This window comes from Paraburkholderia sp. Ac-20336, from assembly GCF_017105025.1.
GTDB lineage: Bacteria > Pseudomonadota > Gammaproteobacteria > Burkholderiales > Burkholderiaceae > Paraburkholderia.
On the sequence record NZ_JAAGPS010000001.1, the window covers coordinates 1 to 57671 of the forward strand.

Annotated in this window: 54 protein-coding genes (1 of these 54 running past the window's edge); 11 read left to right on the forward strand and 43 right to left on the reverse strand. The window is 64.9% G+C overall.

Annotation, left to right across the window (positions count from 1 at the left end; translation table 11 throughout):
* The 4 genes from GXB81_RS00005 to GXB81_RS00020 form a co-directional block, all read left to right on the forward strand.
* Positions 1-706 (forward strand): SDR family NAD(P)-dependent oxidoreductase (locus GXB81_RS00005; RefSeq protein WP_205987959.1); only part of this gene is annotated, 706 nt, incomplete at its 5' end.
* A gap of 148 nt (positions 707-854) precedes the next feature.
* Positions 855-2642: an FAD-dependent oxidoreductase gene (locus GXB81_RS00010; protein ID WP_205987960.1), complete on the forward strand. Its 1788-nt coding sequence runs from the start codon at positions 855-857 to the stop codon at positions 2640-2642.
* A gap of 16 nt (positions 2643-2658) precedes the next feature.
* Positions 2659-3486 carry an aldo/keto reductase gene (locus tag GXB81_RS00015; protein WP_205987961.1) on the forward strand — a complete coding sequence of 276 codons (828 nt, stop codon included), beginning with the start codon at positions 2659-2661 and terminating at the stop codon, positions 3484-3486.
* A 118-nt stretch (positions 3487-3604) separates the two neighbouring features.
* Positions 3605-4162 (forward strand): MarR family winged helix-turn-helix transcriptional regulator, encoded by a 558-nt coding sequence (locus GXB81_RS00020; RefSeq protein WP_167044258.1) that lies wholly within the window; start codon positions 3605-3607, stop codon positions 4160-4162.
* Between the two features lie 46 nt (positions 4163-4208).
* Here the strand turns inward: GXB81_RS00020 and GXB81_RS00025 are convergent, their stop codons facing one another.
* The 9 genes from GXB81_RS00025 to GXB81_RS00065 all read right to left on the reverse strand — a co-directional run bounded on the left by GXB81_RS00025 (position 4209) and on the right by GXB81_RS00065 (position 14484).
* Positions 4209-4496 carry a DUF1330 domain-containing protein gene (locus GXB81_RS00025; protein ID WP_167044261.1) on the reverse strand — a complete coding sequence of 96 codons (288 nt, stop codon included), beginning with the start codon at positions 4494-4496 and terminating at the stop codon, positions 4209-4211.
* Between the two features lie 164 nt (positions 4497-4660).
* The gene (locus tag GXB81_RS00030; RefSeq protein ID WP_240159073.1) at positions 4661-5455 is read right to left on the reverse strand and encodes a glucose 1-dehydrogenase; all 795 of its coding nucleotides are present in this window, start codon (positions 5453-5455) and stop codon (positions 4661-4663) included.
* A 178-nt stretch (positions 5456-5633) separates the two neighbouring features.
* Positions 5634-6467: a sugar phosphate isomerase/epimerase gene (locus GXB81_RS00035; RefSeq protein WP_205987962.1), complete on the reverse strand. Its 834-nt coding sequence runs from the start codon at positions 6465-6467 to the stop codon at positions 5634-5636.
* Between the two features lie 78 nt (positions 6468-6545).
* Entirely contained in the window at positions 6546-7160 is a 615-nt protein-coding gene (locus tag GXB81_RS00040) for an NIPSNAP family protein (protein WP_167044268.1), read from the reverse strand.
* Positions 7150-8895, reverse strand: a complete 1746-nt coding sequence (locus GXB81_RS00045) for an FAD-dependent oxidoreductase (protein WP_346777758.1) — start codon at positions 8893-8895, stop codon at positions 7150-7152. Before GXB81_RS00045 ends, GXB81_RS00040 begins: the two co-directional genes overlap by 11 nt.
* A 23-nt stretch (positions 8896-8918) precedes the next feature.
* On the reverse strand, positions 8919-9719 hold the full coding sequence (locus tag GXB81_RS00050; RefSeq protein ID WP_167044274.1) for a shikimate dehydrogenase: 801 nt from the start codon (positions 9717-9719) through the stop codon (positions 8919-8921).
* Between the two features lie 53 nt (positions 9720-9772).
* On the reverse strand, positions 9773-12313 hold the full coding sequence (locus GXB81_RS00055) for a branched-chain amino acid ABC transporter ATP-binding protein/permease (RefSeq protein ID WP_205987964.1): 2541 nt from the start codon (positions 12311-12313) through the stop codon (positions 9773-9775).
* Positions 12310-13179 carry a branched-chain amino acid ABC transporter permease gene (locus GXB81_RS00060; RefSeq protein ID WP_167044277.1) on the reverse strand — a complete coding sequence of 290 codons (870 nt, stop codon included), beginning with the start codon at positions 13177-13179 and terminating at the stop codon, positions 12310-12312. Before GXB81_RS00060 ends, GXB81_RS00055 begins: the two co-directional genes overlap by 4 nt.
* 45 nt (positions 13180-13224) lie before the next feature.
* Positions 13225-14484 (reverse strand): ABC transporter substrate-binding protein, encoded by a 1260-nt coding sequence (locus GXB81_RS00065; RefSeq protein ID WP_205987965.1) that lies wholly within the window; start codon positions 14482-14484, stop codon positions 13225-13227.
* Positions 14485-14668: 184 nt separating this feature from the next.
* Here GXB81_RS00065 and GXB81_RS00070 point away from each other — a divergent pair, with 184 nt between their 5' ends.
* Positions 14669-15487: an IclR family transcriptional regulator gene (locus GXB81_RS00070; RefSeq protein ID WP_167044284.1), complete on the forward strand. Its 819-nt coding sequence runs from the start codon at positions 14669-14671 to the stop codon at positions 15485-15487.
* 120 nt (positions 15488-15607) lie between these two features.
* Positions 15608-16804 (forward strand): sugar transporter, encoded by a 1197-nt coding sequence (locus GXB81_RS00075; RefSeq protein WP_205987966.1) that lies wholly within the window; start codon positions 15608-15610, stop codon positions 16802-16804.
* A 72-nt stretch (positions 16805-16876) separates the two neighbouring features.
* Here the strand turns inward: GXB81_RS00075 and GXB81_RS00080 are convergent, their stop codons facing one another.
* The 8 genes from GXB81_RS00080 to ilvD all read right to left on the reverse strand — a co-directional run bounded on the left by GXB81_RS00080 (position 16877) and on the right by ilvD (position 26837).
* Positions 16877-18067, reverse strand: a complete 1191-nt coding sequence (locus tag GXB81_RS00080) for a porin (RefSeq protein ID WP_167044291.1) — start codon at positions 18065-18067, stop codon at positions 16877-16879.
* 119 nt (positions 18068-18186) lie between these two features.
* Complete coding sequence (locus GXB81_RS00085) at positions 18187-19584, reverse strand: MFS transporter (RefSeq protein ID WP_241016161.1); 1398 nt, start codon at positions 19582-19584, stop codon at positions 18187-18189.
* A gap of 143 nt (positions 19585-19727) precedes the next feature.
* Positions 19728-21029, reverse strand: a complete 1302-nt coding sequence (locus GXB81_RS00090) for an FAD-dependent oxidoreductase (RefSeq protein ID WP_167044297.1) — start codon at positions 21027-21029, stop codon at positions 19728-19730.
* A gap of 56 nt (positions 21030-21085) precedes the next feature.
* On the reverse strand, positions 21086-21547 hold the full coding sequence (locus GXB81_RS00095; protein WP_167044300.1) for a DUF126 domain-containing protein: 462 nt from the start codon (positions 21545-21547) through the stop codon (positions 21086-21088).
* Complete coding sequence (locus GXB81_RS00100; RefSeq protein ID WP_167044303.1) at positions 21544-22830, reverse strand: aconitase X catalytic domain-containing protein; 1287 nt, start codon at positions 22828-22830, stop codon at positions 21544-21546. Before GXB81_RS00100 ends, GXB81_RS00095 begins: the two co-directional genes overlap by 4 nt.
* Complete coding sequence (locus GXB81_RS00105; RefSeq protein WP_205987967.1) at positions 22831-23748, reverse strand: TauD/TfdA family dioxygenase; 918 nt, start codon at positions 23746-23748, stop codon at positions 22831-22833.
* Positions 23738-25120, reverse strand: coding sequence for an MFS transporter (locus GXB81_RS00110; RefSeq protein ID WP_205987968.1), 1383 nt, complete (start codon positions 25118-25120; stop codon positions 23738-23740). Before GXB81_RS00110 ends, GXB81_RS00105 begins: the two co-directional genes overlap by 11 nt.
* Position 25121: 1 nt before the next feature.
* Complete coding sequence (gene ilvD / locus GXB81_RS00115) at positions 25122-26837, reverse strand: dihydroxy-acid dehydratase (protein WP_167044313.1); 1716 nt, start codon at positions 26835-26837, stop codon at positions 25122-25124.
* A gap of 88 nt (positions 26838-26925) precedes the next feature.
* Between ilvD and GXB81_RS00120 the strand changes: the two genes are divergently transcribed.
* The 4 genes from GXB81_RS00120 (at position 26926) to GXB81_RS00135 (ending at position 31040) form a co-directional block, all read left to right on the forward strand.
* Positions 26926-27888: a LysR family transcriptional regulator gene (locus GXB81_RS00120; protein ID WP_167044316.1), complete on the forward strand. Its 963-nt coding sequence runs from the start codon at positions 26926-26928 to the stop codon at positions 27886-27888.
* A gap of 253 nt (positions 27889-28141) precedes the next feature.
* Entirely contained in the window at positions 28142-28912 is a 771-nt protein-coding gene (locus tag GXB81_RS00125) for a GntR family transcriptional regulator (protein ID WP_167283298.1), read from the forward strand.
* Positions 28913-28996: 84 nt separating this feature from the next.
* Positions 28997-30022 (forward strand): aromatic ring-hydroxylating dioxygenase subunit alpha, encoded by a 1026-nt coding sequence (locus GXB81_RS00130; protein ID WP_167044322.1) that lies wholly within the window; start codon positions 28997-28999, stop codon positions 30020-30022.
* 64 nt (positions 30023-30086) lie between these two features.
* Positions 30087-31040 (forward strand): PDR/VanB family oxidoreductase, encoded by a 954-nt coding sequence (locus GXB81_RS00135; protein WP_205987969.1) that lies wholly within the window; start codon positions 30087-30089, stop codon positions 31038-31040.
* A gap of 135 nt (positions 31041-31175) precedes the next feature.
* On the opposite strand, the gene GXB81_RS00140 is transcribed toward GXB81_RS00135, so the two are convergent.
* The 8 genes from GXB81_RS00140 to GXB81_RS00175 form a co-directional block, all read right to left on the reverse strand.
* A complete protein-coding gene (locus GXB81_RS00140; RefSeq protein WP_205987970.1) occupies positions 31176-32402 on the reverse strand; it encodes an aspartate aminotransferase family protein in 1227 nt (408 codons plus the stop codon).
* A 167-nt stretch (positions 32403-32569) separates the two neighbouring features.
* The gene (locus GXB81_RS00145; protein ID WP_205987971.1) at positions 32570-34234 is read right to left on the reverse strand and encodes a hydantoinase B/oxoprolinase family protein; all 1665 of its coding nucleotides are present in this window, start codon (positions 34232-34234) and stop codon (positions 32570-32572) included.
* Positions 34235-34245: 11 nt separating this feature from the next.
* Positions 34246-36282, reverse strand: a complete 2037-nt coding sequence (locus tag GXB81_RS00150; RefSeq protein WP_205987972.1) for a hydantoinase/oxoprolinase family protein — start codon at positions 36280-36282, stop codon at positions 34246-34248.
* 165 nt (positions 36283-36447) lie between these two features.
* Complete coding sequence (locus GXB81_RS00155) at positions 36448-37155, reverse strand: ABC transporter ATP-binding protein (protein ID WP_167044337.1); 708 nt, start codon at positions 37153-37155, stop codon at positions 36448-36450.
* Positions 37133-37906 carry an ABC transporter ATP-binding protein gene (locus GXB81_RS00160; protein WP_205988144.1) on the reverse strand — a complete coding sequence of 258 codons (774 nt, stop codon included), beginning with the start codon at positions 37904-37906 and terminating at the stop codon, positions 37133-37135. Before GXB81_RS00160 ends, GXB81_RS00155 begins: the two co-directional genes overlap by 23 nt.
* The gene (locus GXB81_RS00165) at positions 37906-38886 is read right to left on the reverse strand and encodes a branched-chain amino acid ABC transporter permease (RefSeq protein ID WP_205987973.1); all 981 of its coding nucleotides are present in this window, start codon (positions 38884-38886) and stop codon (positions 37906-37908) included. Before GXB81_RS00165 ends, GXB81_RS00160 begins: the two co-directional genes overlap by 1 nt.
* Positions 38883-39758, reverse strand: a complete 876-nt coding sequence (locus tag GXB81_RS00170; protein WP_205987974.1) for a branched-chain amino acid ABC transporter permease — start codon at positions 39756-39758, stop codon at positions 38883-38885. Before GXB81_RS00170 ends, GXB81_RS00165 begins: the two co-directional genes overlap by 4 nt.
* Positions 39759-39825: 67 nt before the next feature.
* Positions 39826-40953 carry an ABC transporter substrate-binding protein gene (locus GXB81_RS00175; RefSeq protein WP_205987975.1) on the reverse strand — a complete coding sequence of 376 codons (1128 nt, stop codon included), beginning with the start codon at positions 40951-40953 and terminating at the stop codon, positions 39826-39828.
* A gap of 169 nt (positions 40954-41122) precedes the next feature.
* On the opposite strand from GXB81_RS00175, the gene GXB81_RS00180 reads away from it, so the two are divergent.
* A complete protein-coding gene (locus GXB81_RS00180; protein WP_167044350.1) occupies positions 41123-41908 on the forward strand; it encodes an IclR family transcriptional regulator C-terminal domain-containing protein in 786 nt (261 codons plus the stop codon).
* A gap of 75 nt (positions 41909-41983) precedes the next feature.
* On the opposite strand, the gene GXB81_RS00185 is transcribed toward GXB81_RS00180, so the two are convergent.
* The 18 genes from GXB81_RS00185 to GXB81_RS00270 form a co-directional block, all read right to left on the reverse strand.
* Positions 41984-42652, reverse strand: coding sequence for a GntR family transcriptional regulator (locus GXB81_RS00185; RefSeq protein ID WP_167044353.1), 669 nt, complete (start codon positions 42650-42652; stop codon positions 41984-41986).
* Between the two features lie 100 nt (positions 42653-42752).
* Positions 42753-43475 carry a 2,3-bisphosphoglycerate-dependent phosphoglycerate mutase gene (locus GXB81_RS00190; protein WP_167044356.1) on the reverse strand — a complete coding sequence of 241 codons (723 nt, stop codon included), beginning with the start codon at positions 43473-43475 and terminating at the stop codon, positions 42753-42755.
* A gap of 15 nt (positions 43476-43490) precedes the next feature.
* A complete protein-coding gene (locus GXB81_RS00195; RefSeq protein WP_167044359.1) occupies positions 43491-43763 on the reverse strand; it encodes a hypothetical protein in 273 nt (90 codons plus the stop codon).
* Entirely contained in the window at positions 43756-44544 is a 789-nt protein-coding gene (locus tag GXB81_RS00200; RefSeq protein WP_167044363.1) for a carboxymuconolactone decarboxylase family protein, read from the reverse strand. Before GXB81_RS00200 ends, GXB81_RS00195 begins: the two co-directional genes overlap by 8 nt.
* Before the next feature lie 144 nt (positions 44545-44688).
* Positions 44689-45081, reverse strand: a complete 393-nt coding sequence (locus GXB81_RS00205; protein WP_167044366.1) for a cupin domain-containing protein — start codon at positions 45079-45081, stop codon at positions 44689-44691.
* A complete protein-coding gene (locus tag GXB81_RS00210) occupies positions 45078-45989 on the reverse strand; it encodes an NAD(P)-dependent oxidoreductase (RefSeq protein ID WP_167044369.1) in 912 nt (303 codons plus the stop codon). Before GXB81_RS00210 ends, GXB81_RS00205 begins: the two co-directional genes overlap by 4 nt.
* 24 nt (positions 45990-46013) lie before the next feature.
* Positions 46014-47363: an MFS transporter gene (locus tag GXB81_RS00215; RefSeq protein ID WP_167044372.1), complete on the reverse strand. Its 1350-nt coding sequence runs from the start codon at positions 47361-47363 to the stop codon at positions 46014-46016.
* 85 nt (positions 47364-47448) lie between these two features.
* On the reverse strand, positions 47449-47844 hold the full coding sequence (locus GXB81_RS00220; protein ID WP_167044375.1) for a carboxymuconolactone decarboxylase family protein: 396 nt from the start codon (positions 47842-47844) through the stop codon (positions 47449-47451).
* 82 nt (positions 47845-47926) lie between these two features.
* Entirely contained in the window at positions 47927-49357 is a 1431-nt protein-coding gene (locus GXB81_RS00225; protein WP_167044378.1) for an aldehyde dehydrogenase family protein, read from the reverse strand.
* 35 nt (positions 49358-49392) lie between these two features.
* Positions 49393-50271: an NAD(P)-dependent oxidoreductase gene (locus GXB81_RS00230; protein ID WP_167044381.1), complete on the reverse strand. Its 879-nt coding sequence runs from the start codon at positions 50269-50271 to the stop codon at positions 49393-49395.
* 13 nt (positions 50272-50284) lie between these two features.
* The gene (locus GXB81_RS00235; protein ID WP_205987976.1) at positions 50285-50611 is read right to left on the reverse strand and encodes an NIPSNAP family protein; all 327 of its coding nucleotides are present in this window, start codon (positions 50609-50611) and stop codon (positions 50285-50287) included.
* Between the two features lie 78 nt (positions 50612-50689).
* A complete protein-coding gene (locus GXB81_RS00240) occupies positions 50690-51601 on the reverse strand; it encodes an NAD(P)-dependent oxidoreductase (protein ID WP_167044387.1) in 912 nt (303 codons plus the stop codon).
* Between the two features lie 39 nt (positions 51602-51640).
* Positions 51641-53032: an MmgE/PrpD family protein gene (locus tag GXB81_RS00245; protein ID WP_205987977.1), complete on the reverse strand. Its 1392-nt coding sequence runs from the start codon at positions 53030-53032 to the stop codon at positions 51641-51643.
* A 111-nt stretch (positions 53033-53143) separates the two neighbouring features.
* Positions 53144-54559: an MFS transporter gene (locus tag GXB81_RS00250; protein ID WP_167044393.1), complete on the reverse strand. Its 1416-nt coding sequence runs from the start codon at positions 54557-54559 to the stop codon at positions 53144-53146.
* Between the two features lie 243 nt (positions 54560-54802).
* The gene (locus GXB81_RS00255; RefSeq protein WP_167044395.1) at positions 54803-55636 is read right to left on the reverse strand and encodes a glucose 1-dehydrogenase; all 834 of its coding nucleotides are present in this window, start codon (positions 55634-55636) and stop codon (positions 54803-54805) included.
* A gap of 69 nt (positions 55637-55705) precedes the next feature.
* The gene (locus GXB81_RS00260; protein ID WP_205987978.1) at positions 55706-56926 is read right to left on the reverse strand and encodes a porin; all 1221 of its coding nucleotides are present in this window, start codon (positions 56924-56926) and stop codon (positions 55706-55708) included.
* Between the two features lie 234 nt (positions 56927-57160).
* On the reverse strand, positions 57161-57472 hold the full coding sequence (locus GXB81_RS00265) for a non-heme iron oxygenase ferredoxin subunit (protein ID WP_205987979.1): 312 nt from the start codon (positions 57470-57472) through the stop codon (positions 57161-57163).
* 25 nt (positions 57473-57497) lie between these two features.
* Positions 57498-57671 carry the end of an SRPBCC family protein gene (locus GXB81_RS00270; RefSeq protein ID WP_205987980.1) on the reverse strand. It continues 1077 nt past the right edge of the window, so only the last 174 of its 1251 coding nucleotides appear in the window; its start codon lies off the right edge, out of view; its stop codon occupies positions 57498-57500.

Genomic DNA, 57671 nt, shown 5'->3' on the forward strand with positions numbered 1-57671 from the left:
GGGCGCGGGCGGCATCGGCCGGGCCATCGCGGCGCGTCTGCAACACGACGGCCACCGCGTCGCGCTCTGGGATCTCGACGGCGACGCGGCCAACGAGGCCGCCCGCGCGCTGCCGGAAAGCTCGGCGCTCGGCGTGCGCGTGGACGTGACCGACGAAGCATCCGTCGCGGCCGCCATGCATGCAACGCTCGCGCGCTTCGGCACCTTGCACGTGCTCGTGAACAGCGCGGGCGCGACCGGTCCGGTCGCGAACGTAACCGACTGCGACCTCGCGGCCTGGCAACGCTGCATCGACGTGAATCTGCGCAGCGTGTTCCTCTGCTCCCGCGCCGCCGTGCAGCCGATGCGCGAAGCCGGGTTCGGACGCATCGTGAATCTCGCTTCGATTGCGGGCAAGGAGGGCAATCCACAGATGTCCGCCTACTCTGCCGCGAAAGCGGGCGTGATCGCCTTCACGAAATCGATGGGCAAGGAGCTCGCGCTCACGCCTATCCGCGTGAACTGCGTGGCGCCCGCCCTGATCGAGACGCCGCTGCTTGCGCAGCTGACGCCCGAGGCCCTCGGCGCAAGCCTCGCGAAAATCCCCATGCAGCGTGCGGGCACCGCGCAGGAAGCGGCCAACCTCGTCGCCTGGCTCGCTTCCGATCAATGCTCGTTTTCGAGCGGCGCGACCTTCGACCTCTCCGGAGGCCGTGCCACGTACTGATTCGCTACGCTTTCCTCTGACGCCGCTTAATTTTGAATCTTGTTCCACTTTTTTATTTATTAGAATATGATTCCAAAATCAAGAACACCGTTTGCCACGCGCATTCAGCCATGCGCGCGCGGCGAACCGGAATGGAGGAGGCACGGAGATGGGTGCGGTCAGGCAACAGGAGCGGCAAGGGTGGGATGAGGAAGTCGATCTGCTGGTATTCGGCGCGGGCGCGGCCGGCATGACGGCCGCGCTCGTGGCCGACCACGAGAAGCTGAAGGTTCTGCTGTGCGAGAAGACCGGCATGGTGGGCGGCATTACGTCCACCTCGGGCGGCACCACGTGGGTGCCCGGCACGAAGCTGAGCGTGGACGCGGGCGTGCCCGATAGTGTCGACGACGCGCGGCGCTTCCTGCAGTCGGTGGTCGGCGAACGCGGTGGCGACGAAGCACGCGAGGCCTTCCTGCAAAGCGGCCCGCAGGCCATCGAGGAGCTGACCCGGATCAGCGAGGTCAGGTTCGTCGCCGCCGCGGCTCACCCCGACTACGTGAACGGACCCGGCGCGGCCTATGGCGGCCGCGCGCTGGCCCCCGTGGCGTTCGACGCGCGCGTGCTCGGCAAAGCCTTCGCGCGCGTGCGGCCGCCGCGCAAGGAGTTCATGGGACTCGGCGGCATGATGGTCGCGCGCAACGATCTGAATGCGCTGCTCGCGCCGTTCGCCACGCTTGCCAACTTCAGGCGCACGCTCGCCGTCGTGGGGCGCTATGCGATGGACCGGCTGCGCTATCCGCGCGGCACGCAACTCGTCATGGGCAATGCGCTGGCCGCACGGCTCTATTACAGCCTGCTCAAGCGCCATGTCGAGGTCCGCTTCGACACGCCGCTCGTCGAACTCGTGCGCGAAGACGGCCGCGTAACCGGCGCAATCGTCGCGACGCCTGGTGGCGGCCGCCGGCGCATCGGCGCGCGCCGCGGCGTCGTGCTCGCAACGGGCGGCATCACGCGCCACCCGACGCTGCGCAATCAGCTTTTTCCGGCCGGCGCGCGCGGCCTTTCGCTGGCACCGCAAACCCATACCGGCGACGGTGTGGACCGCGCCCACCAGGTCGGCGCAAAGGTCGAGAACGGCGGCGACAGCCCCGGCCTCTGGATGCCCTGCTCGATCCAGCGCGCACGCAACGGCAGTGCGGGCGAAGACAGCGTCTGGCCGCATATCATCCTCGATCGCGCGAAGCCCGGACTCATTGCGGTGAATAGCCGGGGCGAGCGCTTCGTCAACGAATCGAACTCGTATCACGACTTCGTGATGGGCATGCTGCGCGACGCTCAAAACAGCAACGGCAACGGCGCGAGCGTGCCCGCGCATCTGATCGTCGATGCGGCATTTCTCCACGAGTATGGCCTCGGCCTGCTGATGCCCGGCCGCGGTGCGGGACGCATCGCCGAATTCGAACGCTCGGGCTATCTGGTGAAAGGCAACACGCTCGACGAACTGGCCGCGAAGCTCCAGATCGATGCGGCGGGCCTCGCCTGCACGGTCGAAAGTTATAATCGCGACGCCGCCAATGGCAACGACCCCGCATTCGAGCGAGGCAGCAGTCCGATGAGCCGCTTCAACGGCGACGCACGCCAGCAGCCCAACCCGTGCATCCGGCCGATCGGTGCGGGACCGTATTACGCCGTAACCGTATGGCCCGCCGATCTCGCGTGCAGCGCGGGACTGAGCGGCAACGCGAACGGCGAAGTGATCGACGAGGCAGGCCACGTGATTCCGGGCCTTTTTGCCTGCGGCAACGACCTCTCGTCGATCTTTCGCGGTACGTACCCGGGCCCCGGCACGACGCTCGGCCCGGCCATTGTGTTCGGCTGGCGCATCGCAAAGTTCGTCGCGCACGGCGGTGCGGCGAACGAAACACCCGGCGCGCGCGAGGCTAAAGCGCGCGTCTGACACGGAGAAAACACTCATGCAACGCATCGTCAATCGCCATCAACTGAACATGCCCAAGCTGGGCCTCGGCACATGGCCCATGCTCGGCGACGAATGCACGCGCGCTGTCGTGCAGGCACTGGAACTCGGCTATCGTCATATCGACACCGCCGCCGCGTACAACAACGAAGCGGCGGTTGGCGACGCCCTCGTGCAATCGACGGTGCCGCGCGAGCAGATTCACGTGACCAGCAAGGTATGGTGGGACCAGTTGAGCCCCGAACGCATGCGGGCCTCGTTCGACAATACGCTGCGCGCGCTGCGTTCCGATTACGTCGACCTGTTCCTGATTCATTGGCCGACGCAGGACTGGGACCTCGCGCGAACCCTCGAAACGCTCGTGTCGTTCAAGGAAGAGGGACGCGCGCGGGCGATCGGGGTGGCGAATTTTCCGCTCGCTCTGGTGCGCGAAGTCGTGGAAGTGATGCAGGTGCCGCTGGCGGCGATGCAGGTCGAGTATCACGTCGCGTTGAGCCAGGCCAAGCTGCTCGACTTTGCCCGCCAGCACGATATGGCGCTGATTGCCTATAGCCCGCTGGCCCGCAACAAGGTCTCCGAGATGCCGGAAATCCAGCAAATCGCCGCCAGGCACGGCGTGCAGCCCACTCAGGTCGCGCTGAAATGGCTCATCGAGCAGGAGCAGGTCGCCGCCGTGCCGAAGGCGAGCGGCAAAGCTAATCAGCTCGCCAATCTGGCATCGCTCGATGTGCCGCTCGATGACGAAGATCGCGCGCTCATCGCGCAATTGCCGAAGAATATCCGCATTGTCAGCCCGGCCTTCGCGCCGGCTTGGGACGCAGAGTGAGAGCGTAGCGCGGGCACGATAACGGGAGCATGTAGAATCAGGCGCTTACCTCTGCCCCGCTCGTCGTGCGAAACGTGCGAAACGTGCGAAACCCAATCGGACCTTCATCGTGCCAACCGTGAAAACACAGAAAGCCCAGCAAACTCAGGCAACGCCAAGCGGGCAACGAAGTGTCAACGCGGTCGGATCGACGAGAAGCAAGCTCAGCCGCAAGGATGAGGCCGATGAGATGACTCGCCAGATCGATTTGTCGCGCTGCGTGCCGGCCGTGCTGACTGCCGCAGCCAACCGGGTATCGCACGGCGCATCGACTGCGTACAGAAAGCACGCCGGCATTGGCTTCGTCGACTGGCGGATCGTTTGCTTTCTCGCCGCGGAAGGCTGGTCGAGCGGAGCCGAACTGGCGCAGGGACTCGGCCTCGACAAAGCGGCAATCAGCCGTAGCCTGAGCGCGCTGGTGAAACAGGGGGTCGTCGAAACGCGTGCTTCCTATGGAAGACGTAGTGAATCGAATCTCACGCGCGCGGGCACATCGCTCAGAACCAGGGTACTGCGGCTCGCACTTGACCGGGAAGAAGCCATGCTGCGCGGATTGACCACGGACGATAAAGAAAGATTGATTTCCATGCTCAATCTTATCTCACGCAATCTGATTGAAATCGACGGTTCTCAATAGGATTCGTGGTTCCACCGATACCGGACAACCTGGATTTCACCAGGCCTTAGGCACCCTCGACAGCAATAAAATCGGCGATCGCATAACCTTCACGCAGCGCCCGAGCCTGAGCGTACTCCGCTGATTTGTAATACGCCTTTGCCTGCTCGAACGACTCGAACTCGATCACGACATTGCGCGATCGACCGCTGCCTTCAAGCACCTCGCATGGGCCGCCACGCACCAGCACGCGACCGCCATAGGCTTTGATAACGGGAGTCGCGAACGCGGCATACTTTGCGTATTCCTCTTCGTTCTGAACATCCACTCGCGCAATGATGTAACCCTTCGGCATATGACCTCTGCTCATCCCAATCTCTTCAGGTTCCCGGCACCGCTCTCACCCTCGGCGGCCTTTTCTTCACAGATCAAATAATATTTTTGTCTTTCCATCCAGCAGGCGTGCAAGCGCGAGGTTTCTCTTCGCACGTCTCCGCGCCTGCTGCATAACCCAAGCAATCAATCCACCGGACCGCCATGTGCCGCCCAACCGCCGTCCACGCTTAACGTCACGCCCGTAATATAGGTGGCGGACGACGACGCCAGATAGGCGACCGCATCGGCAATCTCGGACGACTCGGCAAATCGTCCCATCGGCGTACGCTTTTCGATTCCTGCCGTATTCAGGCGACCGTCCGCCACCAGGGTACGCACGATCTCGGTCATCACGTAGCCGGGAGCCACAGCATTGACGCGAATGCCGCTGCGCCCCCACTCCACCGCCATCGAGCGCGTCATGGACGAAATCCCCGCCTTCGCCGCACCGTAAGCGTTGCGCCCAGGAATGCCGCCCAACCCGGCAATAGAACTGAGGTTGACGATGGCCCCGCCCCCTGCGCCGAGCATCACCCTGGCCACCTCGCGAGACATCATGAACGTACCGCGAAGGTGAATGGAAAGGACCCGGTCGAATCCGTCGACGGTCTGCTCAACGGTCGAACCGGGCTGCTCTCCGATGCCCGCATTGTTCACGAGCACGTCGATCCGGCCATATTTCCGCGCAACCTCGCGCACCAGGGAAACGACGTCGTCTTCACTCGCCACGTTGACCCTGGCCGCCGTGTGCGAATCTCCGCTTAACTCCCCGATCCGCGCAGCGGCAGCGGCTTCGTCCAGATCCGCGATAACGACGCTATACCCGAGTTGCGCGAACTTCTGGCTGATCCCCCAGCCGATCCCACTTGCGCCACCCGTGACGATCGCCACCATCCTGTTCTCGGGATTCGACAATCCGGTTTCCGTGCTCTGACTCATCACTACCATTTCTCCGCACAAGACTGTCCTTCAAACCACGAGGTCAGTCGATGATCGAAGTGTATTGAGTCTTATGTTGATATTTCAACATGACGAAAACCCTGAGGCGATACCAGCCGTGTCCGAGATCACGCGCCGCCATCGCGCGAGACCTCGCACCGCACACCTGAGACGCCAATCAAGCGCGTGCGTCGATCACGCGTCGCGCCGCTTCCAGCGCCTGCGTCGCCCAGCCCAACGGCCCGAGCAGCGGTGCGCGCTGATCGTTCGGAATTTCGATGCTGACAGGCAGATCCCTCGGCAACGCATTCCAGAGTGCCACGAGATCGATGCCGCCTTCGCCGGGCAGCAGGCGTTCGCAACGCGCAGTGTGGATCAGCTCCGCATCCGTGCTCGGCGTCCCTCCCGGCGCGTCGCACATCTGCGCGTAGTGCAGCCATTTGCGCGGCAACGCGCGCACTTCGTCGAGCGTCGAATCGGAACGTGCGAAATGCAGCGCATCGACGAGCACGCCGGCGTTCGACGGCGTCCCCGCCTCCTCGACGAGCGCGACCGCATCACGCAGTCTCTTGACCGCGGTCCACGGCATGAACTCGATGTTGGCCGTCAGACCGAACGGCGCGGAAAGCTCGCACAAGGCGGCAAACGCCTGCGCGCGCCGCACGGGATCGCTGTCGTCGCATCCGACGAGCACAGCGCGCGCGCCGAGCTTTGCGCCGGTTTCGAAGAAGTGAAGATAATCGCGCGCATCGAAGCGCTCGCCGAGGCGGATGATTTCGAGGTCGAACACGCGCACGCTGGTATCGGCCATGCGCGCGAGCGTGTCCTTCAGCATGGCCGCATCGGTCATCAACGAGTAGGCGGGCCCGCCGGGCGTGGCAGGCAGCAGGCGAAAGCTCACCTCGTCGTAACCCGCTTGCGCGGCAACCGATACGAGCTCGGGCGGCGTCAGCGACAACGCCGTCAGATGCGCGAGCGAAAACGCCGGCTTTTGAGCAACGGCCTCAGTCATGAACAATCTCCATCCGGTTAGGCGCGTGCGGCGAACTCCGCGCGCACGCGCGTGCATGAGGAATACGCGCTGGCCGCCTTACTTCAGCGGAGACACCGCGGTCGGCACGAACACCTGCGAACGCATCGACGTCGTCAACCAGTCGGGTCCGCCCTTCGGCGGCCAGATGCCCTGGCTGACCGAGTCGGCGCGCGCGGCGGCACGCTCGTCGAGGCTCGCATACGGCCAGATCTGCGTGAAGCGCGGCGTGCCATCGTAGGCAAACATCGCGGCCACGCAGGGCGAGACCTTCTGCCGCGCGGGCAGGTCGCGCTCCCAGGCGCTCAACGTCGGCCCGAGACCGCCCGTTTTGAACTCGTAGGTGCGGATTTCGTAGACCTTGCCGTGCTCGCCGGGCGTCGGCGCGGGCATCCATGCGAAGCCTTCATAGCTATGCATTTCGATCTTGACGAGCCATTCGCCGCAACCGAACGGATCGGCGCTGAGCAGCGTGCGCTTGCGCTCCGCGAGCATCTCCTCGGCCGTCTCGAAGCCGCGCAGCACGGCCATCTGATTGAGGTCGCCGATATCCGAAAACCAGATGCCGTACAGCGTGCCGCGCGCCTGCGCATCGCGTGCGTAGGCATCGGCGGCGACGGACGCCTTGGCAACGGTGCCAAAGCGCAGTGTCATCGTGGTGAGTTCATAAAACATCTTTTTCTCCTGTCATTGCAGTACGGTTGGCGGATGCGGCCAGCGTCTTGCCGGCCGCGTCGTGTGCGGCGATATAGCCGAACGTCATCGCGGGACCGAGCGTGATCCCACCGCTCGGGTAACGCCCGCCCATCACGCTCGCCATATCGTTGCCGCACGCATAGAGGCCGCGCACGGGCTCGCCGTGCGCGTCGAGTACGTGCGCGTTCGCGTCCGTGCGCAGGCCCGCAAACGTGCCGAGGCTGCCCGGCACGATTTGCACGGCATAGAACGGACCGTTTTCGAGCGGCGCCACGCAGGGATTCGGCGCGTGGTCGACATCGCCCTGCATGAGGTTGTACGGCGTCTCGCCACGCGCGAATTCGGGGTCCTGACCTTCGCGCGCGCTCGCGTTATACGTCGCGACGGTATGGTCGAGCGTCGCGGCATCGATGCCGCACGCTTCGGCGAGCGCCGCGATCGTTCTGCCACGCCGGAGGTATCCCGAACGCAGCCAGCGTCCGAGTGGAAACGGTGCGGGCTTGACGGCACCGAGTCCATACCGGCGGATAAAACGGTGGTCGCACAACAGCCACGCGAACACGGGCTGCCCGGCAGGCACGGCGTCGAACAGCGCCTGCATGAAGTCGTAGTACGAATCGGCTTCGTCGACGAAACGCCTGCCCGCGCCCGTCACGGCGATCAGCCCGGGCTTGCCGCGCTCGATCAGATGAGGAAACGTGCCCGTGCTGCCGTCGGCGCGCTTGACGAGCGACACCGGCGCCCATGCGCCGGCCTCGGCAAACGAATCGTCGAGCATCCCACCGGCCGCTTCGGCAAGCCGCAGACCGTCGCCGGTATTGCCCGGCGACGCGGCCGACCAGTGCTCGCGCCCCGTCGGCGCATGCGCAAACAGCGCGCGCTTGCGTTGGACATCGTGCGGAAAGCCGCCGCACGCGAGCACGACGCCGCGGCGCGCCGTAATGTCGACTGTGCCTTGCGGCGTGTCGACATGCGCACCGTACACCGCCCCATCGCGGACTATCAGGTGTTGGACCGAATGCGAAACATCGATCGATACGTTGTGATCGAAGGCCGATTTCGCGAGCCGCGCGACGAGCGCGTTGCCGTTCACGAGCTGCATGCTGCGCCCATGAAACAGCAGGTCTTTCAGATGAATCGCCACGCGCCGCGCCGCATAACGGAACGACGACCACGAGCGCGTCGCCTTCAGGAAATGCCGCAGGTCCGCGCCCGCCGAGATGCCCATGCCCCACAACGACACGAGATCGAGCGGCGGCCTCAGGTCGCGAATCCGTGTGCCAAGCTCGCGGCCGTCGAACGGCGCGGCGCACACCGAGCGGCCGCCGGGCAACGCACCCGGCGAGCGGCCATGAAAGTCGGGAATGAGATTGCCGTCGATGAACTGCACGGCCGAATGGGCGCGATAAAACTCGATCATGCGCGGACCGTGTTCGAGGAACGCGTCGATGCGCGACTCGTCGTAGTACTCACCGAGTTCATGACGCAGATACGTGCGCGGCCCTTCTTCGTCTTCGCGAATGCCGGCGGCCAGCGCAAGCGGATTGCGCGGTATCCACATCCAGCCGCCCGACCATGCGGCCGTGCCGCCGAACACCGCTTCCTTTTCGAGTACGATCACGTCGAGCCCGAGAATGGCGGCCGTGACCGCGGCCGACAGCCCTCCGGCGCCGGCGCCGATCACGAGCAAATCACACGATCTCGTGGATTGCACCGGTCCCGCGTGGCCGTCCATGATCAGCCCTCCCCGACGAGAAAGTCGATCATCAGGCTCATCTCCGCGGTGAACATATCGACGCCGACGCTCGTCTTGCACCCGCGCGCGCGGGCCGCTTCGATCCACGGCGACACGAGCGGCGCCGTAATCACGCAGGCGGCAAACGCCTCGGGCGCGAGCTTCTCGACTTCGACGGGAAACGGGTCGCCGGGCCGCATGCCCATCGGCGTTGCGTTGACGACCATCCCGAAGCCCGTGGGGTCGGCGCTGCCAACGCTCACGCGCGCGTCGAAACGCGCCTTGAGCCGCGCGATCAACGTATCGCGGCGCGTCGCATCGGCATCGTGAATCGCGAGATGCGATGCACCGGCTTCGAGCAAGGCCAGCGCGATCGCACTGCCCGCGCCGCCGGCGCCGATCAGCAAGGTACGCTTGCCGTTCGGATCGCCGCCTTGCGACTTGATGCCGCCCAGCATGCCCAGGCCGTCGAGCATTTCGCCATGCCAGCCGCCATCGGCATTGCGGCGCAGAATGCTGACCGAGCCGAGAAAGTCCGCGCGATCGCTGGCCGTCGCGCAATGCGCGTACGTCGCGAACTTGTGCGGAATCGTGACGAGAATGCTGTCGCAGTTCTTCGCGAGCGACAGCCCGCGAATGAAGCCGTCGACATCGCGCGGAGGCACCTCGATCGGAATCACGACCGTGTCGTGCCCGCGTTCGTTGAGCATGCGCGTCACGTTGGCCGGCGATTTGACCTGCGCGATCGGATCGCCAATGATCGCGATCACGCGCGTGGCGCCGCTCAGGGTGGAATAGCTCATAGGGGTCCTAAAATCGGAAAGAATGAAAGTGGCTGCGGGTGCGCCTGCGTGGCTTACCCGACGGCTTCGGGCTCGCCCGTGACGCCGAGCAGACGCGCCTGCAGCGCGGCGTCGTTCGCCAGCGTGTGCGCGGGGCCCGCAAAGGCCATCTGTCCGTTGACCATCACGTACGCGCGATCGGCCATCGGCAGCACGCTCTCCGCGTGGTGCTCGACGATCACGAGGCTCGCGCGGCCGCGCAGCTTGACGACCGCGTCCATGATGTCCTTGACGACGGCCGGTGCGAGGCCTTCGAAGGGTTCGTCGAGCAGAATGATCCGGCTCGGCACCATCAGCGCGCGCGCAATCGCAACCATCTGACGCTCGCCGCCCGACAGCGCCTCGGCTTTCGACTTCTGCAGAACCCGCAGCTTCGGAAACAGTTCGTAGACTTCATCGAGGCTCGCGCCGCCCGCGCGTTGCGCGAGCACGAGGTTTTCGAGCACCGTGAGGTTCGGAAACAGCCGCCGCCCCTCGGGCACCATCGACAAGCCGAGCCGGTTGATTTCGTGCGGTCGCGCATGTGTGATGTCGCGGCCGTCGAACACGACGCGTCCCGCGCCGACCTGCGCGACGCCCATCATCGCGCGCAGCGTGGTGCTCTTGCCGACACCGTTGCGGCCGAGCAGCGCGACAACCTCGCCTTCGCGAATCTCCATGTCGAGGCGATCGAGCACCTGGCTGCCGTCATACCCGGCGCACAGCTTCTCGATCTTCAGGGTCACACGGCCGTCGTGCTCGCGCGCCGCGAGCGCGGGAACCCCGGCCGGTGCAAGCGCTTCGGCGGCGTCCTCGTCCTTCGACTTGCCGAGATACGCGCTGATTACGTCGGGATGGCTCGCCACCTCGTGCGGCTTGCCGTCCGCGATCAGACGCCCCTGGTGCAGCACCGTGAGCCGGTCGGACAACGCGATCACGCGATCGATGTCGTGTTCGATCAGCAGGACCGCATGCGTCGACGCCAGACGCCGGATCAGCTTGCCGACGATCTCGCGATCGGCCTCGGCCAACCCCGCGAGCGGCTCGTCGAGCAACAGCAGCTTGGCGTCGGTCGCCAGCGACACCGCGATTTCGAGCAGGCGCTGTTCGCCATGCGAGAGATTCGCACATTTCTGCTCGGCCCGGTCTTCGAGTCCCACGGCCTGCAACAGCGTCCAGGTCCGCGCATTGATCGCGTCGATCCGGTACGCGTCGCGCCAGATCGAATGACGCAGCGGACTGCGCGCCTGCACCGCGACGCGCACGTTCTCGAACGCGGTCAGCTCGCGGAACACGCTGAGAATCTGGAACGAACGCGCAAGGCCGAGCCGCACGCGCTCGAACATCGGCAAGCGGCTCACGTCGCGCCCTTCGAACACGATCTCGCCCGTGTCGGGCCGCAACAACCCGCTGAGCATGTTGAAGAACGTCGTCTTGCCCGCCCCGTTCGGCCCGATGAAGCTGTGCAGCTGATACGGCATCACGTCGAGATCGATGCCCTTGGCCGTGACGATCGAGCCGAAGCGCTTGCCGAGGTTGCGCACCGAAAGAATCGGCTGGCCCGGATCGAGTTCGGCCTTCGCGCTCCTGAACGGCTCGATGACCGCGGGCCGCGCCGGGATCTGCGCACGCACGAGCGTCCAGCGCGGACGGCGCAGCAGCCGTTGCGCGATACCCTGGATGCCTTCGGGCGACGCCAGCGCCAGCACCACGATGATCGGCGCGAACAGCAGCCACCAGTTCTCGGTGATCGCACTGAGCTTGTCCTGCAGCAGCACGAAACCGATCGCGCCCCAGAGCGGCCCGAGGAACTGGTGCACGCCGCCGAGCACGACCATCAGCAGCGCATCGCCGGCATGCTGCCAGCTCAGGTTATTCGCATAGACGCCCTGCATCAGCAACGCGAGCAAACCGCCCGCATAGCCGACCACCGCCGCCGACATCGCGAAGGCCGCGAGCTTCACGCGATACGCGTTGTAGCCGAGGCTCGACACGCGCTGCTCGTTTTCGCGCAGCGCCTGCAAGACACGGCCGAACGGCGAGTGCGCGAGACGCCAGAGAAAGCCCATTGCAAGCACGATCGTGACCACGCTGAACGCATGGAACGCGGGCATCGAACCGAGCCACGGACGCGCAACGTCCTGAATGCCGTTCTCGCCGCCGGTGAAATCGGTCCACTTGAAGGCGATTTCGTAGGCGATCTGCGAGCACGCGAGCGTGAGCAGCGAGAAGTACAAACCGCGCCGCCGCAGAATCACGAGCCCGACGAGCGCGCCGAGCACGAGCGAAAACACGATCGCGAATACAAGCGCCTCGATCTCGTTCGAGAACAGGCGGCCCATGCCGATGCCGACGGCATAGCTCGCGCAGCCGAAAAACACCGAGGCGCCGAACGGCACGAGACCCGTGTAGCCGACCAGCAGGCCGACGCCCGCCGCGTACAAGGTGTAGATCGCGATCTCGGTGATGCGCCCTAGCGGAATGCCGAGGCCGACCGCGCCAAACGAGAGGGCCGCGAGCACCAGCGCGAGCCAGAGGATCGGATGGCGAAGCACGGAAGAAGATTGAGACTTCATTCGAAACGCTCCCAACGTTCGCCGAACAGCCCGCGCGGCCGCACCAGCAGGATCAGCGCCATGAGCACGTACATCGCCGCGCCGGAAGCTTCGGGCTTGAACTGCACCGTCAGCGACGTGACGATGCCGACCAGCAGCCCGGCGACGATCGCGCCCGCATACGAACCGAGTCCGCCGATCGTGACGATCACGAACGCGGGCATGATCGCGTCGGAAGCCATCGACGGCGTGACCGTCCAGAGCGGCGCCGCGAGCAGACCGGCGACTCCCGCGATGCAGCAGCCGAGTCCGAACACGCCGGTCAGCACGCGTGGCAGATTGATGCCGAGCATCCCGACCATTTCGGGGTCGCGGCTGCCCGCGCGCAGAATGCGGCCGAACGGTGTATAGACGAGCCCCGCCCACAGCAGCACGAGCAGCACCAGCGTTGCGGCCAGCACCGCGAGCCGATAGGTCGTGAGCAGCACCGGACCGAGCACGACGAAGCCGGACAGCAGCGGCGGTGCGCTGAACGGCTGGCCGCCAGCGCCCCAGAACTGACGGATCACGGCCTCGACGAACAGCGCGAGGCCGAACGTCACGATCAGGCCGATCAGCGGCTCCTTGCCATACAGCCGGCGAATCAGCGTGAACTCGACCACGACGCCGACGAGCCCGGCCAGCAGCGGCGCGAACACGACGGCGGGCCAGCCGAACTGCTGCTGCAACGTCACGGCGAAGTAGGCGCCGAGCGCGAAGAACGCGCCATGCGCGAAGTTCACGATGCCGAGCATGCCGAAGATGACCGACAGGCCGATCGCGATCAGCACGTAGAGGAAGCCGAGCACAAGCCCGTTCGCGACCTGGGACAGCAGGAGTTCAAGCATGCCGTGCTCCTTGAACGTGAATCGTGGCGTGGACCGTGGCGCGCATCAGAGCGCACCCATCTGGCAGCCGACGTCGGCCTTGTCGCCGTACAGCGCGTCGAGGCCCGCCGCGTTGTCGGGCAGCGTCTTGACGACGTCGAGGAAGTCGTAGTTGTCGGGGATCTTCGACTTGACCTTGGCGACGAGGATCGGCACCAGCATCTGGTGATCCCATGCACGGTAATACGCGGGCATCGGACGGTTGGGGTCGCGCCAGGCTTCGAGCGCCTTGACGATCGCGGCCGGCTCGACCGACTTCGCCTGATCGATCGATTGCAGCAGCGAACGCATGACGAACCAGCCGGTCCACGCGCGATCGGGCGCGGGATGCTTGTATTTCTTCTGATACGCGGCCGCGAAGGTCTTGTCTTCGGCGACGTTCGCGGGGTTGTTGAAGTACCAGTCCTTCGAGTAGTAGCCCGCTACCGCATTCGGACCGACGCCCCAGATATCGCTGTCGGCCGAGCCGATCTGCGCGATCGGAATCTGCCCTTTCATGCCCATCTCGTTCCACTGCTTGAGGAACGTCGAGACGTCGCTGCCCGCGAGGCCGCTGACGACGACATCGGGCTTGGCCTGGCGAATCTTCAGGATGTACGAGGTGTAGTCGGGCGTGTTCAGCGGCGCGGCATCGGCGCCGGCCACCGTGCCGCCCGAGGCGAGGAGCTGCTTCTGGAATTGCTCGCTGACGCCCTGGCCGAACGCATACGACGCGGTCAGGAAGTACCAGCGCTTGCCGAGCGTCAGCAGTTGCTGCGACATCGCGCGAACCTGCGGCTTGACCGGCAGATGCGCGCGGAACGTATAGCGGTTGCAGGCCTTGCCCGTGAGTTCGTCGGCCGCCGCGTTCGGCGCGATGAACGGAATCTTCGCGCGATTCGCGAGCGCGCTGAGTGCGAGCGCATTGGCGCTCGTGCCGCCGCCGACGATGGCGACCACCTTGTCTTCGTCGATGAGCTTCTGCATGTTCTGCTGCGCCGCCTGCGGGCTCGGCTCGTCGAGCCAGATCAGCTGCACCGGACGGCCGAGCACCTTGCCGCCGTCTTCCTCGAGCACCATGTTCGCGCCCTGCATCAGGTACTCCGAGTGGATCGCGACGGCGCCCTGCTTGGCGAGCACCATGCCGATCCTGATCGGCTCGTCGGCCCGCGCGGGCGCGGGCACGGCCGCGCCCGCGAGCAGGCACGCGAGCGCCGCGAGGGAGGTCGTTTTTTCAGTCCAGCGCAAAACCGCTGCCGACGCGGCCGGGCTCTTCGAATGACGCATGCGTTATCTCCATGATTTGATTTGTATTGGGGCGGCATGAGGGCAAGGGTCTCGCCGCTTTTTTGAACTATATTCCATATTTACGAATTTTGGAAATTATTTCCAATAGACGACACTGGACGCGCCAGGTACCATCCAGGCTGGCAACCAGGTTGCAATGACTGACAGGAAGAGTGAGCTACTGATGGCTGGACCGACTACCCGAACCCTGAGCGTGCTCGAACATCTCGCGCATCATTTCGAAGGACTGCCGCTCGTGGCGATCGCCGACGATCTCGGGATGCCGCGCAGCGCCGCGCATCGGCTGCTGACCGAACTCTGCGACGCGGGTTATGTGCGCCAGGTGCGCAACCACGGCGACTACGTGCTGACGACGAAGCTCGCCTCGCTCGGCCTCAGCTATCTGTCGAATACGGGCGTGCAGGACATCGCCCAGCCGATCCTCGACCGGCTCGCGCAGGATTCGGGCGAATTCGTGCGCCTCGGCGTGATCGACGTCGATCACATCGCGTGGCTGGCGCGCTCGCAAGGCGCGCGCTCGGGCCTGCGCTACGACCCGGAAATGGGGATGGTCGCGCAGCTGTCGTGCACCTCGGCCGGCCTTGCATGGATGCTGACGCTCGCCGACGAAAAGGCGATCGAGCTCGTGTCGAAACAGGGTTTCGGCTCGCGCGACGAGTTCGGACCGAACGCGCCGCAAACCGTGCGCGAGCTGCTCGCGCATATCGAGGCGTCGCGCAAGCGCGGCTACAGCATGACCGTCGACATGTTCATGCCCGGCATGGCCGCGATGGCGGCGCCGATTCGCCGCCGGGGGCAGGAAGCGGTCGGCACGGTGAGCATCGCGGGACCTTCGTCGCGGCTGACGGAACAGCGCATGATCGAGCTGGCGCCGCGGCTGCTCGACGCCGCCAACGAACTCGCGGCGTCAGGCGGCGGCACGTTGTTGCTGAGGGGCTCGTCGCTCGCGGGCGGACATCCGGTGCTGTCGTCGGGGGATTGAAGCGATTGCAGCGCGGCATGGCGCATGCGGCTCCTCATGTGGCTCATAAGGCGCATGCGCCGGCTGACCCGAGGCGCAGGTGCACAGACCGGACACGACTCCTCTTTCCCACATCCAGGCATGTCGACAAACGCATCTGCTCATCCGGAACACTCGTGGTCAGGCGTGCTCGCGCTGACGCTGACCGCGTTCATCTTCAACACCACGGAATTCGTTCCCGTCGCGCTGCTGAGCGCCATCGGCGAGAGCCTGCACATGCGGCCGACCGACGTCGGGCTGATGATGACGATCTATGCGTGGACGGTCGCAGCGGTGTCGCTGCCGTTGACCGCGCTCACCCGCCACGTCGAACGCCGCAAGCTGTTGAGCGGAGTACTCGTTCTGTTTGTCGTCAGCCATCTCGTGACGAGCGTGGCGTGGAACTTCCCGGTGCTCGTCATCGGGCGCATCGGCATCGCCTGTGCACACGCGACCTTCTGGTCGATCTCCGTTGCGCTGGTCGTGCGGCTCGCGCCGCCGGAGCGGAAAAGCCGCGCCCTCAGCCTGCTGGCGATGGGCACGTCGATCGCGATGGTGGCCGGCATTCCGATCGGGCGCGTGATCGGCCAGGCGCTGGGCTGGCGGATCACCTTCCTGACACTCGCGTGCGCGTCGGCCATTACGCTGCCGATATTGCGCGCCACACTGCCCGAGTTGCCCAGCCATCAAACGGGCTCGCTCGCGCACCTGCCCGCGCTGCTGCGCAAGCCGATGCTGGTGGCGCTCTACGCGATTACGGTTCTCGTCGTGTCCGCGCACTTCACGTCGTATACCTACATCGAGCCGTTCGTGCGCAGCGTCAGCCATGCGAGCGAAGGCCAGATCACCTACCTGCTGATCCTGTTCGGCAGCGCCGGCATTCCGGCGGCCCTCTGCTTCAACCACCTCTACCCTCGACGGCCGGCGCAATTCCTGCTGACATCGATTGTCGCGCTGTCCGTGTGCCTGCTGATCCTGTTCCCGTGCTCGCTCGATATCGTCACGCTCTCCGTACATATCGTGGTCTGGGGCGGCGCGATCGTCTGCTTCGGGCTCGCGATGCAGGCATGGATGCTCAAGCTGGCGCCGGAAGCGACGGACCTTGCCGTATCGATCTATTCCGGTCTGTACAACGTCGGGATCGGCGCCGGCGCGCTGTTCGGCAATCACATCGCAGACCGCTTCGGCATGCCGTGGATCGGCACGTTTGGCGGCCTTGCGGGCGGACTCGGCGCCGGCATGGCATGGCTGGCATCGCGCGCGCATGACAAGAACACGGCGGCGCCACCGGCCGTCTAGCGTGCGATGAGATGCCGCCTGGGGTGACGCCTGAATGGCCGCTACAACGCGTAGCGGCCCTCGCGCGGTTCATCAGAACCGGTGCCGCAATCCCGCCAGCACGGCGATCTGACTGGTGCGTCCCGCCCCCGCGGGCCCGAAGAAGTTGATCGCGACCGTGCTCGCATCGCCGGCGAGGTGCTGATAAACCAGCGACATATGCACGTCCGTGCGCTTGGACAGCAGATAGCTGATGCCCGCGTTGACCTGGTGCCACTTCGGCCGGTCGCCGGTCGCGAAGGACGTTGCGCCGGTGCCGGTATAGCCGTGGCCGTCGGTGAAGATATAGCCGATGCCGGCCATCAGCGCCGGCGTGAACTGGTAGCGTCCGTTGATTTCGTAGTTGTCCACCCGCATGGTCTGACCGCCTCGATAGTCGAGCCGCGTATCGGTCACCACGGCGTTGACCGTCGCGGCACCGAACGTGTAGCCGGCCCCGAGCGCCGAAATCCGCTGCCGTTCGACAAAGCCCGCGTTGTAGAAGATGCTGGTCGAGCCGCTATATTCATCGCCGACCGCCCCGTTCGGATTGCTGCCCGAGGCGAGCCCCGCCGACGGATTGTTCAGTTGCAGATAGCTCGCGACCGCATGCAGCGCGCCGCGCTGGTAGTCGAGGCCGAACCCGTAGGCGCGATTGTTGGCGAAGCCCTGGCCATCCGCGCCGGCTGCCTGGTTGCTGAACGCATAGATCGCGCCCATCTTCAGGCCCGTGAGCGGGCTGACTTCGTACTTGACAGTGTTGTCGAGCCGGAACGTCTGGAACGTATCGTCGACGTCGCCGATATGGGCGCCGTAGATGCTGCCGAACTGTAGCCACGACAGCAGCGGCGCGACGTAGTCGAACGTATAGTCATACTGACGGCCGAAAGTGAGCTGGCCGTAGCGCTCGCTGGCGAGCCCCACATAGGCCTGCCGGCCGAACAGCCGGCCACCCTGCGACGACGTGCCGTTCAGTCCGCTGAACCCCGCTTCGAGCCGGAATATGGCGGCGAGGCCACCGCCGAGGTCCTCTCGCCCGACGAAGCCGAAGCGGTCGCCGCTGCCCCACCCTGTCGCCATCGACCAGCGCGAAGCGCCCTGCGTCGTGATCGACGACGCGACCGAATTCGTCCACGCGATGCCCGTATCGATGATGCCGTACAGCGTGACCGAGCTCTGCGCGTGAGCCGCCAGCGGCGCTGCGCAGGCGCAAACGACCGCAGCAGTGCAAACTGCTGTTTTCATTGTCTCTCTCCAGTTTGAATGTGATGTGGACTGCAAATGAAAGCCGATGAGCAGGAGCCTTGCGCGCTAAAGTGCCGGCTCCCGCCACGATGCGCGGCCGCGCATCCCGCCTGTCTGTCCTACCGTTTCGCCGCGGCGCCGGCAGCCGGCAACGGTGCATCGGTGGACATGACGTCTTCCTCGATACCGCCGGGCCGGTACATGCGGCCGAGCACGAACATCAGCACCGCGACACTTACGACCGGCAGCGCTGCGACATGAAACAGATCGCGCACCGGCAGATGTCCGGCCAGCAGCATGCCGCCGATCATCGGACCGGAGATCGAGCCGATCTTCGCCACGCCGATCGCGGTGCCGGTGCCTTTCGAGCGGAAGCTGGTCGGGTAGACGATCGACGCGACCGCGTTGAGCCCGGCCTGGGTTCCAGCCACGCAGAAGCCCACGCCGAACACGGCGGCGGTCAGCAAGCCCATCTTCAGATCCATGCCGAGCGCCGCGACGAGCGGAAAGCCGATCAACGGCAGGCAGGTGACGAGCCGCACGCCATGCCGGTCGATGAAGCGCATCAGCACGAGACCGCCGAGTGTGCCGCCGACCGAGAACAATGTCGTCATCAGCGCGGCGCGATGCGCATCGACGCCGGTCGCCTCGATCAGCACCGGCAACCAGTTTTGCAGGAAGAACAGCGCCATCGAGTTGGCGATGTACGCGAGCCACAGTGCCGTCGTCACGTAGCGCAAGCGGCCCGCGAACAGCATGCGCGGCGAGAATTTCTCGACGCGGCGCTCGTCGGTCACGACGAAATGCGCGTCGGACGGCAGTGCGAGTTCCGGCCTGAGGCGCGCGGCGGTCGCCGCGATGCCGTCGCGAGACCAGCCCTTCAGCACCTGGTAGCGCAGCGACTCGGGCATCACGAACCACAGCAGGGCCGCGACGACGAGCGGCGCGACGCCACCGACCACGAATACCGCCGGCCAGCCGTAGTGCGGCACGAGCCACACCGCGACGCCACCGCCGAAGCCCGCGCCGAGCGTGTAGCCGGTGAACATCAGCGTGACCCAGGTTGCGCGCAGCCGCTTCGGTGCGAACTCCGAGACGAGCACGAACGCGTTCGGCACCGCGCCGCCGATGCCGATGCCCGCCACGAAGCGCAGCCACAGCAACGGGTCGACGCTGGACGCCCACACGGTCGCGAGCGTGGCGACGCCGTACCAGCATGCGCCGAACAGGATCGCGCGCTTGCGGCCGATGCGATCCCCGACGTAGCCGAACACGATCGAGCCGATCATGATGCCGAAAATATTCGCGCCAAACACCGGCCCGAGCACGCTGCGCTCGATGTGCCATGCGCGGATCAGCGATGGCGCGGCGAACGCCAGCGCGCTCAGTTCGTAGCCGTCGGTCAGCATCACGAACCATGTCGATGCAATTAGCAGGACTGCGAACCAGCCGACCTTCTGTTCGTCGATCAGACGCGACACGTCAAGTGTGCGCGCCTCGGGCAAGGTTTGAATCATTGTCTCCTCCAGGAAGTTCCGCATTGACCGCCGGGCAGTGCCCGACGCGTCATGGGGTTCCGGTCATGCAGTGAGTGGACTCGCGGGAACGGGTGCTTGTCGCGCACCTCTGTCGGATTCCCGCGATACGGGCAAGCCGTGCGTCAGTCCTTCAGATGCGGCGGATCGATACGATCGACGTTGTCGGAGAGCCGCTCGCGCAGCGCGCCGCGATCGATCTGCTGAACGCTGCCGCCGTCCGCGAGATCGAACGCATGCGCGGCCGCCGCGCCCATCGCGATGCACGGCCCCATCACGCGCACGCTCGACAGCGCGCTCGCGTCGGCGTCGATACAGCGGCCGACCGCGATCAGATTGTCCGCGCCCTTCACGACGAGACTGCCGAACGGTACGGTATGCAGATGGTCGTCGCCGAACGGTTTCCATTCGTAGCCTTCCGCGCGATCGTGCAGCTCGATCGGCCATGACGTGCGCGCGACGGCGTCGGGAAACTGCTTCGCGGTAATCACGTCTTCCGAGGTCAACTGCTGCTCGCCGACGATCCAGCGCGTCTGCCGGATACCCGGCAAACCGTAGCTGCGGATGTGCGCATTGCGATAGATGTGCGGATACTCGCTGCGCAGGAACTCGAACGCGCGGTCCGCCTGGTCGCGCCCGACGAGCGCGGTGTGCGACGCCGCCATCGGTTCGAGCGGCGTCTCGATGTGCGTCATGTTGGCAATGCCGATGTTGCGGCCGCGGAAATAGAACACGAGACCGTCCTTGCGCTCCAGCCCGTACTCGTTCGCCTTCGCCTCGACGCGTTCGCGGAAAGCGGTCGGGGTCGGCAGATCGGTTTCGTCGAGGTTTTCCAGCACGATCATCTGCGTGCCGCGAATCGGCGTGTCCGGCTCCTGGCAGTCGAAGCCGGCGAGCCACGTGAGCGCCGCGTCGCCGCTCGCGTCAACGAAGCCTTTCGCCGCGATGCGCACGTCGCCGTAGCGCGTCGCCACATCGAGCTCGCTCACCCGCCGGCCGTCGCGCGTCACGTCGCGCAGTACCGCGCCGAGCACGACGGTGATGCCGGCGTCGAGTATCTTCTGTTCGATCCAGCGCGCGAGCGCGACTTCGTCGTACAGCACGACGGTCGTCAGAGGTCCTTCCTTATAGTGCAGCGCGCCCTTCTCGCCGAGATCGCGCAGGATGCCGTCCGCGATGCCGTGCGTGACCTGAAAGCGCTTCGGTCCGTTCGAGAACAGTCCGCAGAACGTGCCGATGATCGAGTTGACCGCCTGGCCGCCGAGCGCGGGCAGGCTGTCCACCAGCACGACCTTGCGGCCGAGTGCCGCCGCTTCGAGTGCGGCCGAGGTGCCGGCAATACCCGCGCCGACGATGCACACGTCCGCGTCGAGTTTCCAGCTCGTCGATTGCCCGCTGCGGCGGACGATACGAGTACCAGTCTTCACAACATTTTCTCCATTAAAACAATGTCAGGTGCGCGCGGATGTCCCGCGCGGCAAGCTCAGGCGCGACCGCGCTTCAGCACTTCGACGACACCACGGTCGGCATCGACGCGGACCCAGTCGCCCGTTTCGATCACGTCGAGCGGATCGACGTCGAAGTCGGTCAGCGAGGGCGCATGGCTGACCACCGCGCCGAGCGCGATCTTCGTGGTCATTTCGTTGAACAGCATCGCCGCCGGCGCGGTGCCGGCGATCCGTGCGATATGGAACTGGCTCGACCAGCCCGACGAGCCCTTCGCGCCCGGAAACACGAGCACCTTGTTCGCGAAGCTCTGTCCGCGCAGTTCGTGGCGCGTCTCGATGATCGTGCCGGTGCGCGGGTCGATGCCGCCCCAGCCGGAGATGCGATCGCGCGTCACCAGCGCTTCGCCCTCGATACAGCCGCCGACCACCTTGCGGCCATGCAGCACGATGGCCGCGTCCGCTGCGCCCGCCGTCGTGTCGTCGTTCTTCGCGTTCATGCGGTAAGCCCTCCTTGCCAGCGGCCCGTCACTGCGGCCTCGATGCAGTCGGCCGTGGTGCCGAACCATGCCTGTACGCCCATGATGGCGGGCAGATAATGCGCCTGCTTCGCCGAGTCGAGCGCGACGACGCGCGTGCCCTTGGGCATCACGCGGCCGATCGCCGAGCACGTATCGGTCATCAGCACGCCGCCCGCGTCCTCGATCAGCTTCGTGTAGCCGGCCTGGTCGGCGAGTTGCCGTGTCGCACGCGCGGTGAAGATCCATAGCTCGGTGTTCGCGCCGATGCGCCGGCCTTCGAGCAGTTGGCACACTTCCCAGATCTGCTCGATCGAATAGTGCGGACAGCCAAGCATTACGAAATCGACCTGCGCATCCTTCGCGGTGGTGTTCACGCGTTCGTACGCGAGACGCCGCTCGGCCGCGCCATAGCGGATCGTCTCGACCGGCCGGCGGCCACGGAACGCTTCGTCGCGCGTGCGCGCCTCCGGCGTCTGACCGACGATGTGATACATCTCGACACCGCCGGACGATGCCGCCGCCGCGCCGAAGTGCTTGAGCTTCGGCAGGTTCGGCACGTCGCGCAGCCCGTCGATTACCGGAATGCGGTCCTGCACGACTTCGCCGACGTAGTAGCCGAGCAGCCCCCAGTCCTGCACCGTCTTCACCTCGATATCGAGCTCGATCAGATGCGTGCCGCCGCGGTTCTCGTCGAGGTGCAGACCCCAGTAAGGAATCTTGCCGGTCAGCATCGCGGCGCCCGTGCTCTCGCGGCCTTCCGCGTTCGTGCGCGCGCCGAGCACCGCGTTGATGTAGATCACCGCCGACGACTCCATCCACGCGCAATGCTCGCCGCGCACCGGCACGTTGCCGGCAAGATACGGCGCGCAGGTATTGAGCGGCTGGATGCCGAGGCGCCCCGTGTAGGCTTCGCCCTGGCGATAGAGCTTGACAATCTGGCTGTCGATCCCCTGGCGCTGCGCATGCTCCGGGTCGAGCCCCTGCTGCAAATGGCTGCTGAACACCTTCGCCTTCGGCACCTCAACGACATCCGGGCTGTCGAGATTGAATTCGGAAAACACCGCGTCGAGGCCGCCGTGCTGCGCCGCGTAATCGCGCAGGAACGGCATCGTCGCGCCGACCGTGCCGCATACGTTGTTGGTGTCCACCAGCCGTGGCGCACCGAGCGCTTCGCCATAGCGCACGAGCAGATCCATCGCGCGCTGCACGGCAGGGCCGTCGCGGCCGTCGAGCATCGCCTGTTCGTCGTCGTTCAGCTTCATTTACCGCGCTCCGTGTGCAGGTTCGGGTTGAGCCGTGTTCGCCCCGGCGTGGCGATCCACGTCGATCGTCGTCGCGCGCCGCAGTTCGCGGCGCACCGACAGGTCGTAGCGGCGGCCTCGATGCAGCGTGCAGCGGTTGTCCCAGATCACGAGGTCGCCGGGCTGCCACTGATGCGCGTACACGAAGCGGCGCGCGGTCGCATGTTCGAGCAGGTCCGCCAGCAACATGCGTCCTTCGGCGATCGTGCGATCGACGACATGCGTCGTATGCGCGCCGATAAACAGATGCCGGCGGCCCGACCCCGCGTGCTCGCGAACGATCGGCCAGCGCACCGGCGGCAGCGCGTTGCGCTGTTCTTCGGTGTACTCGGTATCGCCGAGCAGGAAGCGCGAGTACAGCGCGTAATGCTCCGCTTCGAGCCCGTCGAGTTCCCGCTGGTCGCGCGGATCGAGCGCGTCCCACGCGGCACGCATGTCCGCGTATTCGGTCTCGCCGCCCCACTCGGGCACCACGACCGCATGCAGCATCGAATAGCGCGCGGCCGGCTGCTGGAACGAACTATCGCTATGCCACAGCTGGTTCGCGAGATTGCCGACGATGCGCCGATGCGCGCGGTCCGCAACCTGTCCGGACTCGTCGATGTTCGAGATGTCGGCCAGCTCCTGGTAGGCGAGCCGCGCATGCGGACGGGCCACGCGCTTGAAGCCGAGATCGAGCGGCCCGAGCGCGCCCGCGAACGCCAGCTGCTGTTCCTGCGTGAGCGGCTGCCCGCGGAACACGAGCACCGCGTAGTGGTTCATGGCCGCGTCGATCGCGCAGGCGACGTCTTCGGCGATCGGCCCGGCGAGATCGACGCCTCGCGCGAGACCGGCGAAATCCGGACGCGCGGCGTCGATGGGAACGACTTCAAGCGACATGGGCTGCTCCTGATTGAGTGTTGTCCGACGCGGCGTCGTCGCGACGACGATGCAGGCGGCCGAGGACGAAGGCGAGTACCGCGACGAGCGCGACCGGCGCCGCGCCGAAGAAGAACAGTTGCTCGACGGGCAGATGCGCGGCCATCAACATGCCGCCGATCACCGGCCCCGCGATGGCACCGATCTTCTGGATGCCGACCGCCGAACCGGTGCCTTTCGCGCGCAGCGCGGTCGGATAGACGAGCGCGGCGACGGCGTTCAGGCCGAACTGCGTGCCGACCACCGTGAAGCCCGTGAGAAACACGGCCGCGACGAGCATCGGCCCCGGCAAGCCGGTGCCGAGCAGCGCGACGAGCGGCGTACCGACCAGCGGCAGCACGGTGATGATGATCGCGCCGCGCGTGTCGACGAAGCGCATCAGCGCGAGACCGCCCAGCGTGCCGCCGAGCTGGAACATCGCCGACACGAGAGCCGCCTGTTGCGGCGCCAGGCCGACGCTTTCGATCAGCACCGGCAGCCAGCTGCTAAGGAAAAACAGCGCCATCGAGTTGGCGATGTACACGGCCCACAGCACCGGCGTCAGCGCACGCAACCGGCCCGCGAACAGGAGTCGCAGCGAGCCGTCGCGGGCATCGCCATGCGCGTCACCCTGCGAACCGCTGCCGGTCGCGAAGCGCGCTTGCGGCTCGACGACGAAACCCGGCGCGATCCGCGCAACGATTCGCGCGACTTCGGCATGCCGGCCCTTCAGCGTCAGGAAGCGGATCGACTCCGGCACCGCAAACCACAGCATCGCGCTCGTCACGAGCGGCGCGATGCCGCCGATCACGAACACCACCTGCCAGCCGAACTTCGGCACGAGCCACGCGGATACGAGACCACCGACGCTGCTGCCGATCGTGTAGCCGGTGTACATCAGCGTGACCCACGTCGCGCGCCAGCGCTTCGGCGCGAACTCGGTGGTGTACGCGATCGCGTTCGGCACGACGCCGCCGATGCCGATGCCTGCGAGAAAGCGCAGCACGAGCAACTGTTCGAGCCCCGTCGCGTGCGACGCCGCAAGCGTGAACACCGCGAGCACGACGCTGCCGATGATGATCGTGCGCTTGCGGCCGATCACGTCGCCGAGATAGCCGAGTGCGAACGCGCCGATCATCGTGCCGAACACGAACGCGCCGAACACCGGGCCGAGCACGCCGTGCCCGAGATGCCACGCGCGGCTGAGCGCCGGCGCCGCAAACGCCATCGCGGCGAGGTCGTAGCCCTCGGTCATCATCATCACGCCCATCGCGACGATCAGCAGTACCCCGAAGCGATGGGTCTGCTGCCGCTCGATGACCGTGCCGATGTCGATTACGGTTTCGGCGCCCATCTCAACGCTCCCGCGCCGGCCGGTCCGCGCCGAGCACCGCGCCTTGCGGCATCGTTCCGACCGTCGCGCGATAGATCTTCAGCCAGCCGGTGTCGTTGACGGGCGCGGGGCGCTGCCACGCGGCGCGGCGGCGCGCCACTTCGGCTTCGTCCACCTGCAGATTGCAAACGCGCCGCTCGAGGTCGATCTCGACCGTGTCGCCGTCCTCCACGAGCGCGAGCGGCCCGCCGGTCGCCGCTTCCGGCGAGACCTCGGCCACCACCAGCCCCTTGCAGACGAGACCGGACAGGTGTCCGTCGGTCAGCATGGCGACCTGCTCGGACAAACCCGCGCCATCGATCGCGAAGACGACGCGCGAGGCGCCGCCGCCCATCGCCGGGCCGCCGCACACGCCCGCGCCGCGCATCACGACGACGTTGCCCGGCTGGATGCGGCCGTCCTTGATCGCCGCAATCGCGTCGTCGGAAGTCGAGTAGCACAGTGCCTTGCCTGTGAACGTACGCTGCTTGTCCGGCGAAATGCCGAATTTGACGATGCCGGCCTGCGGCGCGAGATTGCCGCGCACGAGCACGATGGCCGGATGATTGGCGAACGCACGCTCAGGCGTGCGAATCACTTCGTCGTCGGCAATCCAGACATCCTGCAGGTTGTCCTTGACCGTGCGCCCCGTCACGGTCAAGGCGCCGGTGTCGAGCCATGCTTCGAGCCGCTTCATCACGCCGCGGCCGCCGCCGGCCGCTTCCAGCTGCTCGATCGTGTGCGAGCCGACCGGACGCACGCCGGTCAACACCGGAATCTGGGCGGCAAATTCCTCGAACAGCGCATACACGTCGACGTCGATCCCGCCTTCGGCGGCGACCGCCTGCATATGTTTCACCGTGTTGATCGAACCGCCGACGGCCAACACCGTCTTCACCGCGTTCGCGAACGCGCCGCGCGTGAGGATATCGCGCGGCTTCAGGTCGTCGCGCACCATCTCGACGATGCGCGCGCCGGCTTCGCGCACGAAGGCGAACATCTTTTCGCTGTTGGCGGCCACCGGCGTGCTGCCCGGCAGCGACATGCCGAGCGCCTCGCTCACCATATGCATCGAATTCGCGGTGCCGAGTCCCGAGCACACGCCGGGGCCGCGAATCGCGTTCTGGCTCATGCCGATGAGGTCCTCGACCGGAAGCTTGCCGGTCAGCGTGTGCATCGCGCCGACGAACACGTCTTCGATATCGACGTGCTCGCCCCGATATTCGCCGCTCGGCTGATAGCCGCACGCAACGACGATGGTCGGTATGTTCAGCCGCGCGGCGGCCATCAACTGACCCGGCACTGTTTTGTCGCACGAGGCGAGGCACACCATGCCGTCGAGTTGCGCGCCTTCTACGGCCACTTCGATGTCGTTCGTGACGAGGTCGCGGGCAGCCAGCATGTATGCGCCGCGCGCGCCGGCACCGGTAATGAAGTCGCTCGGCGCGGCCGTGCGGATTTCGAACGGCAAGGCCCCCGCCGCGCGAATCGCCTCTTTCAGCTGCGCGGCAATGCCGTCGAGGTGGCTGAAGCACGTCGCGAGTTCCGACGACGAATTGACGATGGCGATCTTCGGCTTGTCGAGGTCCTCTTCGCTGATGCCGAGATTGCGCCACTGGGCGGCGCGTACCGCGCCGAGATAGGAACCACGGGGGAAATTGCTGCGCAACGGGCGTTGCGGCTTCTGTTCTTCAGACATGGTGTCTCACTCCTTTAGTTTGGAAACGATGTTAAAAACGGCGATAAAATCCGTCAATTATGTAACGTCGATAGGGATCATCCAAACTATGGATATTCGTCAGGTCGATCTGAATCTGCTGAAGGTGTTCGATGCGCTGCTGAAGAAGCGCCATGTGACGCAGGCCGGTGTGAGCATCGGCTTGAGCCAGCCGGCAATGAGCTATGCGTTGTCGAAACTGCGCGAACTGTTCGGGGACCCGCTCTTCGTGCGTACCGGGCGCGGCATGGAACCCACGCCCCGCGCGCAGGCGCTCGGCGATCCGGTGGCGCGGCTGCTCGATCTCGTGCAGACCGAGATTCTTCCGGCCCCTGAATTCCGGCCCGCGGAGTCGTCGCGCAATTTCGTGCTGTGCATGTCCGATATCGGCGAGATGGTGTTTCTGCCGCGTCTGCAAAGCTTTCTCGCCAGAACCGCGCCGCACGTGAGCATCAAGACCGTCGCGCTCAGCATGCCGGAGCTCGAGGAAGGCCTCGCGAGCGGCGAAGTCGATCTCGCGATCGGCTACTTCCCGGGGCTCAAGAGCGAGGCGCTCAAGCGCAAGGCGCTGTACCGGCACTCCTACGTGTGCATCGCCCGCGACGATCACCCCGAGATTGGCGACACGCTATCGCTCGATCAATACCGCAACGCCGCGCACGTGATCGTCCATCCCGAGGGCCGCGAGCAGGACGTGCTCGAACGCGCTCACGAACGCCTCGGCATTCGCATCAACGTGCGCTTCAGCGTGCCGCGCTTCATCGGCGTGCCGTTCATCGTGGCCGGGTCGGACATGATCGCGGCCGTCCCTCAGGCGGTCGGTCGGCGTTTCGCGGAGTTCGTGAACGTCAAGCTGTTGCCGCTGCCGTTCCCCGCGCCCAAGTACGACCTCTATCTGTACTGGCATCCGCGCTTTCATCACGAGCCGGCCAACCGCTGGGCCCGCAACGCGATGAGCGAACTCATCAAGGGACCGATGCAGCACGAACCGCTGCCGAATACGAAACGGATGCACCTGAGCGCGGGGCTATAGCGCGCGCCGGCTGGCGCAGCGCGGCTCGCGCGATCGTCTTTCGAGCCGCGTGGAAATACGATGCGCGATCTTTAATCGTCTTATGTTGTACACAATTTATGTTTTGTCGCTCACAAAATCTCGTGGTTTACCCGTAATTCCCCCTGCTATGTCTTGAAAATAGCGCCTCGATGTATACACTCTGTATCCATCGAGCGAGGCAGCCGAGCCATTTCCTGAATCGGCCCGCCCGCGCAACCCTTCCGGACATGCCATGCCCGACATCGAAAATTCCACCGTCGACAGCAAATCCGCCGCCTCGGCATCGCAAACCGTGCGCGCCCTTCTCGGCTTGAGAGAACTGATTCTCGGCGGCGACCTGAGCCCGGGAGAACGCATCTCCGAACTCTGGGTCGTCGAGCGCCTCGGCGTGTCGCGCACGCCCGTGCGGGCCGGGCTGATCCGGTTGCAGGAAGAAGGTCTGGTCGAGCCGATCCCGTCCGGCGGCTTTGCGGTACGCTCGTTCAGCGAATACGAAATCCGCGATTCGATCGAACTGCGCGGCACGCTCGAAGGACTCGCGGCCAGGCTCGCGGCCGAGCGCGGTATCTCGCATACGATGTTTCGCGACCTCAACGATTGCGTCGACGAAATCGACGCCTTGCTGGTCGGCGAACTTTCCGAAGAAACCTTTTCGCGCTACGTGGAAGCGAACGCGAACTTCCATCGGCTCCTCGCCAGCGCGTCGGGCAGTCAGGTCGTGCAGCGCCAGATCGAAAAAGCGTCGACCTTGCCGTTCGCGTCGGCGAGCGCCTTCGTCGTCGTGCAGTCGCTGGACCCGCGCGCGCGCGAAACGCTGGTCGTCGCCCAGGCCCAGCATCGCGCGGTGCTCTCGGCAATCGAGAATCGCGAAGGTGCGCGCGCCGAAGCGTTGATGCGCGAGCACGCGCGAATCGCGCACCAGAACCTGAACCGCGTGCTCGAAAACCAGCGCGCGTTATCGCGCCTGATCGGCGGGAATCTGATCCGCCGCGGCACACGCTAGATCCCGGACCGCGCACGCGGTCACCCCACCGCCTGACCTATCCCATAGACACAGGGCGCCGCGATGCGCCATGGAGGAGAGAACATGTTTCCCAAAAACGCGTGGTACGTTGCCTGCACGCCCGATGAAATCGACGGCAAGCCGCTCGGCCGGCAGATTTGCGGCGAGCGCATGGTGTTCTATCGCTCGGCGGACGGCTCCGTGGCCGCGCTCGAAGACTTCTGCCCGCACCGCGGCGCGCCGCTGTCGCTCGGCAGCGTGCGCGACGGCCTGCTCGTGTGCGGCTACCACGGTCTCACCATGGGCGCGAACGGCAAGTGCGTGAGCATGCCGTGTCAGCGTGTCGGCGGCATTCCGTCGGTGCGCGTGTTCCCGACCGTCGAACGATACGGCTTTATCTGGGTCTGGCCCGGCGACGCCGGCAAGGCGGACCCCGCGACGATCCATCATCTCGACTGGGCGGAGAATCCCGCGTGGGCTTATGGCGGCGGGCTCTATCACATCGACTGCGATTACCGCCTGATGATCGACAACCTGATGGACCTGACGCACGAAACCTACGTGCACGCGACGAGCATCGGCCAGCCTGAGATCGAGGAAGCCCCGCCCGCCACGAAGGTCGACGGCGACACCGTCACGACGAGCCGCTTCATGGAGAACATCGCGCCGCCGCCGTTCTGGGCCGCCGCGCTGCGCGGCAACGGCCTCGCCGACGACGTGCCGTGCGATCGCTGGCAGATCTGCCACTTCACGCCGCCGAGCCACGTGATGATCGAAGTCGGCGTCGCGCATGCCGGCCACGGCGGTTATGACGCGAACTCCGAGCACAAGGTGTCGAGCATCGTGGTCGACTTCATCACGCCGGAAACCGAAACGTCGATCTGGTATTTCTGGGGCATGGCGCGCAATTTCGCCGTCAACGACACGGCACTGACCGAGACGATCCGCACGGGCCAGGGCCGCATCTTCTCGGAAGACCTCGAAATTCTCGAGGCGCAGCAGCGCAACCTGTCGCGCTGGCCGGAGCGGCCGATCATGAAGCTCAACATCGATGCAGGCGGCGTGCAGTCGCGCCGTGTGCTGGATCGAATCCTGCAGCAGGAATGCTAACTCAAGGTTGCGAGCGAGGCGGCCGCACGGCCGCCGTGAACGCCTCACCGTTATTCGAAGCGCCATGAAAGCCATCATTACACGCAAGCTGCCCCTCGCCACCGACATCTGCCTGTTCGAACTGTCGTCCGCCGATAGCGAGCCGCTGCCGCCGTTCTCGGCCGGCGCGCATATCGACGTGCACGTCGACGGTTTCACGCGCCAGTATTCGCTGTGCAACAGCCCCGCCGAACGCGGGGTGTATCAGATCGGCGTGCTGCGCGATCCCGCCTCGCGCGGCGGGTCCATCGCGATGCATGCCTACGCCGCCGGCGCCACGCTCGAGATCAGCGAGCCGCGCAATCACTTTCCGCTCGACGCGCATGCAAAGCACACCATTCTGCTGGCCGGCGGCATCGGCATCACGCCGATTCTGTGCATGGCGATGGAGCTTCTCGACACCGGCCGCTCGTTCGAACTGCACTACTGCACACGCGAGCTCGCGCGCGCGGCATTCCTCGATCGCCTCGCGCAAGCCGGACTGAAAGAGCATTCGCACCTGTACTTCGATAGCGACGCGGCCGAGCAACGGATCGACCTTCAAGCCGTGCTTGCCCAGCCGGACCAGGACACGCATGTGTACGTATGCGGCCCGGCCGGATTCATCGACGCAGTGCTCGGCACGGCGACGAACGCAGGCTGGCCCGCCGCGAACCTGCATCGCGAATACTTCGGCGCGAGGCAGGAGGTCGAGGGTAGCAGCGACAGCAATGTGGCGTTCCAGGTGTCGCTCGCGAGTTCCGGCAAGCTGGTGGAGGTTCCCGCGGGCACGACCGTCGTCGAGGCTTTGCGCACGTGCGGCATCGAGGTGCCCGTATCGTGCGAGCAAGGTGTGTGCGGGACGTGTCTGACTCGCGTGCTGGCCGGAGAGCCGGATCATCGCGATGTCTATCTGACCGATGAGGAGCGCGCGGCAAACGATCAGTTTTTGCCGTGTTGTTCGCGCTCGAAAACGCCGGTGCTGGTTATCGATCTCTGAGTTCGGCGCGGCAGAGGAAATTTCTGCCGTTAGTGTTAGTAAGGAGTTCGTTGCGATCTTACGTGTTAGCACCGACGCTTCGGGCGAATCCTGCCGATCCGCCCGCCACCGTCTTCGCCCTACGTGGAACCGTGCTTACATCAGGCTTGCCACATCCTGAACCGCACCGTCCATGGCCGCGACGATTTCGGCAACGTCACTGTCCGTCATCGGCGTGGACAGCGCCATCAGGCCATAACTCGCGGCCATGACGCCCCGGTTCAACAGCGAGAGATTGAAAGCATTCAACCGCTGAGCCTCGGTCGTGTCGGGAAGCGCGCTGCGATAGTCGGAGACTTCCCGCGCGGTCAAATGCACCTTCAGCAGCGAACCGCACCCGACGACACTCCCCGGTACGCCATGCCGGCGCAACGAAGCCCGCATCCCATCCCGCACCGCATCGCCGATCGCATCGAGACGGGCGAACGCTTCCTGATCGAGCAGCTTCATCGCCGCAAGGCCCGCGCGCATCGTCATCGGATTCGCCGAGAACGTGCCCCCGTGCGGCAACGCCGGCTTGCCGCGCAGCGGGCTGAACACGTCCATGACGTCGCGCCTTCCGCCCACCGCGCCGACCGGAAACCCGCCGCCGATGACCTTGCCCATCGCCGTCAGATCCGCCTCGACGTTCCAGAACGGTTGCGCGCCGTGATAGCCGATGCGCAACGTAATCACTTCGTCGAAAACCAGTAGCGCGCCGACCTTGGTGCTCGCCTCGCGCAGCGCGCGAATATAGTCGCTCGTTGCGGGAACGAGACCCGCGCGATTAGGCATCGGGTCGACCAGCACGCACGCGAGTTCGTCGCCATGCTGTTCGATCAGACGTCGCGCCCCTTCGGGATCGTTGAACGGCAGGACGATCACATCATTGGTCACACCGCGCGGCGTTCCCGCGGCGTACGCGACCGAAGCGGGCTGCACGCCGCCCCAGTTTTCCGGCGTCGGATCGAGGCTGATTTCCGAGTAATCGTAAGAGCCATGGTAAGCACCTTCCACCTTGGCGATCTTTGCGCGGCCCGTGTAGGCGCGCGCCGCCTTGAGCGCATTCATCACCGCTTCCGTGCCCGAATTCATGAACCGCACGGTTTCGACTGATGCAATGCGCTCGCAGAGCAACTCGGCCAGTTCGATCTCCGATTCGGTCGGCATGCCGAATGCCGTGCCGAGTTCGAGCTGCTCCTGTATCGCCGCCTTGATCGCGGGATGTCCATAGCCGTGAATCTGCGACGTGAAATTGTTGATGCAGTCGATGCGGACAACACCGTCTGCATCCCACACGCGACACCCCTCGCCGCGCACGGCATACACGGGATGCGGCTTCATGAAAACCGTCGTGCGGGTATTGCCGCCCGGCAGAGAACGTTGTGCCCGTTCGAACAGGGCGCGTGATGCGGACGAATCGGCTGGATATGTCATGATTTGATGGATCTGATTGCGTGACGTAAGAAGAAAATGCGACGCGCGCGACCTGCTGTGCGCCGCGCTCCGGGTTACGAAAACAGCGCTTCGGCCAGTTCGCGCGTGTAATAGCCGAGTTCGATATCGGCCTCGAGCGCATCGCGCGCGCGCTCGCCGGGATTGCCGAAGCCGCCGCCGCCCGGCGTGAACACCTCGACGATATCGCCCGCCTTCAGCACGATGCCCTGATCCTTGCTGACGTGAGGCGGCTCATACGGCTCGCCGTCGCGATAGATGACGATGCGCGTCTTGCCGCCGTCCTTGCCGCCGCGCGCGCCCGGCGGCCCGAACCGGCCGTGGTCCATCACCATCGACGCCTTCGCCGTGCCGCGCAGCAGACGCAGGCGGAAATGAATCCCCATGCCGCCGCGATACGTACCCGCGCCGCCCGATCCTTCATGAATCGCATATTGCTCGAACAGTATCGGATAATTCTGCTCCAGAATTTCCACGGGCTGCGACTTCGAAATGCCGATGGTCGAGCAGCCGTTCGTCAATCCGTCGCCGCCTGAATAGCCGCCATAGCCGCCGCCCGAAATCGCATACATCACGTACGAGCGGTTGCGTTCGGGATCGTGGCCGCCAATCGCGAGATTCGCCGTCGTGCCGGCCGGCGCCGCGAACAGCAGATCGGGCAGCGCATCGACCAGCGCATGAAACACGGCCTCGGCGATGCGCTGGCTCACTTCGGCCGCGCAGCCGGATACCGGGCGTGGATATTGCGCGTCGAGAAACGTGCCGACCGGATCGAGCACCTCGATCGGCGCGAACGTTCCCGCGTTGATCGGCACGTCCGGAAAGATGTGCTTCATCGCGAGGTACACCGATGCCTTGGTGGTCGCCAGCACGCTGTTCATCGGCCCCTGGCACGGCGGACTCGATTGCGACAGATCGAACGTCAGCGAGTCGCCCCGTTTGGTGACCGTGAGATCGATGACGAGCGGCTCGTCGACCACGCCGTCCGAATCGAGATACGAGCGGCCGCGATATTCGCCGTCCGGAATCTGCCGGATGCAATCGCGCATCTGTGCCTCGGAGCGATCGTTGAGCGCCGCGATCGCCGCTTCTATCGTGTCCTTGCCGTAACGATCGAGCATTTGCGTCAGACGTTCCGCGCCGATCGTCAGCGCCGCGGCCTGGGCCTTGATGTCGCCGATCCGCTGCTCGGCAATGCGGATGTTCGACATGATGATCGACAGCAGCTCCTCATCGAGCTGACCTTCCTTGAAGAGTTTGACGGGCGGCAAGCGCAGGCCTTCCTGCTCGATCTCCGTCGCGTGCGCGGAAAAGCCGCCCGGCACCATGCCGCCGATGTCGGGCCAGTGGCCGGTATTCGCGAGCCACGCAAACAGTTCGCCACGATAGAAGAACGGCATTGTGAAACGCACGTCCATCAGGTGCGTGCCGCCCATATACGGATCGTTGATGACGAAGATGTCGCCTTCGCGAATCTCCTTCGCACGCCGGATCACTTCCTGCGTCGAGAACTGCATCGTGCCGACGAAAATCGGCAGGCCGTAATCGCCTTGTGCAATCAGGCGCCCCGTCTCGCGATCGTAAATGCCGTTCGAACGGTCCTGCGACTCCGAAATCACCGGCGAAAACGCAGCCCGGCAAAACGCCAGATCCATTTCGTTGCAGACCTGCTGCAACCCGCTTTGAATAACGCTGAGGGTGACCGAATCGATGGTCTTCATAAGAGCCTCTTTTATCCAGCAACTTTCACGATGAGATTGCCCGCGCTATCGAGTTTCGCGGTATTGCCCGGTTCGAGCACAGTGGTCGAATCGAGCTGCTCGACGATTGCGGGGCCCGCGAATTCGCATTCGGGCAGGCGTTCGCGGCGAAAGACCGGTGTGTCGTGCCAGCCGCCCTGCTCGAACCACACCGGCCGGATGCCGACTCGCGCATCGGCAAGCGACGCTACGGGCTCGGCTTTCGCGAGCGTGCCGAGGTCCGGCACGTAGCGCTTCGCGACGATGCTGGTGTTTAGCGATACCAGTACCGGCCGCAGTTCGGACAGCTTGACCTTGAAGCGCTGCCAGTACGCTTTCTCGAACGCTTCGGCCAGCTCGGCGCGCGTCGCCTGCTCGCGGAGAATGTCGACGACCAGCAGATGGCTTTGCCCCTGGAACTGCATTTCCGCCGTGTAGCGCAACTCGATGTCGAACACGGCGATGCCGCTTTTCTCGATACGCTGGCGCCCTTCCGCGGTCTGGTGCGCGAGGCTGGCTTCGAGGTCGGCGTCGTCGATGAGACCCAGCGGTTTGTTGAACGACTGCACCAGATCGTGACGCACATCGGCGACGAGGCAGCCGAGCGCATTGGTCAAACCCGGTCGCACGGGAATCAGCACGGTCGGGATGCCGAGCTCGCGCGCAAGCGCCGTCGAATGCAGCGGCCCCGCGCCGCCGAAACCGAACAGCGCGAAATCGCGCGGATCGTAACCGCGCGCGAGACTGACGAGCCGGATCGCATTCGCCATATTCTGATTGCCGACGCGCAGGATCGCCGCCGCCGCGTCATGCACGCTCAGACCGAGCGGCTCCGCGACTTCCTTGCGAATACAGTCGGCGACGAAATCCATCGACACCTTGTTGTCGACGCTCAGGAGCTTGTCGGGATTCAGACGGCCGAGAACGAGATTGGCGTCGGTGATGGTCGGCAACGTGCCGCCCCGTCCATAGCAGATCGGGCCCGGCATCGAGCCCGCGCTTTCCGGCCCGACCTTAAGGATGCCGCCCGCGTTCACGCGCGCAATCGAGCCGCCGCCCGCGCCGACCGTATGCACGTCGACCATCGGCACATGGATCGGCATCGCGTATTCGAGTTCGAGTTCGCTCGAGACTTTCGGCACGCCCCCTTCGATCAACGCCACGTCGGACGAAGTGCCGCCCATGTCGTAAGTAATCAGGTTCGGAAAACCGCACACGCGCGACACGTGCGCGGCGGCCATCACGCCGGATGCGGGTCCGGACATCACCGTGTTGACGGCCGTGCGGCTTACCGCGCGGGCCGGCACCGTGCCGCCATTGCCTTGCATCACGAGCAGATCGGTGCCGAAGCCCGCGTTCTGCAATTCGTCCTGAAGCCGCCGCACATAGCGGTCGAGAATCGGCTGAACCGAGGCGTTGACCGCGCCCGCCGTACCTCGCTCGTACTCGCGAAACTCCGCCGTGATCTGATGGCCCGCCGTTACATATTCGTTGGGCCAATGCTCGGCGGCCAGTTCGAGCGCGCGCTGTTCATGCCCGGGATTCGAATAGGCATGCAGAAAGTGGATCAGCAGCGACTCGGCGCCCTGCTCGACGAGTCGATTCATGGCCTCGATAAACTGCCGCTCGTCGAGCGGCGTCACCACGTTGCCCGATGCATCGCAGCGTTCGTCGACTTCGACACGCAGGTTACGCGCGACGAGCGGCACGAAGTTGCCGCGTAGACCGTATGCGGTCGGGCGCGTGCGGCGCCCGAGTTCGAGCACGTCGCGAAAGCCGCGCGTCGTAATCAGGCCGACTTTCGCCAGCTTGCGCTCCAGTACCGCATTGGTCGTCGTGGTCGTGCCGTGCACGATGCTGCTGATGGTGTCGAGCGCGACACCGGTCTGTTCGAGCGCCTGCAATACGCCACGCGCCTGATTGTCCAGCGTGCTCGGCACCTTGGCGAGCCGCACGTCGCCCGTGCTGTCGTCGATGAGCACGAGATCGGTGAACGTACCCCCCACATCGATTCCGACCGTAGTCGTCATTACGTTTACTCCAGGATGAATGACTTGATGAATGTCCGTTACGGCATGCCCGAGCTCGCGGACCCCGCTTCGCCGATATTTATTAGCCATCCGTAATATTTACCGGATGGTTCGCCCTTTTCTCATCGGGCGAACCGGCGCTATCGCCGGTTCGCCGCGCCGTTGCTATTTGCCGAGGTAGGCCTCGCGAATGCGCGGATTGTTCGCCAGCTCCTTCGACGAACCGGCAATCGCAATGCTGCCGTTCTCCAGCGCATAGGCGCGCGCCGCCACCTTGAGCGCGAGCACCGTGTTCTGTTCGACGATCACCATGCTCAGGCCTTTGCGGTTGATCGCGCCGATCCGCGCGTAGACGTCTTCCGCGAGACGCGGGGCGAGGCCGAGCGACGGCTCGTCGAGCATCAGCAGACGCGGGCGCGACATCAGTGCCCGGCCGATCGCGAGCATCTGCTGCTCGCCGCCCGACAGCGACCAGCCGAGTTGCGTGCGCCGTTCGGCAAGGCGCGGGAACAGGTCGTGGACCCATTCGAGATCCTCGGCAATTTCCGCCTTCGTCGAGCGATGCGCGGTCGCGCCGACCAGCAGGTTCTCGATCACCGTGAGACCGGGGAAAATACGGCGCCCTTCAGGCACATGCGCGATGCCGAGCCGCACGCGCGCTTCCGGCGTGCGTGCGCCGAGTTCGCCGCCCTGATACTGGACGCTGCCCGATTTCAGCGGCACCAGCCCGGAGATCGCGCGCAGCAGCGTCGTTTTGCCCGCGCCGTTCGCACCGATCAGCGCAATCGCCTCGCCTTCGCGCACTTCGATATCCACGCCGCGCAGCGCGCTGATGTCGCCGTACGCGACCTTAATCTGGTTGCACTTCAACATGTTCGTAACCGGTTCCCAAGTACGCTTCGAGCACGCGAGGATCGCGCTGGATTTCGGCGGGCGTGCCCTCGGCGAGTTTTTGCCCGAAATTCAGCACGACGATCCGCTCGGCCAGGCGCATGACCATGCTCATGTTGTGCTCGATCAGCAGGATCGTCAGGTCGTGATCGGCTCGCAATTGCCTGAGCCGCGTCATCAGCGCCTCGACCTCGCCGAGATTGAGACCTGCGGCGGGCTCGTCGAGCAGCAGCAAACGCGGACGGCCCGCCAGCACCTTGGCCATTTCGACGAGACGGCGATTGCCGTAGGACAGCGAATCGATGCTGCGCGTGGCGAGCGACGCGAGTCCGAAGCGTTCGAGCATCTGCAGCGCGGCGTCGCGCCACGCCGCTTCCGCGTGACGGCGCGACGCGAACGAACCGGCCGGCGCCGGCGCGATAGCCGCGCCGAGCATCACGTTCTCGACCACGCTCAGGCGCCGGAACAGCTTGCCGTTCTGGAAGATGCGTCCCACCCCGCCACGCACGATGATGTCGGGCCGCATCCCCGTGATGTCCTTGCCGTCGAACGCGACGCGTCCCGCACTCGGCTTGTAGAGACCGGTGAGCGCGTTGAGCAGCGTGCTCTTGCCCGCGCCGTTCGGCCCGATCACCGCGAGCAGTTCCCCCGTGTCGATCCGCAGATCGACGTCGGCAAGCGCCTTCAGGCCGCCGAACGTCACGCTCAAACCATTGGCTTCGAGTAGCGGCATTATTTTTCCTCCGCGATCGGATCGAGCCGTGGCGAGCGCTGACGGCGCCGGAACACGGGCAGCCGCGCGAGACTGACGAGGCCGTCGGGCAAAACGATCAGGACGACCAGCACCAGTACACCGAAGATCAGCAGATACGCGTTGCCGGCGCCGCGCAGCAACTCGGGCAGCAGCGTGACGCCCACCGCGCCGATCACCGCGCCGACGATCGAGCCCGCGCCGCCGACCACCAGCATCGACAGATAGAGAATCGATTGCACGTACGAGAAGTCGTCCGGCGAAACGAAGCGGTTGTGGACCGCGAAGAGGCATCCGGATACGCCGGCAAATGCGCCGCCTATCGCAAACGCCGCGGCCTTCGCGCGCGTGACGGCGATGCCGCTCATGCCGGCCGCCATCTCGTCGTCGTTCACAGCGATCATGCTGCGGCCCAGGTGACTCGTGCGGACGGCTTGCGTCAGCGCACACAGCGCAACCAGCACGACGGTGGCAAACAGGTACAGTCTCGCGTCGGTGTCGAGCGCGAACGATCCGAGCGTCAGCGAGGGAATGCTGGCGATGCCGTCCGTGCCGCCCGTCAGGCTGGTCCAGTTCGACACGACGATGCCGAAGCTGACGTTCAGCCCCAGCGTCGCGAGCGCGAGATAGTGACCTTTCAGACGCAGCAGTACGATGCCCACGACATAGGCGAACGCGCCGCACAGCGCCACACCGGCCATGCTCGCGAGCCATGGACTCCAGCCCGCCTGGGTGGTCAGCACAGCCACCGTGTACGCGCCAATGCCGATGAACGCCGCCTGCCCGAGCGAAATCAGACCTGCATAACCGAACACCAGATTCAGGCCGAGCACGGCGATCGATGCGATGGCGGCCGTGGACAACAGCCGCACCATATAGTCGGAACAGAACGCCGGCAGCGCGAGCGCCACGGCCAGCGCGACGCCAACCGGTACAGCCGACAGAAAGCGTGAGCGGTTCATCCGCGATCTCCAATTCTTTCGCCGAAGATGCCCTGAGGACGCACCAGCAGGAAGGCGATCATCACGCCGAAGGCCAACAGGTCCTTGTAGGTCGACGTGAGATACGAGGCGCCGAGAATCTCCACGAGACCGACGAAGAGTCCGCCGAGAATCGCGCCCTGCACGCTGCCGAAGCCGCCAATCACCGTCGCCGCGAACGCTTTGAGCGCCACCGGTTCTCCCATGTTGACGTCGGCAAACCACATGGGGCCGACCAGCAGGCCCGCAAACGCCGAACACGCAGCCGCTAGCGCCCAGGTGACGACCAGCGTCAGCGTGACCGGCAAGCCGATCAGACGCGCCGCTTCGCTATCCTGAGCGATTGCGCGCATCGAGCGACCGATACCGGTGCGATAGAGCAGCGCGTACAGCGCCGCGATCAGGAGCGCGGTGATCACGATGGTGGCGAGCGCGTGCATGCTGATCGCCGCGCCCGCAATCGATATCGCGGTGTCGCCGAACGGGGACGGCAGGCGCGCGGGCCACGGTCCCCAGATCAGCAGCGCCGCGTTCTGCATGACGATGCCGATTGCCACCGTGCCGATGATGACCGAGACGACGGGCCTCTTGCGCAACGGCAGATGCACGCCGAGAAAGAACAGCACGCCGAACAGCGCCATGCCGATCACCGCGGCGAGATAGCCGAGCGCGATCGGAAAATGCGCCTGCACGATGGCCGCGACGCCGAAGAACGTGCCGAGCATGACGAACTGGCCCGCAGCGAAATTCACGACGCCCGTCGCCGAATAGACGATGACGAAGCCGAGCGCGGCAAGCGCATAGACGCTGCCGAGCGCGACGCCGTTCACCAGGAGTTGAAGAAGCTGTTGCATGATCCGGGTCCGCGGGACAGGGAAACGCGCGTGAACGCGGCGAATGGAAATGGCGCCTCGCTCGGCATCACTTGCTCGTGATCTGCTGGATCAGTTGCATGTCCTTGGTGCCGGGTGCGAACTTCACGATCGACACGTCATGCACGCCGTTGCCCGCGGCATCGAACGTATAGATGTGCGCCACGCCCTTGAAGTCCTTCAACGTGCGCAGATAGTCGCGCACCTTGACCGGATCGGTGCCGACTGTGCGCATCGCCTGCGCCATCATCATCGCGCCGTCGTAATAGGCGGCGGCATACGGATCGGCGTCCACGCCGTAGGCGGCCTTGAACCGCTTGAGGAACGATTGCGCCGCGGGCTGCGAGGTCAGCATCGCATCGACGACGCCGTAGACGCCTTGCAGATCGTCAGGCGAAATCAGTTGCATCGCGGCCGGCACGAACGCGGCCGACGACGAAACGACCGGCGTCTTGAGGCCGAGCAGGTTGATCTGATGCAGCAGCAACGCGCCGTCCTGCGGATAGACGAACAGGAGGATCGAATCGGCGCCCTTGTTCTTCAGGGACAGGATCTGCGCGGACATGTCCTTGTCGTTCTGGCCATAGGCTTCGGCGCCCACCACCGTAATCCCCGCTGCCGCAAATGCCTTCTGCGCGGCCTTCGCGCCGCCCTGGCCGAAGTCGTTCTGGATGTAGAGGATGCCGGGTTTCGTCGAGTGCAACTGTTCGTGCGCGTAACGCGCCATCGCCTCGGCCGTCAGGCCGTCGCTCGGACGGATGCGGAACATCCACGGGTTCTTCTGCTCCGCGACGATGTCGGCACCGCCCGCGTACATGGCCGGACGCTGCGCCTTCAGCACTTCCGGGCCGACCGCGACGTTCTGCGTGCTGTAACTCGTCAGGAATACGAAATCGGGCTTCTGCTCCTGCACGACCTTGATGAACGCGTTGATCGCAGTGCCGTTCGACGCCTGCGCATCCTGGAACGACAGGCCGACCTTGCGACCATTGATACCGCCGCCCGCGTTGATGTCCTGCTCCGCCAGCTTGAGCGCATCGACATAGCCCTTGCCCGTCAGGGACAATGCTCCCGTCATCGGCGCTGTCACGCCGACGGGTATCTGCTGGGCCCATGCCGCGCAAGGTGAAACGGCTGCGCCAGCGGTGAGCCATGCACAGGCGATACGAAGTGACATTGCGCGCTTCAGGTACGTGATCATCGTTGGATCTCCAAGGGCTAGCGATTTATTGCGGTGTCTCGATTTTCGAAATATAGTTTCGATTTACGATTCATGGTGCGTGGCCAAATAAGCGTTGTCAAGCCAGGCAACGCCCTTTAATCCATCAAAAATCAGGAAGAACGACATGCCGGGTCTGGACGACGCCCCCCCGCTCGAGCGCTACATGCGCATCCTTGAATTGCTGGCCGGCTTTCCGGACGGTCTATCGCTGTCGGAAATCACGGCCATGCTGGGCTTGCCGAAACCGAGCGGTCACCGGCTGCTCAAGTCGATGCTGGAATGCCGGCTGGTGGAGACGAGAAAAGGGGGGGCGACGAGCTATCTGGTCGGCGCGCGGATGCGCCGCCTCATCTACGCCACGACGAAGAATGCGTGGCTGGACTCCGTGGTGCGAGGCTATCTGCGCGAACTCGTGCAGGAGACGGGCGAAACGGCCTACATCACGAAACTGGAGCACGGTGTGGTCCGCTCCATCCTCACGGAAGCACCGGACACGCCATGGCGCGGTTATGTGCTGCCCGGCAGCGAGATGCACGTCTTCAATGCCGCGACGGCTAAAGCCATCGCCGCCTATCAGGATGCCGAAACGGTTGAGCACCTTCTCGCCCAGCCGCTCACGCAAAGGACGAGCAAGACCAAGAGCGAAAAATCGGAAGTGATGGCGGATCTGGAGAACGTGCGTGCACGGGGATACGCAACGTGCCTGGGCGAGGTCGACGAGGGACTGGCGGCCATCGGCGTCCCCCTGATGCTCGGACGCGGCGAGGTCATTTTCAGCCTCGGCATTACGGGGCCCTATCGCCGGGTGGTGGACCAGGGAATCGAAAAGCTGGCTGAAACAATGAAGCGATACGCGGCGGAGATGTCGGCGGCGATTACCGTGGGGTTTGAAAAGCAGCGGGAGAGTTGAGGCAGGGCCCGGAGAACGACTCTCATCGCTTCGGATCATGGCGCACAACAGCTGCATCACGCGGATGCGCAGACGCTACTCGGTGTCTTCCAGCATCCGCTGCGCTGCCTTCTCGGCATTCGCTACGTGCAGCCGCGCAAGCTCCTGGGCCGCATCGGCGTCGCGTGCCTTCAGCGCCTTATAAAGCTTGTCGATTTCGCGCAGACTATTGGGCAGCCGGTCCGGATTCATCAACGACGTCGTACGCAGCAGATTGATGCGCGAATAAAGACTGTTAAGGACTTCCCTGACGAGCGTGTTGCCGCAGTTATCGAGCAGCACGCCATAGAGTGCCGTCTTCGCGCGCAGCACGCCGTCCTGGTTCTGCGCGACAGCTTCCGCGCGCAGCTCCTTCGCGACCTCGCCAAAGCGCGCGATTGCATCGTCGCTGGCAAGGCGGGCGAACTCATGCGCGGCGAAACCTTCGAGCAGACCACGCAGCGCGTACAGCTCGCTGGCTTCGTGTTTCGACATGACGGCGACGATCGGCCCCTTGTGCGGCACGTTGCGCACGAGCTTTTCGGCTTCGAGCCTGCGCAGCGCCTCACGCACCGACGTACGGCTCACGCCGAGCGTCTCGCACAATTCCCGTTCGATAAGGCGCGCACCAGGTGCGAAACGCCCGCTTACAATCGCTTGCCGAAGCACATTTTCCACCTGATGACGCAGCGTCTCAGGCCTCACCAGGTCCATGTCTGTTAGCATTATTGTATTCCCGTCCGACAAAATTCAGCCTCCATGATACTTCACCGGTATCGTGACGGACAGCATCCATAGCCCATCACGGCGAGAAACGGCATGCCTTTCAGCGGGTCGGGAGCAGCGCGCCGAGCGGCATGCGCGAACAGATCTCAAGCGCGGCGTCGAACCTCATCACGAGCGGTTCGGCATGCGCGACCTCGACCTGCGCGATCGCGTCATCGCCAATCTGGTCGAGCTGCTTGAACAGCGCGCGCAACGAGTTGCCGTGACCGACCATCAGCACCGACTGCCCACGCACGAGTGCCGGCGCGACGCAGTCGTCCCACAGCGGCAGCACGCGATGCAGCGTATCGCGCAGGCTCTCGGTGCGCGGCAGCGCAGCGGGCGCGGGCATCGCGTCATCGCACAGCGCGCCCACCAGCTTCGCATGCGCGACGGCATCGAGCGGCGGCGGCGCAAGGTCGAAACCGCGCCGCCATTGCCGCACGCATTGCGCGCCATACGCGAGCGCTGCCTCATCTTTTTCCATGCCGGTCAGCGCTCCGTAGTGCCGATCGTTCAGCCGCCACGAGCGAATCGTTTTCGACACCGGCCGGTCGAACGTGTGCAACGCGTGCGTGAGCGTATCGGTGGCTCGTGATAATGCCGACGTAACCGCAAGGTCGAAGTGCAGACCCGCGGCGCGCAACTGCTCACCGACGCGCTGGGCATCCGTCACGCCCTGCGCGGAGAGTCCGACGTCGCTCCAGCCGGTGAAGCGGTTCGCGCGATTCCATACCGATTGGCCGTGTCGCAATACGACAAGCGTGGCGGATTGACTGCTCATGGGGAGCATCGCACGTCAGTTGTAGCCGAGAATCGCGACGGCCCGCACACTCGTGTGCTCGTTGCCGTTCGACGCAAGTGCCGACAGGGGCGGCGATTGCATTGCGCGCCACGCGGAATGGCACGGCCCAGCTGTCTTGCCGGCTACCGATGAAAATGCGGACGAAAACGCGGACGCAATCGCAGAGGTGAATATCGTGCGCGGCGCATCGACATTGTGCGAGTCGGACAGGTCGCCCGGCGCGGCACGCAACGAAAACATCGGCTCGGGTTTTGTGGCATCACGCATGCGGTTTCTCCGGCGCGCCAGCGGCATTCGCCAGCGCGGCTTCGAGCAGCGGCGCGCCCAGTTCCGCGCCGTGGATGCCCGTCACGCTGACGATCTCCAGCAATTCCATCAGTTCTTCAGCCGTCGCTCCATAATGCAGCGCATTGCGCATGTGCAGCTTGAGGCCGGGTACGTACAGATGCGTGGCCGACGCATCGAACGCACAATACATGAATTCCTTGAGCTTCGGGCTCAGCACACCGCTACGCCACGGCACCGAAGAGAATTCGACGTATGCGTCGAACAGGTCCGGATCGAGTTCGAGCAGCCCTTCCCAGCTCGGATGCCAGTAGCCGCGGTTCTTCTCGAACGCGGCTTTCAGCGCCTGCCGCCGCTCGTCGAGTGGGGCCGGGCCGTCGCGCAAGCCCTCTTCTTCCAGAACTTCCAGCAGCACCGGCACGCCGACGTTGCTGGTATGAATACCGATCGTGCTGATCAATTCGAGTACTTCGACCAGTTCATCGCGCGTCGCGCCGAACGATAGTGCCCGCTCGATGTGACGCGCCACACCGGGCGCATAGAGCTGCGTCGCGCAGGCGTCGGCAGCCAGCGCGATGAACGCGCGGGTCTTGTCGTCGAGATGGTTGCGCCGCCGCGGTACGCCGGCGAACTTCAGATACGCGGCGACGAAAACCGGGGCGAGCCTCATGAGGCTGTCCCACTCGGGACTCGCCTGACCGTGCAGGCTCGCGAGTTCGTCGCGCAGGCGTGACAGATCGGGTTGCGGCGGAGTCTGGGTCATGATGTCAATTCCATCGAAGGCTTAACAATATCGGCAACCTCACATCGGTGGCGCGCGCCGGACAGCTTCAGCTTCGCGGCGAACCGGACGCGAAAGTCGGCCCGAACGCAGGCTGGAACATCGACGCGCGCGACGGCACGAACCTCAGCCCCCCACACCCTTCGGATAATCGGCTTGCGCGACCTCTTCCTGCCACGTCCCCTTGCCGATCGACGTCGCGATATGAACCATGTAGCTGCCTTCGCTCGCGCCGTGCCAGTGACGCTCGTTCGGGCCGATGAACACGATGTCGCCCTGGCGGATCGGCCGCGGCTCCTCGCCGTCGAGGCAAATCCAGCCCTGGCCGGCCGTCACCTGCAGCACCTGGCCGTACTCGTGCGTGTGCCAGTAGGTACGTCCGCCCGGTTCGAAACACACCGTGTTGATCGTCACGCCGTTGGTCGCGGGCATCACCGGATCGGCCCAGACCGTCCCCGTGAACGTATCGCCGCGACGCTCGGACATTGCGCCTGCCGCTCTGCCGTGAAAGACTTTCATGCTTTTTTCTCCTTTGCTCCGTCGAACAGCCGGACGCCGCCCGACACGTCGCCGATCGCATCGACGACCCGATTGCTGATCACATCTCCATAGCCGAGCGCGGTGCCGAGCCCGAAGCTCGCGAGCGGCCCCGCCGCGTTCAGCGACATCACACCGAGTTCGCGCACGCGATCGACGTACAGCACGACGTCCTTCGTCATGAGCTTGCCGGTCAGGCCACCTTCGAGATAATCGCCGTCGACGATTTTCGGAAAACGGTTGAGCGTCGCGAAGTTGACACCACTGCTACTGTTCAGCACATCGAGCAGCAGGTGCAGGTCGAGCCCGGCCTTCTTGCCCGCCACCATCACCTCGGCACTCGCAGCCAGGCTCACTGCGTTCAGGAAGTTGTTGAGCAGCTTGGTCGTGTGACCGGCGCCGCTCCCGCCCATGTATGCGACCTTCGAGCTGATCGGCCCGAACGCCCATTGCAGTTCGGCAACCGCTTCGGCCTCGCCGCCCACCATCAGCGTCAGCGTGCCCTTCTCGGCTGCGGCCGCGCCACCCGAAATACCCGCGTCGACGTAACGCACGCCGCGCTCGGCGAAGCGCTTCGCGAGGCGAATCGTCGAACTCGCGGCGGCCGTGCTCAGATCGACGACGATCTGTCCGGCGCGGCAATGCGCGAGCACACCGTCCTCGCCTTCGACGACCGCTTCGACCACCTTGCTGTCAGGCAGCGACAGCATCACGACGTCCGCGTAGCCGACCACTTCGCGCAGCGTGCCGGCAGCCTGCGCGCCGGCTGCTTCGACGCGCTCCCGCGCCGTGTCGTAACCGAGCACCGCGATGCCCGCGCCAACGAGGCGCTGCGCCATGCGTCCGCCCATGTTGCCGAGGCCGATAAAACCTACCCTTTCCTTGTTCATGACTTCCGTTCCTCTGCTTCGCAATTAGAAATCGACATCTTTCGTTTCCGGACCCATCATCGCGCCGATCATGCCGAGCAGCCCGCCCACGCACAGCAGCACGACCGACGTGAGCCGCAGCGGCATGAACGCGCCGAGCCAGTTCATATAGAACGCGTAGAACGACGGGATGATGACCGAGAGGCTGAAGCCGACGCCGAAGCCGGTCGCGCGCACGTCCGTCACGAACCGCTCGTTGATGTACGTGACGATCACGCCCCACGGCGACGTGACGAGCACCGCGAGTACGCAGGTCAGCAGCATGATGGCCGGCAACGACAGTCCGTCCACGTTCGCGAGCACGTACAGCAGCACGGCGCCGAGCGTGGCGATCAGCGGACCGACGATCACGAAGAAGCGACGTCGTCCGATACGCTGCGCGACCAGACCCGAGGCGATGTAGCTGAAAAACAGCACGAAGTACGTGAGCATCAGCGTGGCGGTCATCTGGAAGCCGGTCAGGTGCAGCGTCTTCACGAGCAGCCCCGTGGGCAGGAAGATCGTAATGATGTTCTGCGTGAGCCAGAAGCCCGTCATCATCACCAGCACCTGCAGCAGGTTGCGCCCGCTCTTGCCGCGCAGCAGATCGGAAAGCGGCAGTTTTTCGGTGACCGTCGGCTTGTCGGCGGCCTCGCTCTTCCAGACTTCCGATTCGGCGACCTTGCGCACGTAGTACATCGCGAGCAGGCCCGCGAGCGCCGCACCGAGCACAAACGGAATGCGCCAGCCCCATTGCGCGTACGGCGAATTCATGCCGCTCAGCGGAAAGAGCGCGAACATCAGCATCGCAACGAGGTTGATCGTCACGTACGCGGCCGGAAATCCGGCAATGATGAAGCCGCCGACGAAACCACGCTGCTCCTTCTTCGCATACTCGATCGCGAGCGGCATCGCACCGGTGTAGCCGCCGCCGAGAAAGATCCCGTCGACGAACCGCAGCAGCACCAGCAGCCAGTACGACGCGATGCCGATGTGCTGATAGCCAGGCAGAAGCGCGATCAGCAACGTCACCACGCCGAAGCCCGACACCGACCAGATCGAGGCCTTGCGACGCCCGATGCGGTCCGCGATCATGCCGAACAGCAGCGAGCCGACCGGCCGTCCGAGCAGCGTCGTGATGAACACCAGCGATGCGAGAATCGCCTCCATGCCCGCCGACAGATGCGGCGGCTGAAAATAGCCGAGTACGGGCGAAAGCACCACCACCGGCAAATAGATATCGAACATGTCGATGAATTCGGAAAAGAACGCGCCCTTGATCGCGTTGCGTCTCTTCGTTTCGATCGACTGTTCGCCCTCCGACTCTACGACGTCATGCGCAGTCAGCGCTTTCATGGCTGTCTCCATTCGTTATGCGCACCGCGCGCGGTGCGGGTTCTCCCTGCGTTACCCCGTGGCTTTCGTGTGCTTTTTTGCCGGATCAGGAAGCCGCCGCTTCGGCTTCGTATGCCTTGATCGCCTCGCTCGCGACGCGAAACGCCGCCAGCGCGAGCGGCGCGCCGCAATACGCAGCCGCCTGCATCAGCACCGCGCGGATCTCTTCCTTCGTCACGCCATTGCGCAGCGCGCCCTTTACATGCACCGCCAGCTCGTGGTGCTGGCTCATCGCGGTGAGCATGCCGAGGTTCAGCATGCTGCGCGTCTTGAACGACAGCGTCGGGTCGCCCCAGATGTCGCCCCAGCAGCTTTCGGTGACGAACTTCTGCATCGGCCGGTTGAAGTCGTCGGCATTCGCCCACGATTTCTCGACGTGCGCGGCGCCGAGCACTTCCTTGCGGTTGTTGAAGCCTTTGTTGAAACGGTCGTTGGTATCCATCGCGATTCCTCAGTAGTTCAGACTGTTTTTAAAACGGTGCGCCAGGCAGGCATGATGCGAACCGGTCTGCGCGCGGAAATTTTCACTCTGCGCCGTAACCGACCATCGCCTTGGTTTCCAGGTATTCGCGCAAGCCGGCTTCGCCCCACTCGCGCCCGTTGCCCGAGCGCTTATAGCCGCCGAAAGGCGCCTGGAAATCGGCGGGCGGGTAATTCAGATGTACGCCGCCCGCGCGCAACGCGCGGCCCACCTTGCGCGCACGCGCGAGATCGGCGGATTGCACGTAGGCCGCGAGACCGTAGTCGGTGCCGTTCGCGATCGCGATCGCCTCTTCTTCCGAGTCGTAGGGAATCATCGACAGCACCGGCCCGAAGATCTCCTCGCGCGCGATCGTCATGTGCGGCGCGACATCGGCGAACACTGTCGGGCGCGCATAGTAGCCCGCGTCGATGCCGTCCGGCCGTCCGATGCCGCCCGTGACGAGGCGCGCGCCTTCGTCGATACCGGTCTGGATCAGCGCCTGCACACGCTTGAACTGACTCGCGTTGACAAGCGGGCCGAGCTGCGTCGCCGGATCGTCGGTCGGGCCGGTGCGATACGCCTGCGCCGCGTGCTTCGCGATCTGCGCCGCGTCGTTCATCAGATGACGCGGCACCAGCATGCGCGTCGGGATCGAACACGACTGGCCCGAATTCGTAAAGCACGCTGCCACGCCGCGTGTAACCGCCTGTTCGAGATCGACGTCGTCGAGCAGGAGGTTGGCGGACTTGCCGCCGAGTTCCTGCGCGACGCGCTTCACGGTCTCGGCCGCCGATTGTGCGACCAGCACGCCCGCGCGCGTCGAGCCGGTAAACGACACCATGTCGATGTCCGGATGACTCGCAATCGCCGCGCCGACACCCGGACCATCGCCATTGACGAGATTGAACACGCCGGCGGGCACGCCCGCGTCATGCAGCACTTCCGCGAACGCCAGCGCGCTGAGCGGCGAATACTCGCTCGGCTTGAGCACCATCGTGCAGCCCGCGGCCAGCGCCGGTGCGATCTTCACGACGATCTGATTGATCGGCCAGTTCCACGGCGTGATGAGTCCGCAGACGCCGATCGGTTCCAGCACGACACGCGTATTGCCGCGCTGTTCCTCGAATTCGAAACGCTCGAGCACCTCGATCAATGCGTTCAGATGCGCCGGTCCGCGCGCGGCCTGACCGTTGCGCGCAAACGTGATCGGCGCACCCATTTCGCGGCGCATCAATTCGGCGAATTCGTCGTAACGACGTTCGTAGACGGCGACGACGCGCTTGAGCAACGCCACCCGCTCGGCCACGCTGGTCGCGGACCACGCCGGAAATGCGCGGCGCGCGGCGGCGACCGCGCGATCGACATCGGCCGCGTTGCCGAGCGCAAGCTTGTCGAAGACCTTTTCCGTCGATGGATCGACGAGGTCGAACCAGACGGCGGACGCGGGTTCGACCCACTGTCCGTCGATATAGAACTGTGCAGCATGTGACATGACAGGCTCCAGAATCGGTGAATCGGAAGGCGGCCTCAGGAAGCCGCGCCGGGCAACAGCCGGTACATTTCGGTGTGATCGGTCACGGGCGTCGACTGCTGTGCCGCTTCGTTCCACACCTCGATGCAGGCCGTGCCAAATGTCATCGGATGGCCGACCGCCTGCGCGAGCGCATACGCGATCTTCAGATCCTTGTTCATCAGCTGCAGCGCGAAGCCCCACGCAAACGTGCCGCTCAGCATGAACTGCTTGACCTTGTTTTCCGACGTATTGCTGCGCCCCGACGACGCGTTGAGCACGTCTGTCATCACAGCCGGCTCGATGCCGAAACGGCTCGCGATCTGCAGCGCCTCGACCGTCGCGGTCAGTCCCGCCGCCGACACATAATTGTTGAGCGCCTTGGCCGCATGACCGGCGCCCGCGCCGCCGATATGCAGCACGCTCGCGCCCATCGCATCGAGCAACGCCTTGCAGCGCGCAAGCACCTGCGCGTCGCCGCCGACGAGAATCGCGAGCGAGCCCTCCTTCGCGCGCTTGACGCCGCCCGACACCGGCGCATCGAGATACGCAAGGCCGCGCGCTTCGAGCGTCCTGCCGAGTTCGCGCGAACGCTCCGGTTCCGACGAACTCATGTCGATGACGACAGCGCCCCGCGCGAGTTTCGCGGCCCAACCGTCGCCGAGCACCACGGCCTCGACAATCGCCGAGTTCGGCAGCATCGTGATCAATGCATCGAGCGATGCCGCGTTGTCGTCATTCAGACGCTGCGCACCGGTTTGCTCGGCGAGCGCGGCGGCGCGTGCGGCGTCAGCGTCGGCGATGAACAGTTCGAAGCCGGCTCTGCACAGGCACTGCACCATCGGCGCGCCCATCATGCCGAGACCGACGAAACCGATCCGCTTGAGTTGTGTCATTGCGAGACCTCGTCTAGCGCAGCGCCGAGAATGCGGTCGGCGTCAGAAAATGATTTTCGATACGCTCGACGATCGGCTTCTCGGCTTCCGTCGCCGCGCGTTTGACGATCCAGTCGGGGTCGGACTGGAACGCGTTCCACTTCTGCTCGCGCTCGGCGAGACTTTCCCACTTGAGCATGTAGGTCAGCGCGTGGTTACTCGGTCCGATCAACGTGGTCCAGAAACCGAGCTGCTCGATGCCGTATTTTTCGAAAAAGCCGAGCGTGGTCGACGTGAAGCGATCGAGCAGTGCCGGCAAGCGCATCGGCGCGCAGTGGTAAATACGCATTTCAACGATCATGAATAACCCCTGTTTGATCCGGTACGATGGGCCGGAAGTCCGGCCAGATGCCTGTTTGCGGAAGTGATTGCGAGGCGCTCAGTCGGCGAGCCCCTCCGACGACGACCAGCGCTCGACGTATTTGACGAGTTCGGTCATGTCACGCTTCGCGCCGTCCTGCATCGCCGCGTAGTTCCACACCTGACGCGCGACGCTGCCGACCCACATCGGCACGCCGAGCGCCTGGCATTCGTCCACCGCGAGGCCGATGTCCTTGCACACGCTGCCGACCGGAAAACCGAAATCGAAGCCGTGTGTCAGCACGTGTTTCGGGAATTTGTCCATCGTCGCGCCGTTCTTGCCGCTGCCCGAATTGATCACGGACATCATCACTTCGGGATCGAGGCCGCCGCGCATGCCGGCAACGAACGCTTCCGACGTGATCGCAAAAGCAGTCGACGACAACATGTTGTTGAGCAGCTTCAGCAACTGTCCCTGCCCTGGCTGATCGCCGACGACGAACACCTTGCCGAACACGTCGAACAGCGCGCGAACCTCGTCGAGCGCGGCCGGCTTGCCCGCCGTCATGATCGCCAGCGTGCCTTTCTTCGCGCCCGCAGCGCCGCCGCTTACCGGTGCGTCGACGGTTTCGATGCCCTTCGCGAGCAGAGCGTCGGCCACTTCCCTTTCGATGCGCGAACCGACCGTCGACAGATCGACGAGAATCTTCACCGCGCTACCTTCGATCAGGCCGCCGTCGCCGAGCGCCACCGCCTTGAAAATCGCCGGCGTCGGCAAGCTCGTGAAAACGACGCGCGCGGTGTCGGCCACTTCGCGCACCGACTTCGCCGCGCGCGCGCCGATCGCCGCGAGTTCCGCGACCGCCTGTTCATCGCGATCGAACACGACGAGCGTATGCCCCGCTTCGATCAAACGGCGCGCCATCGGCCGCCCCATCACACCTACGCCGATAAAACCGATCTGCTTGCTGCTTTGTTCGCTGCCTGACATGACTATCCTCATCCGTTGAAAATCGATCGATCGCGCTACTCAGTTCGCGCACGCTAGTTTCATCAGCACCGCCGCATCCGCTTCGCCGTCGAAACGCCACAGCGTATCGATCAGCGGTTGCGGTGCGACCCCCGAGCCGCCGTATGCGGCAAGTTCATGCAGCTTCGCCGCGAGTTCGACGTCGGCGAGTGGCGCGGCGAGACTGCCGCGCGCCGCCTGAATACGCCGCGATATCGTGTCGCCCGAGCGCAGCACGACAGCGACCTGAGCCGACTCGACCGGCCACGACGGATCGTCGATGAAACGCAAGCGCGCGCCGAATGCGCGCAGCGACGGATCGCCCACTGCGCTATCGCTAAACTGCGCGAGGCCGGCCTTGCCCGTCGCGAGCGCGACGGCCACCGCGTGCTGCGCGCTGACCTGCGATTCGCGACCGCTGCGCACAGCCGGCCGGTCGGTACGTTCGCGCAGCAGCGGATGGCCCGTCAGCTCGACCCGTTCGACATCGTCAAGGCTCCAATGCGCATCGCGACGCAGATCGAGACACGCGTCGATCACCGGGTTCAACACCACGCCGCACGGATACGGCTTGTAGGTATTCGACAGCAGCGACCATTCGAGCCCGAGACCGTCGGTCAGTGCCTCGATCTTCGGCTGCGCGGCCGTGACGCGCAGAAAACCGCGCGTGCCTTCGAGCGGCGCATCGGGACCGGAAAAATCGTCGGCGGCGAGCAGCGCCGACAGCAGGCCGTTACGTGCCGCATTGCCTACGCTGATGCTCTTCGACATCGTGCCCAGCGTCTCGACGAGACCGCCCGCCTGCGCGGATGCATTGCCGAGCGCCCACGCGATCTGCCGCGCGTTCAGGCCCAGTACCTTGGCCACGGCGGCGGCCGCGCCGAACACGCCGCACGTCGACGTGATGTGCCAGCCGCGTTGATAGTGCTCCGGCGAAACCGCGTTACCGATGCGGCACTCCACCTCGACGCCGAGCACGAACGCGAGCAGCAGTGCTTCGCCCGTCATCGGCCGTGTTTGAGCGAGCGCTAACAGCGCAGCGGCGACCGGCGCGCTCGGATGAATGATGGTCGGGATATGCGTGTCGTCGAAATCGAACACGTTTGCGCTCATCGCGTTGAGCGCGGCGGCGTTCAGCATGTCGAAGCGTTCGCACCGGCCGATCATGCCCGCACTGCGATCTGCGCCGAAGCGCTGGTAGACGCGCACCGCCTTGTCGAGCGTCGGATCGGTGCAGCCCGCCAGCGCGACCGCCATATAGTTGACGAGCGCGCGCTTCGCTTCGTGCCGCACTGCGGCGGACACGTCGCGCCAGGTCGCCGCAGCAACCCATTGCGCGATGCGTTGCGTCGCATGGCCGGCGTGGCGGTTGGTGCTGCTCCGGCTGGAACTGCTCTCTGACTGTGCTGCCATGGGCGGATTTGTCCTCTACAGTGTGGCGCTTTCGCCGGATCTTTCGCGGAGCATGCGGATGAGCCCGCACAATGCGATCCGGTCTGCTCTGATGGATAACACCGCTGTCCTCTACGGCCTCGTAGCCGATGCCGCACGATCGTCGTTCGGCTGGCCACCTGCTGCAAACGTATTGCCGACTTCGGCCGCGATCGATTCGAGCGAACGCCGCCGCGTTTCCGTGCCGAGTACGCCGACGATCGCGGCCTGCACGAGCAGCGTGCCGACGATCAGCGCCAACACGCCGGCGATGCCGAAGTCCGTGAACGCCGACGCCACCACATACGGCACCACGATGCTCACCGCGCGGCCCACCGTATTCGACACGCCCGAGCCACGCAAACGCAGCTCGGTCGGGAACAGTTCCGGCACATACGTTGCGACGCTGAACGACGACAGCACGTAGATGCAGCAGGTGATCGCGAAACCGAGCGCGGCAATCGCCACTTCCGACTGCGCGAACGGATAAGCGGCGCCAAACCCCGCGCAGATCAGCGAAAACAGCACGATGCCCCACTTGCGGCCGACACGCTCCGCCAGTGCAAAGGCGATCAGCGAACCCACCGGGCCGCCCGCGAACATCACTGCCGTCAGTCCCAGCGAATTCGAGACGCTATGGCCTTGCTTGACAAGAAAAGTCGGAATCCAGCTGACGAACGCGTAGTTGACGACGAACAGCGCGACTAGCACCGTGATGCCGGTAATCGTGCGCGTGAGCAGTCGGCGCGCGAACAGATCGCCGAGACGTCCGTTGTCCCGCGTGTCGGGATGGCGCAGCTGCTGAGCCGCAGCCGCGATCGCCGCGGTTGAATCGACGCCGCATGCGGTCTCGATGTTCGACACGATCCGGTCCGCCTCGGCGACGCGATTGCGCGATGCGAGCCAGCGCGGCGACTCCGGCATCGACTTGCGCAGGAACCACACGACAAGCGCGCCGCAGCCCGCGATCGCGAACATCCAGCGCCAGCCGTAGTGCGGCACGATCAGCCAGCCGAGGAAGGTTGACAGGAACAGCGACGTATTGATGATGAGATTGAGGATCGTGCCGAACCGGCCGCGCCACGCAGCCGGAATGAATTCACTCAGCGTGCCGTAGCCAACGACGATCTCCGCCCCCATGCCGATGCCCATCACGAGGCGGAAGAAAATCAGCCAGTACATCGAAGGCGCAAGCGCCGCGGCAATCGATGCGAAGCCGTAGATGCCGAGATTGAACTGATAGCAGAAACGCCGCCCGAAGCGGTCGCCGAGCAGACCGGACAGCCATGCGCCCGCCATCATGCCGAGGAACGTGACGGACACGAACATCGCGTTGAGCTTCAGCGTGGATTCGCCGCTGTGGATCATTGCGGCAAGCACCGTGCCGGCGATGTAGATGTCGAACGAGTCGAAATACATACCCGCCGCGATCAAGCCAAGCAGCCGCCAGTGATAACCGGACAGCGGCACGCTGTCCAGTCGGTATCCAATACTCGCTTCGTTCTGCATAGGTACTGTCTCCGTCAAAGGCACTTTTCTTGTTGTCGGGTTGCGGCTTCACGCTGCGTCGCTCATCGAATGTGAGCGTTACCATAAAGATCGATTATATTCGCGTAATACAATCGGTCAAGAAGACATTTACCCTGGCAAGATTTTTTCTGCCGATGCACGGAGAAAACACGTACGTATGTTGCAATGCGATTGGAGCGCATACCGGTACAGTACGGCGTGCGTGGCGCCCGCCAGCCGGTATCAGACGCGGCCGTCCACCCCCGCCGTATTCCACTGTCCCGCGCCACCGCTTGGCCTCACGGTGCTCACGATCGCCGAGCCGCCGTCCACCGACAGCACGTCGCCGTTGATATAACTGGACTCGTCGCTGAGCAGGAATGCGACCGCATTGGCGACTTCGTCCGGCGTGCCGACTCGCCGCATCGGCACAGTCGTGCCGCGCTGCACCACATCGCCGCCGGCGCCGGAGCCAGCGGCATTGGCAGCGAACAGCGCGGTCGGCACCAGTCCCGGCGCAACCGCGTTGACGCGAATACCACGCGGCCCCCCGTACATCGCCCCTCCATGCACGATCCCGAGCACACCGTGCTTCGAGGTCTGGTACGGCAACAGGTCGTCACTGCCGAGCAGCGCGCCGATCGATGCGGTAATCACGATCGAGCCCGTACCCTGCTGCACCGCGTATTGACGAAAGGCCGCGCGCGCACCGAGAAACGGGCCGCGCAGATTCACGCGCATGACCGCATCGAATTCGTCGACGCCGATGTCCGGAAAGAGCGCCAGCGTTCCGACGATGCCCGCGTTCAGGTGATGCAGATCGACGCGTCCGAATCTATCGAGCGTCTCGCGCATATAGCGCTCGACATCTTCTTCGCGTGACACGTCTGCCTGAACAGCCAGTGCGTTGCCGGGTTCCGGCAATGAAGCCGCGACCTCCTGCGCCAGTGCGCGCTCGACATCGACCACGACGACGCGCGCGCCGTCCTCGGCGAGCCGCCGTGCGGTTGCCGCGCCGATGCCGCTGCCGGCCCCCGTTACGATGACAACTTTTCCTTGAAGCGATGCAAAGCTCACGCTGTTATTCCTCCATGCAAAAGAAGCGTCCGGCGCAACCGACGCGCCGGGCGCAGAACCTGGCGCCCGTCAGAAGTGATGCCGGATGCCGGCACGCACGACCACCTGTGAATTCGACGCCGATGAGCCGCCGCCATTCGACGCATCGCCCACAGAAGCGGTTGCGTAGACCACGTTGCCGAACGCGTCGAGCGTGCGGCCCGACGCATGCTGATAGCCGCCGACGAGGAACAGGATGGTCCGTTTCGACAGATTCTTGAACGCAGCGACGCTGATCTGGTTGTACTGCGGAGGCGATGACGAACCGTCCACCGAACTGCCGCGCGAATACGCGTACGCCGTGGCAAGCGCGAGCGTCGAGGTGACTTGCCACGACGCAACGGCGCCGCCCGTGTTGAATTTCTGATTGCGATGGAACAGCGAGAACGGCCCCGGCCTGTACTGCACGTTGCTGTAGTTCAAGCCGAGCGTGACCGGGCCGATCACGTAATTCCACGCGGTGCCGATGATCTGCAAGGTTTCCGCCGACGCGAAACCCGCGTTGATCGACGAATTGAAAATGCTGTCCGACGAGCCGACCCACGTGCCGTTCGTCACGTCGTCGGGACCCGTCTTGCTATTGTCCGCACGGTAGTACGCGACGCTGCCCGCGAGCGGACCGCGAGCATAAGCCGCCCCGATACCGTAGGTGCTTTTGTCGTGCATCGATCCCGGCTGTCCGCCGAAACCGTACAACGCCTCAATGGTAAAGCCGCCCATCACGGGGCTCGTGTATTTGACCGAGTTGCTGATGCGCAGGCTATTGTCGAAATCGTCGAGGTCGCCCGGATGCGCTGCAATACCGTTCAGAAAGCGCGTCGGCCCGAGCGGCTCGACGAGGTCGACCAGCGGATCGTACTGACGCCCAAAGGTCAACGTGCCATAGCGCGTATTGCCCAGACCGACGAACGCCTGACGATTGAACATCGTACCGGCCGACGCGAACGCGCCGGTGCCGATATTGAAACCGTTCTCCAACGTAAATACCGCACGATAGCCGCCGCCCAGATCCTCGACGCCCTTCAGACCCCAGCGATCCGCAAAGGTCGAACCGCTGACGAAGCCGAGCTTCGAATGGTTCACCAGCATCGCGGGCCGACCCGCCGCGCCCGGTGTCACGGTAACCGCCTGGTTGTTCGAATACCCGATGCCGGCATCGAGAATACCGTACAGCGTCACGCTGCTTTGCGCGCAGGCCGCGCCGGCGCCCGTGCCGAGCACGAGCGAAGCCAGAATCAGTTTCTTCTTCATCGTTGTTCTCCTGACCGGGAGGTGCAAGTCCACCCCGGTGTCTCCATTGAATGTGATTTTGAGATTTTTATATGTGATCCTAAACACTTAACTGGCGATACAACCTGATGCCACCCGGCATCGTGCGCATCGCAAGCCGATGTGTTTGCGGGCGGACCGTGGCCTGCCCCTTACCGCTGCTACCTGCCCTTTTCCGAACCGCGATCGCATGAACCGCGGCGCGATAACCGCCTGCTACAACTCGACGTAGACGGTGCCGTCTTCGATCCTGATCGGATACGCGCGCACGTCTTCACGCGCGGGAGGACCGATCACCTTGCCGGTGCGGATCGAGAAGCACGACTGGTGCATCGGGCATTCGATCACGTCGCCGTCGACAAAACCATCCGACAGCCGCACCTCGGGCTCGTGCGTGCAGCGGTCGCCGATCGCATAGACTTCGCGGCCCAGCCGGTACAGCGCGATTGGCGTATCGCCGATCAGCAGCGGGCACGGCGTGCCCTCCGCCACGGCGTCGGCCTGGATTGCGGGGTGCCATTCGCTCATCGTGTCTGTCTCCCAGTCGGGCAGCTCAGAGGCCCATTTTTTCGCGGTAGTAGTGATAGAAGCTGCGGATCAGCGTCTCCGTCAGCATGGTTTCCTGCGGCGCGTAATCGCGCCCGCCCATCTCGACGGCCTGCACCGAATCCGGCGCGCTTTGCGCAACTGGCTGCATCAGCGCGAGCACTTCGCTGTCGTCGACCGC

Excerpts from the sequence above, each read along its gene's own strand:
- GXB81_RS00010 (WP_205987960.1), top strand. The coding sequence starts at position 855 with ATGGGTGCGGTCAGGCAACAGGAGCGGCAAGGGTGGGATGAGGAAGTC.
- GXB81_RS00015 (WP_205987961.1), top strand. The coding sequence starts at position 2,659 with ATGCAACGCATCGTCAATCGCCATCAACTGAACATGCCCAAGCTGGGC.
- GXB81_RS00025 (WP_167044261.1), bottom strand. The coding sequence starts at position 4,496 with ATGCCGAAGGGTTACATCATTGCGCGAGTGGATGTTCAGAACGAAGAG.
- GXB81_RS00030 (WP_240159073.1), bottom strand. The coding sequence starts at position 5,455 with ATGAGTCAGAGCACGGAAACCGGATTGTCGAATCCCGAGAACAGGATG.
- GXB81_RS00035 (WP_205987962.1), bottom strand. The coding sequence starts at position 6,467 with ATGACTGAGGCCGTTGCTCAAAAGCCGGCGTTTTCGCTCGCGCATCTG.
- GXB81_RS00040 (WP_167044268.1), bottom strand. The coding sequence starts at position 7,160 with ATGTTTTATGAACTCACCACGATGACACTGCGCTTTGGCACCGTTGCC.
- GXB81_RS00050 (WP_167044274.1), bottom strand. The coding sequence starts at position 9,719 with ATGAGCTATTCCACCCTGAGCGGCGCCACGCGCGTGATCGCGATCATT.
- GXB81_RS00055 (WP_205987964.1), bottom strand. The coding sequence starts at position 12,313 with ATGAAGTCTCAATCTTCTTCCGTGCTTCGCCATCCGATCCTCTGGCTC.
- GXB81_RS00060 (WP_167044277.1), bottom strand. The coding sequence starts at position 13,179 with ATGCTTGAACTCCTGCTGTCCCAGGTCGCGAACGGGCTTGTGCTCGGC.
- GXB81_RS00065 (WP_205987965.1), bottom strand. The coding sequence starts at position 14,484 with ATGCGTCATTCGAAGAGCCCGGCCGCGTCGGCAGCGGTTTTGCGCTGG.
- GXB81_RS00070 (WP_167044284.1), top strand. The coding sequence starts at position 14,669 with ATGGCTGGACCGACTACCCGAACCCTGAGCGTGCTCGAACATCTCGCG.
- GXB81_RS00075 (WP_205987966.1), top strand. The coding sequence starts at position 15,608 with ATGTCGACAAACGCATCTGCTCATCCGGAACACTCGTGGTCAGGCGTG.
- GXB81_RS00080 (WP_167044291.1), bottom strand. The coding sequence starts at position 18,067 with ATGAAAACAGCAGTTTGCACTGCTGCGGTCGTTTGCGCCTGCGCAGCG.
- GXB81_RS00085 (WP_241016161.1), bottom strand. The coding sequence starts at position 19,584 with ATGATTCAAACCTTGCCCGAGGCGCGCACACTTGACGTGTCGCGTCTG.
- GXB81_RS00095 (WP_167044300.1), bottom strand. The coding sequence starts at position 21,547 with ATGAACGCGAAGAACGACGACACGACGGCGGGCGCAGCGGACGCGGCC.
- GXB81_RS00100 (WP_167044303.1), bottom strand. The coding sequence starts at position 22,830 with ATGAAGCTGAACGACGACGAACAGGCGATGCTCGACGGCCGCGACGGC.
- GXB81_RS00105 (WP_205987967.1), bottom strand. The coding sequence starts at position 23,748 with ATGTCGCTTGAAGTCGTTCCCATCGACGCCGCGCGTCCGGATTTCGCC.
- GXB81_RS00110 (WP_205987968.1), bottom strand. The coding sequence starts at position 25,120 with ATGGGCGCCGAAACCGTAATCGACATCGGCACGGTCATCGAGCGGCAG.
- ilvD (WP_167044313.1), bottom strand. The coding sequence starts at position 26,837 with ATGTCTGAAGAACAGAAGCCGCAACGCCCGTTGCGCAGCAATTTCCCC.
- GXB81_RS00120 (WP_167044316.1), top strand. The coding sequence starts at position 26,926 with ATGGATATTCGTCAGGTCGATCTGAATCTGCTGAAGGTGTTCGATGCG.
- GXB81_RS00125 (WP_167283298.1), top strand. The coding sequence starts at position 28,142 with ATGCCCGACATCGAAAATTCCACCGTCGACAGCAAATCCGCCGCCTCG.
- GXB81_RS00130 (WP_167044322.1), top strand. The coding sequence starts at position 28,997 with ATGTTTCCCAAAAACGCGTGGTACGTTGCCTGCACGCCCGATGAAATC.
- GXB81_RS00135 (WP_205987969.1), top strand. The coding sequence starts at position 30,087 with ATGAAAGCCATCATTACACGCAAGCTGCCCCTCGCCACCGACATCTGC.
- GXB81_RS00140 (WP_205987970.1), bottom strand. The coding sequence starts at position 32,402 with ATGAAGCCGCATCCCGTGTATGCCGTGCGCGGCGAGGGGTGTCGCGTG.
- GXB81_RS00145 (WP_205987971.1), bottom strand. The coding sequence starts at position 34,234 with ATGAAGACCATCGATTCGGTCACCCTCAGCGTTATTCAAAGCGGGTTG.
- GXB81_RS00150 (WP_205987972.1), bottom strand. The coding sequence starts at position 36,282 with ATGACGACTACGGTCGGAATCGATGTGGGGGGTACGTTCACCGATCTC.
- GXB81_RS00155 (WP_167044337.1), bottom strand. The coding sequence starts at position 37,155 with ATGTTGAAGTGCAACCAGATTAAGGTCGCGTACGGCGACATCAGCGCG.
- GXB81_RS00160 (WP_205988144.1), bottom strand. The coding sequence starts at position 37,906 with ATGCCGCTACTCGAAGCCAATGGTTTGAGCGTGACGTTCGGCGGCCTG.
- GXB81_RS00165 (WP_205987973.1), bottom strand. The coding sequence starts at position 38,886 with ATGAACCGCTCACGCTTTCTGTCGGCTGTACCGGTTGGCGTCGCGCTG.
- GXB81_RS00170 (WP_205987974.1), bottom strand. The coding sequence starts at position 39,758 with ATGCAACAGCTTCTTCAACTCCTGGTGAACGGCGTCGCGCTCGGCAGC.
- GXB81_RS00175 (WP_205987975.1), bottom strand. The coding sequence starts at position 40,953 with ATGTCACTTCGTATCGCCTGTGCATGGCTCACCGCTGGCGCAGCCGTT.
- GXB81_RS00180 (WP_167044350.1), top strand. The coding sequence starts at position 41,123 with ATGCCGGGTCTGGACGACGCCCCCCCGCTCGAGCGCTACATGCGCATC.
- GXB81_RS00185 (WP_167044353.1), bottom strand. The coding sequence starts at position 42,652 with ATGCTAACAGACATGGACCTGGTGAGGCCTGAGACGCTGCGTCATCAG.
- GXB81_RS00190 (WP_167044356.1), bottom strand. The coding sequence starts at position 43,475 with ATGAGCAGTCAATCCGCCACGCTTGTCGTATTGCGACACGGCCAATCG.
- GXB81_RS00195 (WP_167044359.1), bottom strand. The coding sequence starts at position 43,763 with ATGCGTGATGCCACAAAACCCGAGCCGATGTTTTCGTTGCGTGCCGCG.
- GXB81_RS00200 (WP_167044363.1), bottom strand. The coding sequence starts at position 44,544 with ATGACCCAGACTCCGCCGCAACCCGATCTGTCACGCCTGCGCGACGAA.
- GXB81_RS00205 (WP_167044366.1), bottom strand. The coding sequence starts at position 45,081 with ATGAAAGTCTTTCACGGCAGAGCGGCAGGCGCAATGTCCGAGCGTCGC.
- GXB81_RS00210 (WP_167044369.1), bottom strand. The coding sequence starts at position 45,989 with ATGAACAAGGAAAGGGTAGGTTTTATCGGCCTCGGCAACATGGGCGGA.
- GXB81_RS00215 (WP_167044372.1), bottom strand. The coding sequence starts at position 47,363 with ATGAAAGCGCTGACTGCGCATGACGTCGTAGAGTCGGAGGGCGAACAG.
- GXB81_RS00220 (WP_167044375.1), bottom strand. The coding sequence starts at position 47,844 with ATGGATACCAACGACCGTTTCAACAAAGGCTTCAACAACCGCAAGGAA.
- GXB81_RS00225 (WP_167044378.1), bottom strand. The coding sequence starts at position 49,357 with ATGTCACATGCTGCACAGTTCTATATCGACGGACAGTGGGTCGAACCC.
- GXB81_RS00230 (WP_167044381.1), bottom strand. The coding sequence starts at position 50,271 with ATGACACAACTCAAGCGGATCGGTTTCGTCGGTCTCGGCATGATGGGC.
- GXB81_RS00235 (WP_205987976.1), bottom strand. The coding sequence starts at position 50,611 with ATGATCGTTGAAATGCGTATTTACCACTGCGCGCCGATGCGCTTGCCG.
- GXB81_RS00240 (WP_167044387.1), bottom strand. The coding sequence starts at position 51,601 with ATGTCAGGCAGCGAACAAAGCAGCAAGCAGATCGGTTTTATCGGCGTA.
- GXB81_RS00245 (WP_205987977.1), bottom strand. The coding sequence starts at position 53,032 with ATGGCAGCACAGTCAGAGAGCAGTTCCAGCCGGAGCAGCACCAACCGC.
- GXB81_RS00250 (WP_167044393.1), bottom strand. The coding sequence starts at position 54,559 with ATGCAGAACGAAGCGAGTATTGGATACCGACTGGACAGCGTGCCGCTG.
- GXB81_RS00260 (WP_205987978.1), bottom strand. The coding sequence starts at position 56,926 with ATGAAGAAGAAACTGATTCTGGCTTCGCTCGTGCTCGGCACGGGCGCC.
- GXB81_RS00265 (WP_205987979.1), bottom strand. The coding sequence starts at position 57,472 with ATGAGCGAATGGCACCCCGCAATCCAGGCCGACGCCGTGGCGGAGGGC.